Here is a 57671-nt window from a genome sequence, read left to right as displayed (position 1 = left end):
CGTTGAACACCCGACCCCGAAGGCTGCCGGTTGCCACCGGCACCGGCTCGGCGGCGGATGCGGTCACACTGGCCACGGCGCTGGCGGTGCCGCCCGGCCCGGTGCAGCTCAGGGTGTAGGTCGTGGCACCGAGCACCGCTGGCGTCACGGCTTCGCTGCCGTCAGTGGCCCGGCTGCCGGCCCAGCCACCGCTGGCCGTGCAGGCACTGGCGCCGGTCGAGGTCCAGGTCAGCGTCGACGCCGCCCCCAGGGCGACGGCGTCCGGCGCTGCGGCGATCGATACCGTCGGCGCCGCCGGCGAATTGACGGTGACCGTGGCGGTCGCCGTGCCGGCACCGCCAACGCCGTTGCAGCGCAGGGTGTAGGTCACGGGGCCGGCGGCGGACGGCGTCTGCGACTCGTCGCCGAACAGCGCGCGAGGGCCGCTCCAGCCATCACTGGCCGTGCAGTCCGTGGCATCGCTGGACGACCAGACCAGCGTCACGGATTCACCTTGCGTCAGGGTCGTCGGATTGGCGACGAGGGTCACGGTGGCGGCAGGCGTCGTCGGGTCGGTCGATGAATCCTTCTTCGAGATGCAGCCAGCGAGGCCGGCGATCAGCAGCAACGGGATACCGAACTGACCGGCGGCGTGTTTCCACGATGGATGTCGATTCATGGTTGGTTCCGAAAGAATGGGCGGGCAACGCCCAATCCGGGGCGTCGGTGCCATCTCAGGCGGTTGCAGCGCCGAAGTCCCCACGGAATCCCATCGGAATTCCACCGAATTGCCGGCCTTCGCCACGAAGCGTGATGCCGTTCACACGGTTCGCGCGCGGCTGCGCCCGCCTCGCGCCGCAGGCGCCGGATGCGACCGGCGGCCGAGCCCCGGCACACCATCGGCTATAGTTCGCCGGTCATTTTTCCTGCCTGCTCATGGAACTCCCACCCGCCCTGCTTGAGGCGTTCAAGCCCGCGCCTCGCATTGGCCAGCGTTTTCGCGGTTTCCTGCCGGTGGTCGTCGATGTCGAGACGGGCGGCTTCAACAACCAGACCGACGCGCTGCTGGAAATCGCGGCCGTGCTGCTCAAGTTCGATCGCGACGGCAATCTGGTGCGCGATGAAACCCATCACGCCCATGTCGAGCCGTTCAAGGGCGCGAACATCGAGAAGGCGTCGCTGGAGGTCAACGGCATCGATCCCGGCAACCCGCTGCGCGGTGCGCTGAACGAACGCGATGCGCTCGGCAAGGTGTTCAAGCCGATCCGCCAGGCGGTGTCCGACCACAGCTGCACCCGCGCGATCCTGGTCGGCCACAACGCCCATTTCGACCTCGGCTTCCTGAATGCCGCCGTCAACCGCTGCGACATCAAGCGCAACCCGTTCCATCCGTTCTCGGCGTTCGACACCGCCACCCTGGGCGGCGCCATCCTCGGCCAGACCGTGCTGGCGCGGGCGCTGGAAGCCGCCGGCCTGCCGTACAGCAACAAGGATGCGCACTCCGCCGTCTACGACGCCGAACGCACGGCCGACCTGTTCTGCCTGCTGATCAACCGGCTGCGCGGCGTGCATGAGTCGTTCGTCGCCGGCAGCGCAGCGGCCGGTGCCTGAAGTCCGGCCGGTGGCCCGCCGCGAGCGGCTGGAAGGCTTCGCGTAAAATGCCGCCAATCCCGTTCGCCCAAGCTCCCCCGATGACCTCGATTGACCGACGGCACTTCCGGCGGCCCGGCTGGCCGCGTTTGTGGGCTCTGGCCAGCCTGTGCTGCGCGATCCTGCTGCCGGGCGCCGCGCTGGCCTTCGATCTCGACGATGTCGCGGTCAAGGCGCGCCAGCTCGCCGCCCAGCCGTTCCAGAAGCCGGAAGGCCGGCAGCCGAAGGCCTTGCAGCAGATCGGCTACGACCGCTACCGCGACATCCGCTACAAGGCCGATCGGGCGCTCTGGCGCGCCGAGAAGCTGCCGTTCGAGCTGCAGTTCTTCCACCAGGGCCTTTATTACGACCGGCCGGTGCGGATCAGCGAAGTCAACGGCCGCACGGTGCGCGAGCTGAAGTTCTCGCCGGATGATTTCGACTACGGCGACAACAAGGTCGACATTGAAAGCTTCCGCGATCTCGGCTTCGCCGGCTTCCGCGTCCACTACGCGGTGAACACGCCGAAATACAAGGACGAAGTGCTGGTGTTCCTCGGCGCCAGCTACCTGCGGGCGCTCGGCAAGGGCCAACGCTACGGCCTGTCGGCACGCGGTCTGGCGATCGATACCGGGCTGATCTCCGGCGAGGAATTCCCGCGCTTCACCGATTTCTGGATCGTCAAGCCGACCGCCACCGCGAAGGAGCTGGTGATCTACGCGCTGCTCAATTCGCGGCGCGCCACCGGGGCCTACAAGTTCGTGCTGAAGCCGGGCACCGACACGGTGATCGACACCAAGGCGCGGATCTTCCTGCGCGAGAACGTCGCCAAGCTCGGTGTCGCGCCGCTGACCAGCATGTACTACTTCGGCGAGAACCAGCCGGCGGATCACGAGGACTATCGACCGGAAGTTCATGATTCCGATGGTCTTTCGCTGGCCTCCGGAACGGGCGAGTGGATCTGGCGGCCGCTGGTCAACCCGAAGCGCCTGCTGGTGACCTCGTTCTCGATGACCAATCCGCAGGGCTTCGGCCTGATGCAGCGCGACCGCAAGTTCGAGCGCTACGAGGACCTGGAAGTGCGCCACGAGCTGCGGCCGAGCCTGTGGATCGAGCCGAAGGGCGCCTGGGGCGCGGGCCGCCTGGAGCTGGTACAGATTCCGACTCCGGACGAGACCAACGACAACGTCGTCGCCTACTGGGTGCCGGACAAGGCGCCCGCCGCCGGCGAGCCGCTGGCGCTCGACTACCTGCAGCACTGGCAGATGGAAAGCGAAACCCGCCCGCCGCTGGCCTGGGTCGAGCAGACCCGGCGCGGTCGCGGCGGCTATGGCCGCAACGATGACGGCAGCATCGGCCTGGTGATCGATTTCGTCGGCCCGGCGCTCGACAAGCTGGGCGCCGACGCCAAGGTCGAAGGCGTGGTGTCGGTCGATGGCAACGGCGAGCTGCTGGAGCGGACCACCTATCGCAACGAGGTGACCGGCGGCTGGCGCGTCAGCCTGCGGCTGAAGCGGGTCGACGATGGCAAGCCGGTCGAACTGCGCGCCTACCTGAAGGGCGACAACAACACGCTGTCGGAAACCTGGAGCTATGTGCTGCCGCCGGGTTGATCCGGGCCGCCGCTGCCGATGACCACGCCTGACGCCCTGTCCGCTGCCGAAGCCTACTGCGCGCGCCTGCGCCTGAGCGACGCCGCGCGCGCGGCGTTGCTGGCGGCGGCCACGGAAAGCGACGAGCCGATCGCCGAAATCCATCGCCTGCTCGATGCCGAACGGCACGATCCGGCGAATCCGGCGTTCGGCTCGATCGAACCCCGGCTGCGGATGGCGCTCGATGGCGCGACCCGGCGCGGCAATACGCTGGAGCAGCAGGCCTTCGCCCGCGATGTGCAGGGACGGGTCCGACTGGCATCGATGCCGCCGCTGAAGCGGGCTTCGTTCACCTCGCGGCCATGGTCGAGCAATCCGCTGCGGGCGCTGCTGCGCTCGATCGGCCGTCTGCTGCTCGGCAACCGCAGCGGCGCCGGCCATGCCGGGGACCCCGGCCTGCCGACACCGGATTCGCCGGCGCCGGTCGGCGCCTGGCATGTCGCGGCCTCGATCCGCCGCTTCATCCTGGTGTTCCTGGTGATTGCCCAGACCACCGTGGCCACCTACTACATGACGGCGGTGCTGCCGTACCACGGTCGCCATGCGCTGGAAGTGGCGATGCTGATCCTCTACGCGATCCTGTTCGCCTGGGTGTCGGCCGGCTTCTGGACCGCGATGATGGGCTTCCTGCAGTTGCTGATCGGCCAGGACCGCTATTCGGTCAACTCGAAGCGGGTGCCGGATACCCGGCTGCCGGACAGCGCGCGGACGGCGATCCTGATGCCGATCTGCAACGAGAACACCGCCCGCGTGTTCGCCGGGCTGCGCGCCACCTACGATTCGGTGATGCGCAGCGGCCAGGGCCATGCGTTCGATTTCTACATTCTCAGCGACACCTCGGACCCGGACATCCGGGTCGCCGAGCTGGAAGCCTGGCTGACGCTGTGCCGCGACGTCGGCGGTTTCGGCCGCATCCATTACCGGCGGCGACGGCACCGGATCAAGCGCAAGAGCGGCAACATCGCCGACTTCTGCCGGCGCTGGGGTTCGGACTTCAAGTACATGGTGATCCTCGACGCCGACTCGGTGATGAGCGGCGCCTGCCTGGTGCGGCTCGCCCAGCTGATGGAAGCGCACCCGAGCGCCGGCATCATCCAGACCGCGCCGCGCGCGGCCGGCCGCGACACGCTGTATTCACGCATCCAGCAATTCGCGACCCGCGTCTACGGCCCGCTGTTCACGGCCGGCCTGCACTTCTGGCAACTCGGCGAAAGCCACTACTGGGGCCATAACGCGATCATCCGCGTGGCGCCGTTCCTCGCCCACTGCTCGCTGCCGCGCCTGCCCGGCCGCGGCGCGCTGAGCGGCGAAATCCTCAGCCACGACTTCGTCGAAGCGGCGCTGATGCGGCGCGCCGGCTGGGCGGTGTGGATCGCCTACGACCTCGACGGCTCCTACGAGGAAATGCCGCCGAACCTGCTCGACGAACTGAAGCGCGACCGCCGCTGGTGCCAGGGCAACCTGATGAACTTCCGGCTGTTCCTGACCTCCGGCCTGCACCCGGCACATCGCGCGGTGTTCATGACCGGCGTGATGGCCTACCTGTCAGCGCCGCTGTGGTTCGTGTCGCTGCTGCTGTCGACCGCGCTGCTGGCTACCCAGACCTTCGCCGTGCCGCAGTACTTCACCGAGCCGAACCAGCTGTATCCGTCGTGGCCGGAATGGCATCCGGAATGGGCAATCGCGCTGTTCTCGGCCACCGCCACCCTGCTGTTCCTGCCGAAGATCCTGGCGGTGGTGGTGATCCTCGCCAAGGGCACGCGGAACTTCGGCGGCGGCGTGATCCTGACCCTGAGCATGCTGATGGAGCTGCTGTTCTCGGCGATGCTGGCGCCGGTGCGGATGCTGTTCCACGCCCATTTCGTGACCGCCGCGCTGCTCGGCATCGGCATCGTCTGGAAATCGCCGCCGCGTGAGGACTCGCAGACGCCGTGGTCGGAAGCGATTGCACGGCACGGCTTCGGCACCGTGCTTGGCCTGGCCTGGGCGGCGCTGGTCTATTACCTGGAGCCGGCCTTCCTGTGGTGGCTGCTGCCGGTGGTCGGCGCGCTGATGCTGGCGATCCCGCTGTCGGTGTGGTCAAGCAAGGTCACGCTCGGCCGGCTGTTCAAGAGCGGCCGCTTCTTCCTGATCCCCGAAGAAGCCGTGCCGCCGCGCGAACTGCGCTGGACGGCGCTGGGCTTCAAGCGCGCGCCGGACTACGCCGACTTCAAGGCCGCCGTGGTCGATCCGGTGGCCAATGCGCTGGTCTGCGCCGCCGGCACGGCACGCCCGTACCTGTCGGCCGCCACCCGTCGCGAGCGGCTGGCCCTGCTGCAGACCGCGCTGGTGCGCGGTCCGTCGGGGCTCGATGCCGCGCAGAAGAACATGCTGCTGACCGATTCGCTGGCGTTGTCGCGCCTGCATCTGCTGGTCTGGACCGCCAACGACGTACACGCTGACTGGGGCACTAAACGCACCTGACGTTGTCATGAAAGCATCAAGACACCGTCATCACACTTGCACGCGCCGTTCATAGAGTGACAACACCCGTCTTCCGGAGCGTTCGATGTCTGAAGCTGATGTGACCCTCTCGCACACCGCCGGCCCGCGCTTCGTGGCCGGCGTCGCCACGTCGCCGCAGGCGATCGCCGAAACGCAGGCGCTGCGCTACCGCATCTTTGCGGGCGAGATGGGCGCCGAGATCGACGGCGGCGAAGCCGGCCTCGACATCGATCACTACGATCCGTACTGCCAGCACCTGACCGTGCGCGAAACCGCGACCGGCCGCCTGGTGGCCTGCACGCGCATCCTGACCGACGACCAGGCGATCCGCGCCGGCGGCTTCTACTCGGCTGGCGAGTTCGACCTGAAGATGATCGACTCGCTGCCCGGCCGGGTCATGGAAGTCGGCCGCACCTGCGTCGACGCCGAATTCCGCAACGGCGCGGTGATCGCCGTGCTGTGGCAGGCGCTGGCCGAGTTCATCATCAAGAACGGCTTCGACTACCTGTTCGGCTGCGCCTCGATCGGCCTGGAAGACGGCGGCGCCAACGCCCATGCGATCCTGCGGCAGATCCAGCAGAAGTACATGGCCGAAAGCTGGCAGCAGGTGCGGCCGCTGAATCCGCTGCCGGTGGCGGATGCCCGCCCGGCCGACAAGGCGCCGCGCCTGCCGCCGCTGCTGAAGGCCTACTTCAGCCTTGGCGCCAAGGCCTGCGGCGAACCGTACTGGGATCGCGAATTCAACTGTGCCGACGTGTTCGTGCTGCTCAACGTCACCGACCTGCACCCGCGCTACGCCCGCCACTTCCTGGATCGCTCGAAGATCGAGGAGAAGACGCTTGTTGCGGGTCGCGCTTAAGGGGCTGCGCGTCATTGCCCACCTGCTGGTGGGCCTGCTGCTGGCGGTCTTCGTCGCGGCCTACGGCAAGGGCCGCTATTCGCGCGAGAACCTCGGCACCTGGTGGTACCGGGTGCTGCTGCGCATCCTCGACGTCCGCCTGGTGATCAGCGGCCAGCGGCTTGAAGGCACGCGGGTGATGGTCTGCAACCACATCTCCTGGCTCGACATCCCGGTGGTCGGCGCCTGCGAGCCGACCCGCTTCGTGTCGAAGGCCGAAGTCGGCGAATGGCCGGTGATCGGCTGGCTGGCTGACGCTGCCGGCACGTTCTACCTGCGGCGCGGCTCCGGCGGCACGCGGCAGCTGATCGAATCGATCGATCAGCATCTTGGCCACGACTCGATCGTGTTCTTCCCCGAAGGCACCACCACCGACGGCTCGCTGGTGCTGAAATTCCAGGCGCGCCTGTTCGCCACCGCGATCGAAACCCGCCGGCCGGTGCAGCCGATCGCGCTGCGCTTCTCGACCGCCGCCGACGGCACCGCCACCGCGCCGTACATCGGCGATGACGTGCTGCTCGACAACATCATCCGGCTGCTGAAGCACGGGCCGATCACCGCCGAGCTGCGCTACTGCGAGCCGATCGACCCGGCCGGACATGACCGCGCCAGCCTGGCGCTGGCCGCCCATACCGCGATCTGCCAGGTGGTGGCGCCCGACTCAATCCGCACCGCATCGCCGCGCGAGCCGCGCAACGCGATCGCAGCATGAGTGCACGCTGCGCCCCGTCGGCCGGCGCGCAGCGGCGTACACTTCCGCGCCTGACCCGCGTGTGAGTGATCCCGTGTCCGAGCAGCCCCCCGTCGCCCCTTCCCCTGCCCCGCTGGTTGCCGGCGTCAAGCTGCGCGCGGCCGACAAGATGGCGCGCATCCCGGTCAAGGTCGAGCCCACCGTCAACCCGCTGCGCAAGCCGACCTGGATACGCGCCAAGCTCGGCGAATCCGCCGAGGTGGCCAAGGTCAAGGCGGCGCTGCGCAGCAACGGCCTGCACACGGTCTGCGAGGAAGCCAGCTGTCCGAACCTGTCGGAATGCTTTGGCAAGGGCACGGCCACGTTCATGATCATGGGCGACATCTGCACCCGGCGCTGCCCGTTCTGCGATGTCGCGCACGGCCGGCCGAAGCCGCTGGATGCCGACGAGCCGGCCAAGCTGGCGCGCACCATCGCCGACATGGGCCTGCGTTACGTGGTCATCACCAGCGTCGATCGCGATGATCTGCGCGATGGTGGCGCTGCCCATTTCGCGGCCTGCATCCGCGAATCCCGGACGGCCTCGCCGAAGCTGACCATCGAAGTGCTGGTGCCGGACTTCCGCGGCCGCATGGACCCGGCGCTGGCGATCTTCAAGGACAACCCGCCGGACGTCTTCAACCACAACCTGGAAACCGTGCCGCGCCTGTACAAGCAGGCCCGTCCGGGGTCCGACTACGAGTGGTCACTGGACCTGCTGGAACGCTTCAAGGGTCTGCATCCGAACGTTCCGACCAAGTCCGGGCTGATGCTGGGCTTGGGCGAGGAGATCGAGGAGATCGAGCAGGTGATGCGCGACCTGCGCGCCCACGGCGTCAACATGCTGACCCTCGGGCAGTACCTGCAGCCGTCGAAGCATCACCTGCCGGTGACCCGCTATGTCCACCCGGACGAGTTCGAGCGCCTGCGCGTGCTGGGCCTGCAGATGGGCTTCGACCACGTCGCCAGCGGGCCGATGGTGCGCTCCTCGTATCACGCCGACCAGCAGGCCCACGGCGTGCTGGCCGACGCCGGCCACTGAGTCGAATCCGCCGCCGTCGATGACGGCGGCGGGTTCGAGTGCGATCAGCCGGCCACGTCGGTGCTGATCTCGAAGCGGCCGCTCAGCGCCTTGTGGATCGGGCACTTGTTGGCGATGCCGGTCAGATAGGTCTTCTGCTCGTCGGTCAGCGCGCCGACAAACTGCAGGGTTCGCGTCAGCCGGTAGACGCCGCCTTCCTCGACATGTCGGATGGTGACCTGCAGGTCGTCCAGCGGCATCTGCTTGCGGCGCGCGACCATGGTCACCGTCAGCGCCGTGCAGGCGCCGAGTGCGGCATCGAGCAGATCATGCGGATCGGGGCCGGCATCCTCGCCGCCCTGCACGGCCGGCACGTCGACGAGAAACTGGTTGATGCCGGCGGTCACCACCTGCATCAGATTGCCGTTGGCCGCTTTCTGGACGCGGATCTCGGGGCTGCTCATCGGGCTTGCTCCTGGTTGGGGGACAACAGGGATTCGAGGGCGGCGAGACGCTCCGGCGTGCCGACGTCCAGCCATTGCCCGGCATGAAGTTCGGCGCTGACCCGGCCACGGATCGCGGCATCGCGCAGCAGCGGCGCCAGCGGAAATGCGCCGGCCGTGCAATCGGCGAACAGTTCGGGGCGCAGCACCGACAGACCACTGAAGGTGAAGCTTTCGGCGCAGGCCGGAATCATCCGCCCGCCTGCCAGCCCGAAGTCGCCGCGCGGGTGGTGCGGCGGATTCGGCACCAGCACCAGATGCGCCAGATCCTGCGCCGGCAGCGTGCGCGCCCGATCGGCCAGTGCTGCCAGCGGCACATCGGTCCAGACATCGCCGTTGACCAGCAGGAATGGCTCGGCGCCGAGCAGCGGCAGCGCATGGTGGATGCCGCCGCCGGTTTCCAGCGCCGGCCAGCCTTCGTCGGACCAGGCGATCGACAGGCCAAAGGCACGTCCATCGCCCAGCTGCTGGTGCAGCCGGTCGCCGAGCCAGCCGGTGTTGATCACGATCTCGTCGATCCCGGCCGCCTTCAGCGCGGCGAGGTGCCAGCCGATCAGCGGCCGGCCGGCCACCGGGATCAGCGGCTTCGGCAGGTGGTCGGTCAGCGGCCGCATGCGCTCGCCGCGCCCGGCCGCCAGGATCATCGCCTTCATGCCCGGATTCCGGGACACGCAGGCCTCGGGGCAGATTGCGGGGGCCTCACGCCAGCGCGACCTGCGGCAGCACGCGCCGCTCGAACAGCCCGGCCAGCGGCGCCAGTTCCGGATCGCGGCGCGCCACGTCGATCACGTAGCGCACGAAACGCGGCGTGTCGGCCAGGTACTTCGGCTTGCCGTCGCGGTAGTTGATGCGGGCGAAGATGCCGAGCACCTTCAGGTGCCGCTGCACGCCGATCCCGTCGGCATCGCGGCGGAAGGCGGCGTAGTCGGCCGCCAGCGGCAGGCCAGCGGCCCGCCCGGCGGCGTGATACTGCCGCAGCCAGCCGTCGACGCGGGCTTCGGGCCAGCTCAGGAAGGCGTCCTTGAACAGGCAGATCGGGTCGTAGGCGATCGGGCCGTAGACCGCATCCTGATGATCGAGCACGCCGACCTGCACCGCCGGCGGCGGCGCGCCGAGCATCAGGTTGCGCGGCATGTAGTCGCGATGGACGTAGACCTTGGGCTGCGCCAGCGCGCGCGCGATCAGCCGCTCGCAGACCGTGTTCCAGTCGTCGAGATCGGCGCCGGCCAGGGTGATGCCGAGATGGCGGGCCAGGTACCAGTCCGGGAACAGCGCCAGTTCGCGAGCCAGCAGCGGCGCGTCGTAGTCCGGCAGCACACCCGGCTGCGAGGCGCGCTGCCAGCGGATCAGCGCCTCGATCGCCGGCGCGAACAGCGCATCGGCGTTGGCCTCGTCGATGACGTCGAGATAGGTCTGGCGGCCGAGATCGCTGAGCAGCAGGAAGCCCTGCTCGAGATCCTGCGCCAGCACCTGCGGCACGGTGACGCCGGCCGCATCGAGCAGCGCGCCGACCTTCAGGAACGGCCGGCAATCCTCGCGTGCCGGCGGCGCATCCATGACGATCCAGCTGCGGCCGTCGGCGGCGGTGACCCGGAAATAGCGGCGGAAGCTGGCGTCCGCCGATGCCGGCGCGAAGGTCGCCTCGGTCAGCGACAAGGCGGCCAGCGCCCAGTCGCGGGCAACGAGGGCGCGGTCATCCAGTGCGGTGGCAGGGGCGGTCACGGGCAGGCGGGGATCGGTGGGGCGCGAGGCCGCATAGCGTAAGAGCGCGCCCGGACATTTGCACCGCGCGGGAGCCAAACCCATACTTCGGCGGCCCTGAAGGACGCCCCCGCTTGCCACTCTCGAAATCCAGACTGCTGCGCGCCTGCGCGGCCTTGACCGTGCTGTACGGTGCGATCGCGCAAGCCGAGCCGGCCTCCTGCCCGCAGATCGATTTCACGCGCGAACTGCCGCCGATTCCGTCCGATCCCAAGCTGGTCCTCAGCGCCGACCAGGCCGACCTGTCCGAAGGCGGGCTGTCGAGCCTGCGCGGCTCGGTGCGGGTCAGCCAGAACGGCCGCGAATTCGCCGCCGAGCAGGTCAACTACAGTGAAGCCGAGCAGCGCATCCGCACCGATTCGCAGACGCTGTTCCGCGATGCCAACTACGCCATCCGCAGCAGCAAGACCGACTACGACCTGAACCTCGGCAGCGGCGTGTTTCTCGACAACAGCTTTACCCTGCGGTCGATCGGCGGCCGCGGCGAAGCCGACCGCATCGCCATCCGCGACTCCGGCGAAGCGCGGCTCGACGGCGTGCGCTTCACCACCTGCGCGCCGGGCAACGAGGCCTGGACGCTGTCCGCGTCGACCATCAAGTTCGACGAAGACAGCGGTCGCGGCGAAGCCACCAACGCGCTGCTGCGCTTCCAGCATGTGCCGATCTTCTACCTGCCGTGGTTCCAGTTCCCGATCGACGGCCTGCGCCATTCCGGTTTCCTGTTCCCGATCGTCGGCAACAACCAGAACACCGGCTTCGACATCCGCTGGCCGGTCTACCTGAACCTCGGCCCGAACTACGACGTGACGCTGATTCCGCGTTACCTGTCGGAGCGCGGTACCCAGATCGGCGGCCAGTTCCGCTACCTGATGACGCACCAGAACGGCGACCTGTTCGGCGAATTCCTGCCCAGTGACGACCGGCTAGACAACCGCAGCCGCAGCTACATCGATTTCCAGCACGTCGGCACGCTGGGCAGCCGGGTCGGCGTCGAAGCGAAGTACGGGCGGGTTAGTGACCGCAACTACTTCACGACCTTCGGCGGCGGCGTCGATCTGACCTCCACGCCGTTCCTCGAACGCGGCGCGCGGCTGACCTACCAGGCGCCGACCAGCTTCCGCGTCGAAGCGCTGGTGCAGGACTACCAGACGCTGTCGCAGGTGCAGGCGGCGTCGGCGCTCGGCGTGGTCGACCCCTACCAGCGGCTGCCGCAGATCCGCGTTGACGCCGCCTCGAAGAACAGCCTGCTCGGCGCCCGCGCCGGCTTCTTCGGCGAATTCACCAACTTCGCCCGCAGCGATTCCGTCGAAGGCCAGCGGATGATCGCCCAGCCCTACATCCGCTGGGAGCAGGACCAGCTGTTCTGGTACGCCAATGCCCAGGCTGACCTGTCGTACACCGCCTACAACCTCACCAACGTCGCGCCCGGGGTCTCCGATGCGCCGCGCCGGACGCTGCCGCAGTTCAGTGCCGAAAGCGGCCTGCGCTTCGAACGGCTGACCGGCGGCGGCGATCTGCAGACGCTGGAACCGCGGCTGTTCTATCTGTACACGCCGTTCCGCGAACAGGACGAGCTGCCGCTGTTCGACTCCGGCCTGCCCGACTTCGATTTCCCGCAGCTGTTCGCCCGCAACCGCTACTCGGGCTACGACCGGATCTCCGACGCCAACCAGCTGACCTCGGCCATCACCTCGCGCTTCATCGAAGCGGATTCCGGCATTACCCGGCTCAGCGCCACGCTCGGCCAGATCTACTATTTCCGGGGGCCGCGCGTTGACCTGCCGGGCTTCGCGACGCCGAGCGAAGGCAGCTCGAACTTTCTCGGCAACCTCGACTACGCGCTGTCGACGCGCTGGTCGGCGCTGGCCACCACCGAAGTGTCGTCATCGTTCGACAAGGTGGTGCGCAGCTCGATCGCGCTGCGCTACCGCGACGGCGCGGGTGACGACGGCCGCCGCTTCGACCTCGCCTATCGCTACCGGCGCGCGCTGCTGGAACAGGCCGATGCCAGCTTCTCGTCGCCGGTCACCGAGGCCTGGCGTCTGGCCGCACGGCTGCGCTACAGCCTGCGTGATTCGACGACCTTGGAATCGTTCGCCGGGCTCGAGTACTCGACCTGCTGCTGGGCCGTCAGCGGCACCTACCGGCGCTACCTGGTCGGCGGCATCGACCGTTTCAACAACGGCTTCTACGTGCAGCTGGAGCTGAAAGGACTCAGCAAGATCGGCAACGGCTTCGAACGACTGCTGCCGAGCGATGATTTCGCCGTCGACAAGCGCAGCACCAACGGCCGCTGAAGCCGCTCCGGGCTGCGTGCTACGCTTGCCGCTTCCGCCGTCCAGACCGTACCCGTGATGCTGCCCAAGTCCCTGAAACTGCTTGCTGTCGTGGTCGCTGCCGGGTGCGGCGTCGGTGTTGTCCAGGCGGCCGAGACGATCGATCGGATCATTGCCGTGGTCAACGACGGCGTGGTGCTGAGCAGCGAGATGGAGCGTTCGATGAAGCTCGCCGAAGCGCAGCTGCGGGAACGCAACATCGGCACGCCGCCGCCCGGCGTGCTGGAAACCCAGGTGCTGGAGCGGCTGATCATCACCCGCCTGCAGACCCAGCGCGCCCAGGACGCCGGCATCCGCATCGACGATCGCGAGCTGAACGAGGTTCTGACCGCCGTCGCCGCGCAGAACAAGCTGAGCCTGCCGCAGTTCATCGAGGTGGTGAAGAAGGACGGCATCGACTACGCCTCGATCCGCGAGCAGATCCGCGACGAGGTGCTGACCCAGCGCGTGCGCCAGAAGGAAGTCGGCTCGCGGGTCATGGTCACCGACCAGGACGTCGACCTGGCGCTGGCCAATGCCAGCACCGACGACAACATCGAATACCGGCTGTCGCACATCCTGGTGTCGGTGCCCGACGGCGCCACCGCCGAGGCCCGCGAAGCCGCCCGCGCCAAGGCTGCGACTCTGCTGAAGCGGGCTCGGGACGGAGAGGATTTCGCGCAGCTGGCGATCGCCAACTCCGACGGCCAGCAGGCGCTGTCCGGCGGCGACCTGGACTGGCGCAAGGCCTCGAACCTGCCGACCGCGTTCGCGATCGCGGCGCCGAAGCTCAAGGTCGGCGAAGTCGCCGACGTGATCGAATCGGGCAGCGGCTTCAACATCGTCAAGCTGACCGACCTTCGCGACTCCGGCGAAAAGGCCATGGTCAGCGAAACCAAGTCGCAGCACATCCTGCTGATGAACAACCAGCTGCGCGACGAAGCCGCGACGCAGGCGCAGATTCGCGAGATCCGCGACCGCCTCGACAAGGGCGAGGACTTCGCGGCGCTGGCGAAGAAGTATTCCGACGACCCGGGTTCGAAGAATTCCGGTGGTGATCTCAGCTGGCAGCCGCCGGGCGTGTTCGCGCCGGAGTTCCAGGCCGCGCTCGACGCCCTGGAGCCCGGGCAGACCAGCCAGCCGTTCCGCACCCAGTTCGGCTGGCATATCGCCCGCGTGCTGGATCGCCGCACCCGCGACGCCACCATCGAAGCCCGTCGCGGCCGCGCCCGCCAGGCCATCCAGGCGCGCAAGGAAGCCGAGGAGTACGAAGCCTGGATTCGCCGTCTGCGCGAGGAAGCCTACGTCGAGTACCGCATGGCGCCGACCGATCGCGCGGCCAAGCCGGCCGGCTGACACGTCCGCATGCGTCCGCCGTTGCTCCGGCTGATCCTGACGCCGGGCGAACCGGCGGGAATCGGCCCTGACCTCGCGGTCACGCTGGCACAGGCACCGCTCGCGGCCTGTTTGTCGGTGGTCGCCGATCCCGAGCTGCTGAGCGAACGCGCCGCCGCGCTGGGCCTGCCTCTGCGCCTGCTGCCGGCCAGCGATGCCGTCCACGTTCCGGGCAGTCTGCAGGTGCATCCGGTGATGACCGCCGCGCCCGTGGTGGCCGGCCAGCCCGACCCGGCCAACGCCGGCTATGTGCTGCACACGCTGCGGGTGGCGGCGCGCGCCTGCCTGAACGGCGATGCCGACGCGATGGTCACCGCGCCGGTCCACAAGGCCGTGATCAACGATGCCGGCGTGCCGTTCTCCGGCCATACCGAATTCCTCGCCGAACTGTGCGGCTCGGCGCTGCCGGTGATGCTGCTGGCAACGCCGCGTCTGCGCGTGGCGCTGGCCACCACCCACCTGCCACTGTCGGCCGTGCCGGCGGCGATCACCGCCGAGAGCCTGAGCGCCGTGCTGCGGATTCTCTGCGCCGATCTCCAGAGCCGGTTCGGAATCGAGCGGCCGCGGGTGCTGGTCTGCGGGCTGAACCCGCATGCCGGCGAAGGCGGTCACCTGGGCCGCGAGGAGATCGAGGTGATCGGCCCGACGCTCGACCAGCTACGTCGCGACGGCCTTGATCTGGTCGGCCCGCTGCCGGCCGATACGCTGTTCACGCCGCGCGGTCTCGCCGGCGCCGACGCCGTGCTGGCGATGTACCACGATCAAGGCCTGCCGGTGCTCAAGGCCAGCGGCTTCGGCGAGGCCGTCAACATCACGCTGGGGCTGCCGATCATCCGCACCTCGGTCGATCACGGCACGGCGCTGGAACTGGCCGGTAGCGGCCGTGCCGAGGTCGGCAGCCTGCGGGCGGCGATCGACGCGGCCATCGACCTCGTGTCCCGCCGGAGACGCGCATGAGTGGTGCCCCCAAGAAACGCTTCGGCCAGCACTTCCTGCACGATCAGGCCGTGCTCGAACGGATCGTCCGGACCGTCAATCCGAAATCCGACGACCTGCTGATCGAGATCGGTCCCGGCCGCGGCGCCCTGAGCCGCCTGCTGCTGCCGAAGCTCGAACGACTGCGGGTGGTGGAGATCGACCGCGACGTGATCGGCCCGCTGCGCGCGGCCTGCGGCCAGTCGGACAAGCTCGAAATCCACATGGGCGATGCGCTGGCCTTCGACTTCGCCCAGTTCGCCGAACCCGGCCGGCCGCTGCGTCTGGTCGGCAACCTGCCGTACAACATCTCCACGCCGCTGCTGTTCCATCTGCTCGACATCGCCGGGCAGGTCCGCGACATGCACTTCATGCTGCAGAAGGAAGTGGTCGACCGCATCTGCGCCGAACCCGGCAGCGACGACTACGGTCGGCTGACGGTGTCGATGGCAGCCCGCGCGGAATCCGTGAGCCTGTTCGATGTCGGCCCGGAGGCCTTCCACCCGCCGCCGAAGGTCGACTCCGCCGTGGTGCGGATCCGTCCCCGCCCGGCGCCGTTTCCGCTGGCCGACCTCGAAGCCTATGAGCAGCTGGTGGCGGCGGCGTTCAACCAGCGGCGCAAGACGCTGGCCAATGGCCTGAAGGGCCTGCTGTCGGCGGCGCAGATCGAGGCCGCTGGCGTGGCACCGGGCATCCGCGCCGAGCAGCTGGCGCCGGATGCGTTCGCGCGTCTTGCCGATGTCTGGAGCCGTGTGCGCGCCTCGGCTGCCGGCATGGTCCAGGGCTGAAGCCAGGCACAGGGCTTCGTCGGCTCAGCTGGGCTCGAAAGTCGCGAAAGCTGAAACGCCGATGCCCCGGCGTTCGTGTCGACGAACGCCGGGGCATCGGGTCTGGCAGGCGGGGCTTACTTGCTGCCCGACCCGTCCGAGGCGAACGACTCGCGCTTGAACGAATCCGGAATCGGGTGCTTGAAGCTGTTCGCGTAGCGTTCGTAGGCATTGCTGGCGGCATCGCCCGGCAGCGGCCGCGGCGTCACCGACGCGGCGCTGCCGCCGGTCTGCAGATCAACCCAGCTGCGGGCGCTGGCGCCGAAGCCGGTCGCCGTAGCGGTCGCGGCCGGCGCGGCGCCCGGTGCGATGGTCACCGCCGATTCCGGTTCCGGGGCGGTACCGAGATCGATCGTCGCGGTTTCGGCGCAGGGACAGGCCGAGGCGGCAGCAGGGGCATTTGCGGCCGAGCTCTGGGCATGGCTGGCACCGGCCGCCAGCAGGGCCGTCAGCAGTATCGTTGCGCGCATCTTCGTTCTCCTGTGTCGCGGCTGGCGTGCGGCCAGCCGTCGGTACGTCGTGTTGGGGGGCGGTTCAGCCGGGTGTGCGTCCGCTGCGGGCGAGTTGCTGGTTGCGGATCACCTGTGCCTGGCTGCGCAACTGTTTCACGGTTTCCGGCGAGGTTCCCGATTGTTTCGCCATCTGGTCGGCTCCGGCCTGATTACCGGTCAGCAGCATCAGGACGATCAGGTTGTTGCGGCTCTTCAGCTGCCCCGGCGCCAGCTCGGCGGCCGTCGACAGTTCAGGCAGCGCTTCGCCGTAGCGGCCGGCTTCCATCAGCGCATAGCCGAGATCGTTGCGGATCTCGACGTCGGTCGGCAGCCGGTTCGCGGCATTGCGCAGCGCCCGGATCGCTGCGCTGAGATCTTTCGGCGCGGTCAGCAGACCGATGCCATGCCAGGCCTTGCCTTCCAGCGGACCGCCCATCAGACGCCGGTACAGCGCCTCCGCCTGGTCGCGCTGCTTCAGATGACGGCGTGTCTCGGCTTCCAGGTACAGCACTTCGGGGTCGTCGCGCGTCTGCTGCTTCTGCGCCTCGATATGGGCAAGCGCGGCGTAGTACTGCCCCTGCTCCAGCAGCGCCTCGATCGCCTCGGTCTTGATCTGCTGCATCTTGACCGGGTCGGCGGCGGCCACTTCGTAGTTTTCGGCCGGCAGCGGCCGCGTCGGCTGGCTCTTGCAGGCGGTCAGGCCCAACACGCTGCACACCAACAGCAGGGCCGATGCGCGTCTCACTGCGAGCCGCCACCGGACACCGAACCGAGCGTGCTCATGATCGACAGCGCAGCCGGGCCAGCGACGAAGATCAGCAGCGCCGGGAAGAAGAACAGCACCATCACCACGGTCATTCGGCCGGAAATGACGTTGACCTTCTCGCGCAGGTCCATGCCGCGCCGTTCCTCGATCAGCTTCATCATGTCGAGCAGCGGCTCGCGCACTTCACCGCCATAGCGGTCGACCTGGCGCAGCACGCCGAGCACGCTGCTGAGATCGTCGACTTCCATCACGTCGCCCAGCTGCCGCAGCACGGTGCTGGTGTCGGCGCCGGCATCGAACTGGCGCACGCAGGAATCGAATTCGCGGCCCAGCTCGGGCAGCACACCGCGCCCTTCGCGGACGATCGAACCGAGCGCCTGCCGCGTCGACAGGCCGGCTTCGAACAGCAGCACCAGCAGGTGCACGAACAGCGGCACTTCGCTGCGCATCCGGGCGCGGCGGCGGGAGGCGGCGCCGCGCAGCACCCAGCGCGGCAACAATATCGACAGGATCAGCGCCGCAACAATCGTCAACACCAGCGGCAGGCCCTGGAACAGCTTGCCGCCCAGCGTGATTCCGGCCAGCACGCCCAGGCCGAGCAGGATCGGCACCAGGCCCTGCAGCGCGTAGAACAGCAGCCGCGCCTCCGGCCCGCGCCAGCCTGCCTGGGCCAGCAGGCGCGGCGTCTCGCCTTCCTTGTCGACCAGCTTTTCCAGCGACTGGCCCTGGCGCGCGAAGCCTTCCAGCAGTTGCTTGTGATCGGCGCCTTCGAAGTCCTCGGCACCTTCGCCGATCAGCCCGAGACGACGGCGCAGGCGCCGCGCGGCGCGTGCTTCCAGCGCCATGTAGATCAGCACGCCGAGGGTGGCGACGCCGAACAGGATCGCGAACGCCACCACGAACTGGAAGATGGTCGGACTCATGAATCACTCTCGTCGATGCCCTTGAGCATCCACCACAACGCGATGAAGCCCAGGAACAGCATCGAACCCGACCCGATCAGCAGCATGCCGCCCTTCGGATCGGCCAGCATCTTGTCGTAGTACTTCGGGTTGCTGAGGTACATGTAGACGAACAGGATGACGTTGATCACCGCAAGCATCTTCGCGGAGAACCGCGTTTCCGCTGTCAGCGCCCGCAGTTCCTGCGCTGCGCCGGCGCGCTGGCGGATCAGCACGATCAGGCTCTTGAGCACGCCCCGCATGCTGCCGCCGTACTTGCGGTTGATGCTGGCCGCCATCGCCATGACTTTCAGGTCGCGCAGCCGGTGGATGTCGCCGGCTTCCGACAGCACCTGTTCCAGCAGGGCACCAAGGCGCACCTGGCGGCTGATCGAGATGAACAGCGGCTGGATCGGATTCGGCGCCTCGCGCGCCGCCTGGTTCAACGCCTCGTCCAGCGTGTTGCCGGCGGCCAGGACGCGGATCACGTTCTCCAGATAGGCCGGCAGCTGCTCGACGATCTTGCGCCGCCGCCATACCGCCTGCTGCACCAGCACGATGTAGAACAGCAGCAGGAACACGCCGAGCAGCGGCAGCGTGTACAGCGGCCCGATCGTGATCAGCAGGAACACGGCAACCGCGCCGACGATCAGCAGCAGCCGCACCACGGCAGCCGGGCGGATGTCCGAACCGGTACGCCAGAACAGGTGGCAGATCGCCCGCAGGAAGCGGTTGTTGATCACCGTGCTGCCCTGCCCGATCGCCGTCTCGTCGCTGCCGGACACCCGCAGGCGCAGTTTCAGGTCGGCATCGGTCTCCCGTTCGCGGGCCTGCAGGAACAGCCACACGGAGCCGCCGAGCAGCAGCACCGCAGCCAGCACGAACAGCACCACGACGACGTTCATGCAGCCTCCCGCGGCACCAGCGTGCCGGTGTCCGGTTCGTAGCGGAAGACGTCATGCATCGACAGCTCGCGCCCGTGCATGCCGCGCAGTTCGGTGATCGACATCACGCGCCGCTGGCCGCTCGGCAGCCGCGCCACCTGCACCAGCAACTGGATCGCGGCGGCGATCTGGCCGCGCAAGGTCAGCTCGCCGCCGGTATAGCCGGCAAAGCCGGCCAGCAGCTCGATGCGGTGCATCGCATCGCGGACATTGTTGGCGTGCAGCGTGGTCATCGAGCCATCGTGGCCGGTATTCATCGCCTGCAGCATGTCGAGCACTTCATCGCCGCGTACCTCGCCAACGATGATGCGGTCCGGGCGCATGCGCAGCGCGTTGCGCACCAGGTCGCGGGCAGTGATCGCCCGCTGCCCTTCCAGGTTCGGCGGCCGGGTTTCCAGCCGCACGACATGGCTGTGGCGCAGGCGCAGCTCGGCGGCATCCTCGACGGTGACGATGCGCTCGCCCGGCGGGATCCAGCTGCTCAGCATGTTGAGGAAGGTGGTCTTGCCCGAGCCGGTGCCGCCCACCACGATCAGGTTCGCGCGGTTCTCGACGCGATGCTTGAGGTAGGCGATTTCCTGCTCGGTGATGCTGCCGCTGCGCACCAGATCTTCGGCGGTCAGCGGAATCTTGCGGAACTTGCGGATCGACAGGCAGGGCCCATCGAGCGCGATCGGCGGGATGATCGCGTTGATGCGCGAGCCATCCGGCAGGCGGGCGTCGACCATCGGCGTCGATTCGTCGACGCGCCGTCCCAGCGGCGCGAGGATGCGCTGGATCACGCGGATGACGTGGTTGTCGTCGTTGAAGCGCACCGGTGCCGAATACAGCCGGCCGGCGCGCTCGATGAAGACGTTGTTCGGGCCATTGACGACGATGTCGTTGACGGTGTCGTCGTCGACCAGGCTCTGGATCGGCCCGAAGCCCAGCAGTTCGTTGCGGGCGTCCTCGATCAGCGCTTCCGATTCGCGCTGGTTGACCGGCAGGCGCTGTTCCAGCACGTAGCGGCGCACCTGCTCGGCGACGAAGCGTTCGACCTTCTCCGCCGACCAGGTGTAGATGTCGAGCTTGCGGTCCTCGATCTGCGCGATCAGGTGCCGGTGGACGCTGCTCTTCAGCGTCTGGTACTGGTCCGACAGGCGAAACCGTTCGACCGGGTCAGCGGCGGCCATCGTCGGTTACCGGAGCAGGCGGTCGAGGAAGCCCTGCTGCTGGGCCACCGGCTTCATGTCGCCCGACAGCAGCGTGGTCGCGAGATCGCGCACGTCACCGCAGTACGGGTCCTTCTTGACCAGCGTGAACAGCGGCTCGCCGGAGTTCATCGACAGCAGCCGGTTGAAGCTTTCGGTATGCAGCGCCGTCAGCAGCGGCAGCTCGAACAGCTCGGCGAGGTTGCGCGGCTCCAGGCCCAGCCGGCGGCGGTAGTTGTCAACCACCAGCGAGGCCCGCTCCAGCGAGCAGTCCTGGGCCCGCAGCGCGCGCAGCAGATACTTGTTGTGTCGCGATTTCAGGATCGACTGGTCGGACAGCAGCAGCGTGCGGTCCGCCATGTCGACCAGGCCGGCCACCGCCGCGATCGGCGCGTGACCATCGATGGCGACCACCGTGTACGCGAACAGGCCGCGTAACACCTGCATCAGCTTCAGCAACTGCTCGGGTTCGAAGCTGCCGCGACCGAGCAGGTCTTCCGGCAGGCTCAGCACGTAAAGGCCGCTGCCGTACTTCGGGAACGCGGTGTCGATCAGCGTCTGGTCGCAGCGATGCGCGTCGTTGACGGCATCGAGCACGTTGTAGGTCGGGTTCAGGTTCAGGAAGATCGCCGCCGCGCCGGACGGCGTCGCGAGATCGACCAGCAGCACCTTGTCCGCCGGCCCCTGCTTCTCGGCGATCGCCAGCGCCAGATGCTCGGCGAAGAAGGCGATCGACTCGTGCGGATGGCCGGACACGGTCAGGAAGATCTGGCCGCTGCGCGCCGGCGCCACGGCGGCGGTCGACGCGGCGCTGCGCTTCAGCAGGCGGTTGATCTGGCTGCCCAGCGTCGCGTCATCGCGACCGCGGACCAGGAAATCGCGCGCGCCGGCGCGCATCGCCGCCAGCAGGCATTCCGCGTTCTCGCCGTTGCCGAGCCCGACCACCGGAATCTGCCAGTGCCGCTCGTGGAACTGCTCGACGAACGAGGCCCGCAGCATCGCGTTGGCCGAGGTGAACTCGCAGAACACCATGTCGTAGCGGGACTGCGCCGCAACGGCCTGCAGCAGCTGCGAGGGTTCGGTGCCGCGAATCAGGACGGCGTCCAGATTCGCGTCATCGGCGGATTCCAACCAGTGCTCGAAGCCAGGATCATCGGCAACGACCAGCACTTTCGTTTTCATGAAGACACCATCGGCGTGCGGGGCTCGTCGGATGTCCGGGCTTACTTGCTGTAACCGGTGGCCGCGTCCTGACCGAAATCACCGGTCTCCAGGAACATCGTCTCGGCAAAGTTCGGACGGTAGTTGTCGAGGCTGGCGCCCGGCAGCGCCGGCGTCTGCGTGCCCCGGGCCATCGGGCGCACCAGATGCGGCGTGATGATCATGATCAGTTCCTTCTCGGTCCGGTTGATGCTCGTGGTCCGGAAGAACGCGCCCAGCACCGGGATGTCACCCAGCCACGGCACCTTGTCGACGTTGTTGGTCAGGTTGCTGCTGACCAGCCCCGACAGCACGAAGGTTTCGCCATCGCCCAGTTCGACCGTGGTGTCGGTGCGCCGGATGATGATGCCCGGCACCGTGGTGCCCTGGATGGTCACCGCGTTGGTGAAGTCGAGATCGCTGACTTCCGGCGCCACCTTCACCGCGATGCGGCTGTTGGAAAGCACGGTCGGCGTCAGGTTCAGGCGCACACCGAACTCGCGGAACTGCACGGTGATCGCGCCGCCACCGGTCGCGCTGCCCTGCGGCACCGGATACGGGAATTCGCCGCCGGCGAGGAAGCTGGCGGTCTGGCCGCTGAGCGCGGTCAGGCTCGGTTCGGCCAAGGTCCGCGCCAGGCCCTTGCGCTCCAGCACGCTGAGGATGCCGGTGTAGCCGTTGTTGCCGAACACGATGTTGAAGGCGTCGCCGATCGGCAGGAAGCCGGTCGCGCTCAGGAAGCCGTCGCCGATGGCGTTGCCCAGCGACGTCGCCGACCGCGAGATGGTGCCCGGGTTGCCGATGCCGCCGACCGTGTTGTTGCCGAGCTTGAACAGGTTGATGCCGTACTGCTGAAGGGTCGTGCGGTTGACCTCGACGATCTTGACCTGGCTCATCACCTGCGTTTCGCCACCGGCGAAGCTGCGATCGGCTGGCGCCGGCGCGTCCTTGTCGCGCGGGCTGGTCGACAGTGTGGCCTTGCGGTGCGCCAGCAGGCTCGGCGTGGTGCCGTCGAGCGCACCGCTCGGCTGGATGTTCATCCCGGACAGTTCAGGGTCCGGCGCCACTGCCGTGGCCACCGCGATCCGGTATTCGGTTGCGCCGCCGCCCCGGGTCCAGACCAGCAGGCTGGTGACGCCGCCGGACTTGCCGTTGATCAGCACCTCGCGGCCGTTGACGACGTTGACGTCGGCGATCTTCGGCTGGCCGACCGCCACCCGCGAGACCGGCCCCTTGGCGCGGATCAGCTTGTGGGTGCCGGGTTCGACGGTGATCGTCTCCACCGCCCCGTCGGCGCTCGCCTGCGGCGCATGGCCGAGGACCGAGGTGGCGATCAGCGCGATGCCGAGTACGCGGGAAAGCTGTCGACCGATCGAGAAGCGCATGCCGGATTCCTTGCTGCCTGAAGGCGACGACCGGGCAATGTCCCGACCGCGATGAAAGAGGGAATGAATGAGGATTCGCCGGCCGTTCATGGCGACACCGACTTGAGGTCAGAACCGCGGATGATCTCGATGGTCGGCGGGCTTGCCGGCGCCAGACGCACCGGCGGCTTCTTCTTTTCCTTGGCCACCATCTTGGTCAGCTCGGTGGCGGTGATGATCTGCTCGGCTGCCAGCGCGGCCGCAGCGGCTTCGGCTTCAGCCTTGGCCTTGTCGGCCGCCGTCAGCGGCTTGGCCGGCGCCGCCGGTTCGGCCGACACCGCCGCGATCGCCGGTGCATCGCCAGCCGGGGTGGCCGCAGCCGGATCGGTGGCGGCGACCTCGGCCGGCGCACCATGCAGCGCCAGACGCAGTTCGCCGTAGGAGGCGCCGAGCAGCACGCGGGTGACCTGCAGTTCCGGAATCGCCAGCACCGCCGTGCGCTCGCGGCGCTGCTGCTGAGGATTCTTGTTGCGGTCCTTGGAATCCTCGAGGCCCTTCGGCGGGTCGACCAGATGATCCTCGTACGCCAGTACCTTGATGTCGCGGATCAGCACGCGGGCCTGGGTGGGAATGTCCTTCTTCTCTTCTTCCTTCGCCGATTCCTCGCCGGTCGGCGTATCGGTGACAGACCTGATGTAGACCAGCACGTCGACGGTGTCGCCTGGGCGAACGAAGCCGCCGACGCCGACCACGTCGTCCACCTTCAGCGACAGCGCCCGGTGGCCTTCCGGCACGCCGCGCGCGATCAGGTTGGTGTCCTTGAAGAAGCGCGGCACCACGGGCGCACCGGCATCGATGTCGATCATCGGCGTGCGGCCGATGGCGTCGTTGACGTTGGCGAAGTATTCGGTCGGCGCGATGGTCATCGGCGCGACGACGACATCGCTGTCCTTGATCGGCACGTTGGCCGCCAGCGGACGCGTGGCCACCACCACCATGATCTGCGGCGCAGCCGGCGCGGCGGCTTCGGTCTGGGCCTGCTGCTGGGCGCGCGCTGCACTTTCGGCGAACCCGCGACTCATTCGCCAGCCGACGATCACGAGCACGATCGCGATCACACGAATCGCGTTGCTGTTGTTCATGCTGCGCAGCTCCCTTCTTGGTGTATGCCGCTGTTTTCGCGGCAGCTTAAACGATCTATGTCCGCTGTTTCAGTTTGATGCCGACGGCTTCCCGAGCCCTACGAAAGCCGCCCAGCGGCAGTGGCTGTGAGGACCGGCGGCAACGGCGGAACGGCACCTACCAGCGGGATCGGGATGGTCGGGAACAGGGTCGGCGTGGTCAGGCTGTAAGTGATCACGGCCACCAGCGTGTCGCCGGCCGAACCGTCCTCCTGCAGCGTGTAGGACACCGTCAGCGCAGGCGGCACCGTGGCCCCTGCCGCCGTGAAATTCCGGGCGATCGCGAGATTGCCCTGCGCCTGCGCGGCAGCCAGGTAAGCACCGGAATTGTTGCCAGGCGCTACCGCGATCGCGGCGCGTACCGCTTCCTGCGCCAGGAAGTTGATGCGCTGCTGCAGGAAGTAGATGTAGCCGTAGCAGATGCCGCCGTAGACGATGGCGAACACGATCGGGAAGATCAGGGCGAACTCGATGGCCGAGGCACCGGCAAGCCGGCGCGGCAGTCGACGGACAAGGCGATCAGAAGCCATGGGCGAAATTTCCGGACAGGATCAGAAGCAGCAGGAAACCAGATGACAGCGCGATCGCCGCCGGCATGCGGCCCGGCCGGCGCCGCTGCAGGCGGGCGACGACAGCCAGTGAAACGGCCATCAGACCAAGCAAAAGCGCGGCCACCAGCGTGATCGCAAGAATACCCCGGGGGCCGCAGAGCAGGCCGAGCACTGCCATGTACTTGACGTCCCCGGCGCCGAACTGGCGCAGCGCGTAACCCGGCAGGCCGAGCAGCAGCCCGATACCGAAGCCGATCCATGCATCGGCGTTGCCGACGCCCAGCAGGCCGGCGCCCTGGATCAGCTGCATCAGCGCTGCGGGCACCAGCACCAGCAGCAGCAACGAATTGGGCACCCGCAACTGCCGGAAATCGGTTCCGGCAATCACGAGTGCCCAGAGGGACAGCAGTCCGGAGGTCAGTGCGATCGGCACCTGCCGGACAGATCCGTCGGCTTAGCCGCCCGCCGCGCTCGACAGGGCGCCGGAGATGTTGGTAAACAGCGACAGCAGGCTCTGGCCCGAAATGATCAGCACACCGACGATGACGACGGCGATCAGGCCGACAATCAGGCCGTATTCAACGGCGCTCGCGCCTTCTTCACGAGTCAGGAAATTCTGGATTTTCTTCAGCATGGGAGCACTCCGGTTGACGCGTTTGTGGGGGCGGTACGGGCGGGTACTGCCCGTGACGAAACCTTATGACAGGGGTTAAGGGCCGTCAAAGCAGCTGATTCCGGCAACTTCTACCGCTCATCGGTTATGGTGCCGGCCGGTTCCGTGCACCTTCCCTTTCCCGTGGCGATCTACGCAATCGGCGATGTCCAGGGCTGTTGCGACGCCCTCCAGCGGCTGCTCGACCATCTGCGCTTCGACCCGGCTTCCGACCAGCTCTGGCTGGCGGGCGACCTGGTCAATCGCGGCCCGCAGTCGGCGGCCACGCTGCGGCTGGTCCGGGCGCTCGGCGATCGTGCCGTCACCGTCCTCGGCAACCACGACCTGCACCTGCTGGCGGTGGCAGCCGGCGGCAAGCGCGGCCGGCGCGACACGCTTGAGGACGTGCTCGATGCACCCGACCGCGACGAGCTGCTGCACTGGCTGCGCCAGCAGCCGCTGATGCACGCAAGCCGCGACGGCCGCTGGCAGATGCTGCACGCCGGGCTGCCGCCGCAATGGACGATTGCCGAAGCCGCCGCCCATGCACGGGAAGTCGAGGCGCTGCTGCGCGGCCCGGATGCAAGCCCGCTGCTGCGCCACATGTACGGCGATCAGCCGGACTGCTGGGACCCGGAACTGACTGGCTGGCCAAGGCTGCGTTTCATCGTCAACGCCTTCACGCGGCTGCGTTATTGCACGCCGGACGGCCGCTTCGCCGCCGAGCCGAAGGGCGCGCCGGGCAGCCAGCCGGACGGTCTGCTGCCGTGGTTTGCGGTGCCCGGGCGGCGCAGCGCCGGCAGCCGCATCGTGTTCGGCCACTGGTCGACGCTGGGCCAGGTGCACTGGCCGGACGCCCAGGTCTGGGGGCTCGACACCGGCTGCGTCTGGGGCGGACGGCTGAGCGCGCTGCGGCTCGACGACGAGAAGCTGTCCGGCATCGACTGCGCGCAGTACCGCCGGCCGGGGCACGAGGGCGACTGAACGCGCGCCCCGCGTTGCGCTTCAGTCGCGTCCGGCCCGGGCCGGCGCACCGGCCAGCAGCAGGCTGGCGAATGCCGGCAGCACCAGCAGGCCGGACACCGCGATCACCGACCAGCCGATCGCCAGCAGCTTGCCGGCGCCACGCTGCGCCGGGTAATCGGCCAGGATCCACAGCGCGAAGCCGGCCGCCATCGCCAGCGCCACCAGCAGGATGCGGCCGTGCGCAACCATCGCCGCACGCAGCGCCGCCATCAGCGGATGGCCGGCCTTCAGCCGATCGTGCAGATGGCGGACGATCAGCAGATGGCCGACCAGCCCGGCCGCCAGGCACATCAGCCACAGCGTCAGCGTCAGCTGGGTCAGCGCCAGCCCGCTGATGGCCATCAGGCCCAGGCCGATCCAGCCGGCCAAGGCGAGCGGCAGCAGCACGGCCACGGTCGCCAGCGCATCGCCGAGCAGCAGCCAGCAACCGGCGGCCAGCGCCGCCGCCAGCACCAGCGCCGCCGGTCCCCGGAACGCCAGCAGCGCCTGCTGCCGCGCAAGGCTGGCACCAAGCGGCCCGGCCGCCAGCTGACCTTCGACCGGACAGCTGCGGCGCATCGGCTCCGGCAGCGGACCCAGCGGCCGCAGACGGCGCTGTTCGGCGCAGTAGGCGGCATCGACATCGCGATGGCTGTCGAAGAATTCCGCTGCATTGGCGGTGTTGAAACGCTCGACTTCGTTGGCGACCGCCAGCAGCGATTCGGCGTCGCGCCGCGACAAGTACAGGGAAATCGGCAGGGTCGCGCAGCCATCGGCATGCAGACCGGTATCGGCGCTGATCGGCGCCATCGCCTGGCGCAGGGTTTCGCGATTGCGCGGCAGCACGCGGAACTTCGGGGAGCCGTCGGCGAAGGCCGTCAGCACCCGCCGCTGCGCCTGCGGCAGCGCAGTGCTGCCGGTGACCATCGGCAGGTTCTCCAGCTGCCAGACCAGCCGATCGACCTGTTCCATCACGTCCGGATCGGTGCAGGCATCCGGATCGGCTTCGACGATCACCCGGAACTCGCGCACGTTGCGCGGGAACGCGGCCGCCAGCTTGGCGCCATCGGCCTTGGCCGGATTGGCTGGCGACAGGCGAGCCAGATCGGTGGCCGCCGGCTCCACCGGCTGATCGCGCTGCAGCCAGCCGCTGACGCCAGCCAGCGCGCCGACGGCGACCATCACGAACAGGCCCAGCCACGGCCGCGCCAGATGGCCGAGGCTGGCCAGCCGGGCGTCGAACCAGTCCGCCAGCCGCCAGCCGATGCGCGCCGTGCCGGTCCAGCTCAGCAGGATCGGCAGCGCCAGCAGCGTGATCGGCAAGGCCGCCAGCAGACCCAGCGCAGTCACCACGGCGATCTGCCGGATCAGCGGCACATCGCTGATCAGCGCCAGCGCAGCAGCAGCGGCGGTTGCGGTCAGCAGCACCACGGCCAGCGGCCAGGCCAGCTGATGCCAGCTGCGCAGGCTGGCGCTGAAACCGGCGTGGCCGCCGTCGGCGGAGTTGTCGAGCCAGCGCAGACCGAACTGCGCCATCGACAGCAGACCGGCCGTCGCCGTCACTGCCAGCGCCCAGGCGGCATCCGGATCGAGCCGCAGACTGGTCAGCTGGATCAGGCCGAGCTGCCAGATCATCTGGATCACCAGGCAGCAGAGGCTGATGGTCGCCACCCGCGCCGCGCCGATCATGAACACCAGCAGCGCCGCGCTGAGCAGCAGCCCGCATGCCGCGACCAACCAGGCTTGCGGCACTTCCTCGGCCAGCGCACGGGCCAGCGCCGGCGCCCCGCTGACGTGGACGCTGAAGTCGCCGCCGCTGGTGGCCCGCGCGGCCCGCAGCACATCGCCGATGCCCTGCATGATCTGGTGCTGGTCGAACGGCTGCCCGGTCTCGGGATCGCGTGCCAGCCAGGCCGCTTCGATCAGCACGCCGCGCCGATCGGCGCTGACGTAGCGGCCGGTGATGCCGGCCTTGGCAACGTTGCGGCGCAGCCGCGCCAGCTCGGCCGGCGTGGCGTGCTCAGGATCGAACTCCGCCGGCACCACGCTGCCGCCGAAATAGCGCCCTTCAACCACCTCGACGTAGCGGACTTCCGGCGTGAACAGCGAGCGCAGATGGCGGCGATCAATGCCGGGCAGTGCGGCCAGGCCATCGGTCAGCGCCTTGACGCGCATCAGGAACACCGGGTCGTAGAGATCGCCCTCGCTGCGCAGCACGGCGATGCGGACCGGATTGGCGCCATCGAAGACATCGCGATGGCGAAGGTCGACCTGGCTGTAGGGATGGCGCACCGGCTGGGCGCGGTCGAAACCTGCTTCGAGCGTCAGTCGTGACGCCTGCTCGGCAAGCAGCAGGGTGATCGCGAGCAGCACCGCCAGCAGCAGCCGGCGGTGGGCGAAGATCATCGATTCCAGCGCCGACTTCAGCCGGGCGCCAGCGCGTCTGCGCGGTCGGGTACTCATGAGCCGGACGGCCGCTTGAGCAGATGCAGGCCGCGCTCGCCGGCCAGCACGGCGGCGTCGCTGCCGTCGCCGACCGCGATCGCCGACCAGGTGCCCGCCGCCGGGCTTTTCAGCCGCTGCGCCTGGCGCCTGGCGAGATCGGCCAGCAGCACCGTACCTTCGGCCCCGGCCAGCAACGCCTGACTGCGACCGAACACCGCGCAGGCGTGCAGCGCCTGGCCGGACCCGGTGGCGATCGCCTGCCAGCCGCCGTCACGCACCGCCTTGCTGAGCCAGGCCTGACCACGCAGCCCGCAGATCAGCGCACCGCTGCTGCCGTAGGCGGCGGCAGCGAACACCGTGGCTTCCATCGGCGAGACCTGCTTCGACCAGCTGCGGCCGGCATCGGTCGACAGCAGCAGCCGGCCCTGCTCGCCGACGATCAGCAGGTCGTCGTTGCCGAGCCTGACGATCGCATGCAGGTTCAGCTCGTCCTCGTCGACCACCGGGGCATTGACCGGCGACCAGCTGGCACCGCCATCGACCGTACGCAGAAACAGGCCGAAAGCGCCGACCGCGAAGCCGCGCCGACCATCGATGAACAGCACGTCGAGCAGCGGCTTCTCGATCTCCGGTTCGAACTGCTGCAGCGCCCAGCTGGCTCCGCCGTTGCGGGTCGACAGGATCACCGCGTCATGGCCGACCGCCCAGCCGTTGCGGGCATCGACGAAGCTGATGGCGGTCAACGCGGCACGGACCGGCACCGGAACCTGCTGCCATTTCTTGCCATCGGCCGAACGCAGGATCTGGCCACGTTCGCCGACCGCGACATAGCCGGACCCGACCTGCGCCACATCCAGCATCAGGCTGCTGGCCGCCCGCGGCGCCATCAGCGCCGGACGTGGCGCGATGGCGGCCGGCGCCGCCCGCAGCGACGGCAGCATGAACAGCGCGCCGACCAGCAGCGCGCACGACAGTCGAGCCAGATTCGGCATCGGCATCAGTGGGGATCGATCCAGATCAGGGCCGCCATCCGGCCACAGATGCCGTCGCGGCGAAACGAGTAGAAACGTGCCGGATCGGCGTGAGTGCTGATGCCACCACCGTAGACACGGCACAAGCCTGCTGCCGCCAGCCGTTGCCGGGCCAGCGCGAACAGGTCGCCGTAATGCTTGCGCGGCGCATTGCCCGGCCGGAAGCAGGCAGCGGCGGCGGGATCGGCTGCGACGAAGGCGGCCCGCACTTCGTCGCCGACCTCGAAGGCCTCCGGGCCGATCGCCGGCCCGAGCCAGGCCAGCAGCCGCGCCGGATCGCAGTCAAGCGCGGCGACCGTGCGCTCCAGCACGCCGCTGCACAGGCCGCGCCAGCCCGCATGGGCGGCGGCCACCCGCGAGCCGTCATCGGCGCACAACAGCACCGGCAGGCAGTCGGCAGCCTGTACGGCGCAGACCACGCCGGGCTGCCGGGTGAATGCCGCATCGGCCTCCGGCTCGACCCGCGCCTGCGGCCATTCGATCACCTGCGTGCCGTGCACCTGGCGCAGCCAGCCCGGGGTCTGCGGCAGCCGCAGCGCCGAAGCCAGCAGCCGGTGGTTCTCGGCCACCGCCTCGACATCGTCGCCGCAGTGGCGACCGAGGTTCAGGCCGGCGTGGGCGGCCGTGCTGACGCCGCCCGCGCGCGTAGTGAAGGCGGCGCGGACGGCCGGTGGAGCCGGCCAGTCCGGAATGATCGGCTGCAGGTTCATCGCGCCGCGGCCGCGCGCAGCTGGACATCGGCGCGCAGCCGGTCCAGCAGTCGCAGCATGTCGGCCGGCGGCTCGGCACTGAATTCCAGTTCCTCGCCGGTCACCGGATGTTCCAGCCGCAGCTCGCGGGCGTGCAGCGCCTGCCGGGGAAAGCCGTTCAGCGCGGCGCGCAGGGTGTCGTCGATGTTGCGGCCGCGCGTCACCTTGCCGCCGTAAACCGCGTCGCCGACGATCGGGTGAAGGATCTGCGCCATGTGCACGCGGATCTGGTGGGTACGGCCGGTTTCCAGCCGCACACGCAGCAAGGTGTGGTTCGGGAAGCGTTCCTGCACGCGGTAATGGGTGACGGCCGGGCGGCCATCGCTGACCACGGCCATCTTCAGCCGGTTGCGCGGATCGCGGCCGATCGGCGCATCGACGGTACCGCCGGCGGTCATCGCGCCGTTGACCAGCGCGTCGTATTCGCGGTTGATCTCGCGCGCCGCCATGTCGCTGACCAGCCGCGTGTAGGCGGTCAGCGTCAGGCCGACGATCAGCAGCCCGCTGGTGTCCTTGTCGAGCCGGTGGACCAGCCCGGCGCGCGGCAGCAGCTCGGTTTTCGGGAAGCGGTGCAGCAGCGCGTTCTGCATCGTCGAATCGCTCTGCCCGGCACCGGGGTGCACAGTCAGGCCCGGCGGCTTGTTGATCACCGCGATGTCGTCGTCCTCGAACACCACGTCCAGCGGGATCGCCTGCGGACGATCATTGCCCGCCAGCGGAGACTCCTCGGCGGTCAGGCTCAGGCAGTCACCGGTGGCCACCGGCTGCCGGGATTTCTCGGCGGCGACACCGTTGACGGTCAGCGCGCCATCGTCGATCCACGACTTCAGCCGCGACCGCGACCACGCCGGGAACAACTGGGCGGCCACTGCGTCCAAGCGCTGGCCATCGAGGTGTTCGGGGACTTCCGCCTGCTCGATCCGGCTCATCGGTACCCGTATCCCGGCCGTTGCGCGGGCGCTGCGGCCGCCGGGAATTGGGGCCCGCAGCCATGGGCTATACTCGTTTTCTGACTCAACGTGCTGATGCTCCGCGTAATGATCAATCGTTCCTTCCGCGGTCCTTCCGCGTCGCGCGCGCTGCGCGTTCTCTGCCTGCTGTCGCTCGTTGCCGCCACCGCCGGCTGTGCTTCCAAGGAGAAGCGCGACAACCCCGACAACCCGTTCCGGGCCCCCACCGATGTCGGCTCCGGCGGCGTGCCGCAGTCCGAGGCGGTGCTCCGTCAGCAGGCGATGAAGGCCTACGCCAAGGCGCATTCGTCGCTGCTGAACACCGACTACGAAGCAGCGGTCGACCAGTTCACGCAGCTGATCGCCCGCTACCCGTTCACCGAGTTCGCCACCCAGGCGGAGCTTGAAAAGGTCTTCGCGCAGTATCGCAGTTTCAAGCCGGACGAGGCGCTGCTGGGTGCCGACCGCTTCCTGCGCGAGCACCCGCGCCACAAGAGCGCCGACTACGTCCAGTACCTCAAGGGCCTGATCAACGCCGCGCGCACCGAATCGGTCAGCGACTTCCTGCCGATCGACAGCAGCAAGAAGGACGTCAATGCCGAGCGCCGCGCCTACGAGGACTTCGCGGTGCTGGTGCAGCGCTACCCGAACAGCGTCTATACCGGCGATGCACGCAAGCGGATGGTCTACCTGCGCAACCGCATTGCCAGCCATGAGCTGTCGATTGTCCGCTTCTACATCAAGCGTCAGGCCTGGGTCGCGGTGTCGAAGCGCGCCGAGAACCTGATCGCCGAATACCCTGGCGCACCGGCCACCGTCGAGGCGCTGTCGCTGCTCCGGCTGAGCTACGAGCAGCTCGGCCAGACCGCGCAGATCGCCGATCTCGACCGGATCATCGCCGCCAACCAGGACGCGATCCGGCAGGCCGGCGTGCCGAAGATCAAGCCGGGCCCGCGCAGCCGCATCGGCTTCCCCGAAGAGGCGGCCTCCACCGCCCAGGCCCCGGCCGCCGACACGGCGCCTGCCCAGGCTGCTGCTGCCGCCGCCAGCCCTGCCGAAGCGCAGAAGGAAGAACCGAAGGGCTTGTTCGGCAAGCTCGCCGGCTTCCTGAACGGGCTCAACAAGAGCTACACGCTGGATGCCGACAAGACCGCGAAGGCGGCTGACGGCACGAGCGGCGAGGCCCGCAAGGCGCCGGCTGCGGACGCGGCCAAGCATCCGGTCGGCGACGCCTCGCTGGTCACCGGGCCCTACACCGGCGAGCCGGTGGTGGTCGACGTGCCGCCGGTGTTTTCGGATGGCGGCGCGGCGCCAGCGGCGAAGCCGGACAGCGCACCGGTCGCCGCCACAACGGCCAGCGGCGACGCCGCCAAGGCCGAGCCGCCGAAGGATGAAGGGGGCGGCCTTTTCGACTTCCTGAACAAGAGCTACACCATCGGCGGCGACAAGAAAGCCGAACCCGCTGCCGATCGCACGACCGGCACGCCGGACACCGCAAAGCCGGACACCGCACCGGCCGAGCCGGCTGCCGCCAAGTAAAACGGCCGCGCCGCGCGAGCGGCGCTGGCGCTACAGGTCGCCGTAGCGCGCCGTGATCGGGTAGCGGCGCTCGCGCCCGAACGCCCGCTGCGTCACCTTCGGCCCCGGCGGCGCCTGCCGGCGCTTGTACTCCGAACGGCGCACCAGGCTCGCCACGCGGCGTACGGTCGCCTCCTCGAAACCCATCGCGACGATCTCGGGAATCGAGCGGCACTGTTCGACGTAAGCCTCGAGAATCGGGTCCAGCACCTCGTACGGCGGCAGCGAATCGGAATCCTTCTGGTCCGGCCGCAGCTCGGCGGTCGGCGGGCGTTCGATCACCCGCTCCGGGATCACCGGCTGGCCGGCCGGCGCCAGGGAGTTCCGGTAGCGCGACAAGGCATAGACGCGCGTCTTGTAGACGTCCTTGATCGGCGCGAAGCCGCCGCACATGTCGCCGTACAGCGTCGCGTAGCCGACCGCCATCTCGCTCTTGTTGCCGGTGGTCAGCACCACGCTGCCGAACTTGTTCGACAGCGCCATCAGCAGCACGCCTCTGGAGCGCGACTGCATGTTTTCCTCGGTCAGGTCGATCGGCCGGTCGCCGAACAGCGGCGCCAGCGTCTCGCCGAACGCGGTGAACGGCTTTTCGATCGGCAGCACCGAATAACGGATACCGAGCCGCTCGGCCTCGATGCGGGCGTCGTCGTTGGACATGTCGAGCGTGTAGCGCGACGGCAGTGACACCGCCCAGACCTGGTCCGGCCCGAGCGCATCGGCGGCGATCGCCGCGATCAGCGCCGAATCGATGCCGCCGGACAAGCCCAGCAGCACGCCGGGGAAGCCGTTGCGGGTCACGTAGTCGCGCGTGGCCTGTACCAGCCCGGTGTAGATCTCCGCTTCGACCGAGACCTCGGCGCGCAGCGCGCCGCGTGGCTGGCCGGCGTCGATCGCGATCGGATACACGCCTTCTTCGAACAGCGGCGCCCGGAAGCGCGGCGCACCGGTGGCGTCGACCGCCATCGAGTCGCCATCGAACACCAGTTCGTCCTGGCCGCCGGTGCAGTTGACGTAGACGATCGGCAGGCCGACCTCGGCCACCCGCTGACGCAGCACGGCCAGACGCTCGGCTGGCTTGCCGACGTGGTACGGCGAGGCGTTGATGTTCAGCAGCAGTTCGGCACCGGCGACCTTCGCAGCCGCGGCCGGCACCGGCCCCCAGATGTCCTCGCAGATGCACAGGCCGATCCGCAGGCCGTCGAGCGCGAACACGGTGGCGCCGGCCGCGCCGGGTTCGAAGTGGCGCTTCTCGTCGAACACGCCGTAGTTCGGCAGCAGCTGCTTGCGGGCGCGGGCGACGAGCCGGCCATCGCGATAGACGGACGCCGCGTTGTAGGTTCGGCCATCGGCCCATTCGGGATGGCCGACGACGATATGAATGCCCTGCGAAGCGGCGGCGATCTGCGCCAGCGCGGCATCGATCGCCTGCGGCAGCGCGGTGCGCAGCAGCAGGTCATCGGGCGGATAGCCGAGCAGCGAGAGTTCCGGCGTCGCGACCAGCTGGGCACCCAGTTCATCGCGCGCCTTGACGGCCGACGCGATGATCTTCGCGACATTGCCGTCGAGGTCACCGACCCAGAGATTCAGCTGGGCGGCGGCAAGGACCAGCGGCTTGTTCATCGGTTGTTCGGATCCACGTGAAAGACGGGCCACGATAAACGAGAAAGGGCGCGACGAATCGCGCCCTTCCCGATCGTCCCGACGGCTGCGGGCTTACTTCAGCAGCGACTTCATCGCCGCGCCGAGATCGGCCGGCGAACGGACGGTCTTCACGCCCGCCGCTTCCAGCGCCGCGAACTTTTCGTCGGCCGTACCCTTGCCGCCAGCGATGATCGCGCCGGCATGGCCCATGCGCTTGCCGGCCGGGGCGGTGACGCCGGCGATGTAGGCGACCACCGGCTTCTTGATGTGCGCCTTGATGTAGGCCGCCGCTTCTTCTTCCGAGGAACCGCCGATTTCGCCGACCATGATCATGCCGTCGGTTGCCGGATCAGCCTCGAAGCGCTTCAGCACGTCGATGAAGCCCAGGCCGCGCACCGGGTCGCCGCCGATGCCGACGCAGGTCGACTGGCCGAGGCCGTTCTGGGTCGTCTGGTGCACGGTCTCGTAGGTCAGCGTGCCCGAGCGCGAGACGATGCCGATGCGGCCCGGCTTGTGGATGTGTCCCGGCATGATGCCGATCTTGCACTGGCCCGGGGTGATCACGCCGGGGCAGTTCGGGCCGATCAGCACGGCGTCCGGGTAGGCCTTCAGCGCGGCCTTGACCTTGACCATGTCGATCACCGGAATGCCTTCGGTGATGCAGATGATGACCTTGATGCCGGCATCCGCCGCTTCGAGGATCGCGTCGGCCGCGCCCGGAGCCGGCACGTAGATCATCGTCGCGTCGGCGCCGGTCGCCTTGACCGCGTCATGCGCGGTGCTGAACACCGGCAGGCTCAGATGGGTGGTGCCGCCCTTGCCGGGTGACACGCCGCCGACCATCTTGGTGCCGTAGGCGATAGCCTGTTCGGAGTGGAAGGTGCCCTGCTTGCCGGTGAAGCCCTGGCAGATGACCTTGGTGTCTTTGTTGATCAGGATGCTCATTGCTGTCTCGTAATCCTTCGGCTTCAGGCCTTGCTGGCGGCAACGACGGCCTTGGCCGCCTCGGTGAGATCGGAAATCGGCGTGATGGCGAGGCCGGATTCACGCAGCAGCGCCTGGCCCTTTTCCATGTTGGTGCCCTGCAGGCGCGCGATCACCGGAATCTTCAGGCCGACCTGCTTGACCGCGGCGATGATGCCTTCGGCGATCAGGTCGCAGCGGACGATGCCGCCGAAGATGTTGATGAAGATGGCCTTCACTTCCGGGCTGGCGGTGATCAGCTTGAAGGCTTCCGTCACCTTCTCGGCCGTGGTGCCGCCGCCGACGTCGAGGAAGTTGGCCGGCTGGCCGCCGTGCAGCTTGACGATGTCCATCGTCGCCATCGCCAGACCCGCGCCATTGACCATGCAGCCGATGTCGCCTTCCAGGGTCACGTAGTTCAGGTCGTACTTCGAGGCGGCCCGCTCGCGCTCGTCTTCCTGGCTCGGATCGCGCATCTCGGCGATCGCCTTCTGGCGGAACAGCGCGTTGTCATCGAAGTTCAGCTTGGCGTCGAGCGCGAAGACATTGCCTTCGGCGGTGACGATCAGCGGGTTGATCTCGACCATGCTGGCGTCGAGTTCGACGACGATGCGGTAGACGCCCTGCAGGATGCGGGTGAACTGGTCGACCTGCTCCTTGGTCAGGTCCATGAAGAAGCCCAGCTCGCGGGCCTGGTACGGCTGCAGGCCGGCAGCCGGATCGACTACCACCGACTTCAGCTTTTCCGGCGTGTGCTCGGCCACTTCCTCGATGTCCATGCCGCCGGCGGCCGAGGCCATCACGACGACCTTCTCGGTCGAACGGTCGACCAGCGCCGAAACGTACAGCTCACGGGCGATGTTGGACGGCTTTTCAACCCACACGGTATTGATCGGCAGGCCCTTGGCGTCGGTCTGCTTGGTGACCAGATGCTTGCCGAGCAGCGCCTTCGCAGCTTCCTCGGCGGCATCGGCGCCGCTGACCAGTTTCACGCCGCCGGCCTTGCCGCGACCACCGGCATGCACCTGCGCCTTGACCACCACCTTCTCGGTGCCGAGCTGCTTGGCGACCGCGCGTGCCTGCTCCGGACTGGTCGCCAAGCCGCCCTGCGGCACCGGGATTCCGTAACGCGCAAAAACTTCCTTCGCCTGATACTCGTGCAGGTTCATGCAGCCCCCAAGGGTGATAAAGACAGATTGCATTGGTACAACTGTGCGCCAATGCCTGTGCGGAATTGATACAACGGTTTTTGCAGCGCGCGCATTTTCCATGAATCCACCGGTGCAGGCAAAGCATTCGCACCGCTACACTTTTACGACATTCACGAAAAAACACTTCGTGAAATCAATCATCAGCGAAACCAACATGTCACTACTCATTCGGGTGTTCTTTCTCGCTGCCGTGGTCTGGCTGCTGTACCGGACCTACATCCGCTGGCAGACGGGCAACGGCAGCCGCACCCCACCTCAGGACGCGCTGCAGACGGTCGCCCGCTGCGAGGGCTGCGGGGTCTATCTGCCGGTGCAGACGCTGTCGCCGCTGGGCCGCTGCGGAGCCTGCGAGCAGAAGCGGCCGTGAGTCCGCGCCGCAGCTGAACACGGCGCATGGACAGCCGCGAGCGCAGCCATTTCCTCGATCCGGAAGACTGGCGGATCCTGATCACACTGGCGGCCTACCGGCTGGTGCTGGTAGCGCTGCTGGCGGTGGTCCACGGTTTCAAACTGGTGCCGTATTTCTTCGATCACGCCGATCCGGGCCAGTTTTTCGCAATCGTCCTGGTCTACACGCTGCCGGCCGTGGCGCTGCTGGCGGCGGCGCTGACCCGGCAACCGGCGCTGAGCACGCAGGCGCATTTCTCGTTCGTCATCGACACGCTGGCGATCGTCTCGATGATGTACGCCGCCAACGGCGTGTCGTCCGGCCTCGGCATGCTGCTGATCACGCCGGCGGTCGGCTGCAGCCTGGTGCTGCCGCCCCGGCTCGGCCTGCTGCATGCCGCGCTCGGCACCTTCGCGGTGTTCGGCGCGGAACTGTGGCGGCAATCGCAGCAGCAGTTCGAGACCGCCGACATCACCAACGCCGGCCTGATCGGCCTGATGCTGTTCGCCACCTCGCTGGGCGCCGGCGCCGTCGCCCAGCGGGCACGCAGGAGCGAAGCGCTGGCCGCCCGCTTCGGCAGCGATCTGGCCAGCCTGTCACGGCTCAACGAGCGGATCGTCGAAAGCATGGACACGCCGGTGCTGGTGATCGACGAGGAACGCCGGCTGCGCGTGCAGAACGCCGCCGGGCGGCGGCTGCTGGCCAGCCCTGCGCTCGATGGCCGGCCGCTGGCCAGCGCGCTGCCGACGCTCAACGGCGCGCTCGAGCAGTGGCAGGAAGCGCCGAACCGCAGCCCGCAGCCGATCAGCCTGAGCATCGGCGGGCCGGAACTGCTGCCGCGCTTCACCCGCCTCGGCTTCAATGCCTGGGCGCCGGTACTGGTGCTGCTCGATGACGCCGCCCGGGTTCGCGAACAGGCGCAGCAGCTGAAGCTGGCGGCGCTCGGGCGGCTGTCCGCCGGCATCGCCCACGAGATCCGCAATCCGCTGTCGGCGATCCGCCATGCCGGCCAGCTGCTGGCCGAATCGCCGGACCTGCCGGCCGAGGACCAGCGCCTGCTGGAGATGATCCAGCGCCACAGCACGCGCATCGACAAGATCGTCGAGGACGTGCTGCGGCTGTCGCGCCGCGAGGCCGCCGTGCCGCGCACCCTGCCGCTGCGCGCGTTCCTGCAGCGCTGCATCGCAGTGTGGTCGGAAGGCTGCCCGGACGGCGCGCGGACGGTGACCGTGGAGGGCGTCAGCGAAGCGCTGACCGTGCGCTTCGACCCCGACCAGCTGCAGCAGGTGCTGCACAACCTCTGGCAGAACAGTTTCGATCACGGTGCCGCCGACGGCCGCGCGGTGACCGTGCGGCTGAGCGCCGGCCGGATGAACCCCGGCCACCGGCCGTATCTCGACATCAGCGATGACGGCAGCGGCATCCCCGCCCAGGTCAGCGAACAGCTGTTCGAACCGTTCTTCACCACCGCCAGTCGCGGGACCGGCCTCGGACTGTATCTGTCGAGGGAAATATGTGAATACAATCAAGCACGTCTCATGCACCTGCCGAGCGAGACGGGCACCCGCTTCCGGCTGATCTTCGCCGGCTGACCTTCTTCGATCCGATCGCTTCATGAGCAAAGCACTGGCGCTGATCGTTGACGATGAAGCCGATATCCGCGCCCTGCTGGAGATCACGCTGTCGCGCATGGGCCTGCGCACGGCGGCGGCCGGTTCGCTGGGCGAGGCCCGCGCGCTGCTGGCCGAGCACAGCTTCGATCTCTGCTTCACCGACATGCGGCTGCCGGACGGCAACGGCATCGAGCTGGTGACGCTGATCCAGAAGAAGCACGCCGGCTTGCCGGTCGCCGTGATCACCGCCTACGGCAGCGCCCAGGCGGCGGTCGAAAGCCTGAAGGCCGGCGCCTTCGATTTCGTCTCCAAGCCGATCGATCTCGGCCAACTGCGCAAGCTGGTCGACACCGCGCTGAAGCTGCGCGCCAGCCCCGATGCCGACGACGGTGGCCTGCTGGGCCGCACGCCGGCGATCGAGGCGCTGCGGGCGTTGGTCGAGCGGCTGGCACGCAGCCAGGCGCCGGTGCACATCACCGGCGAATCGGGCACCGGCAAGGAGCTGGTCGCGCGCCTGATCCACAGCCGCAGCCCGCGCGCCGATGCGCCGTTCGTGCCGGTCAACTGCGGCGCGATCCCGGCCGAGCTGATGGAGTCCGAGTTCTTCGGCCACCTGAAAGGCAGCTTCACCGGCGCCAGCCGCGACAAGGCCGGGCTGTTCCAGGCCGCCGAGGGCGGCACGCTGTTTCTCGACGAGGTCGGCGACCTGCCGCTGCACATGCAGGTCAAGCTGCTGCGGGCGCTGCAGGAACGCGCGGTGCGGCCGGTCGGCGGCGAAACCGAGGTGTCGGTCAATGTCCGGGTGATCTCGGCCACCCACAAGGACCTCGCCGCGCTGACCGCCGATGGCTGCTTCCGCCAGGATCTCTACTACCGGCTCAACGTCATCGAGGTGCGCACGCCGAGCCTGCGCGACCGCCAGGACGACATCCCGCTGCTGGCCGAGGCGATCCTGGCCCGGCTGGCCCGCGACAACGGCCTCGACCCGCCGCCGCAGCTCGATGACGCCGCGCTGGCCCGGCTGCGCGACTACCCGTTTCCCGGCAATGTCCGCGAGCTGGAAAACGTGCTGGAACGCGCGGTGACGCTCAGCGATGGCCAGCGCATCTCGGTGGCCGATCTGCGCCTGCGCTGCGACCTGCCGGCAGCGCCGGCGGCGGCAGCCGTGCCTTCGAGCGCCGCGCCGGCCGGTAGCAGCGCCGGCAGCGACCTCGAAGGCCAGATGGAAGAGCTGGAGCGCCGCGCAATCATCGAAGCGCTGGAGAAGGCGCGCTACAACAAGACAAGGGCCGCCGCGCTGCTGGGCATGACGTTTCGCTCGCTGCGCTACCGGATCAAGAAACTGAACATCGAATGAGGCGGCGGCCGCGCGCCCGAAACGCGCCCGGCCCGCCGCTCGCCTGACTGGGGAATGACGTGAAGACGATCCGCTACACCACGGCCCTCGCCGTGGCTCTGCTGGCCGGCGGCTGCGCCGGCAAGGCTGCCAAGCCGCCGGTGGCCGCCGTGCCGCCGGCCGTGCTGGCCCTGAAGGCGCCGCCGGCCAATGTCGATCCGGCGAAGCAGCTGTCCGAGCTGCTCGCTGCGGAATGGCAACGCTGGCTGCGCAACAACCCCGAGGAAGCCTCGCTGCTCGGCGACCACCGCTACGACGACCGCTGGAGCGACTACAGCCTGGCGACGATCGAGACCCGTCACCGCGCCGATGCCGCCGCGCTGCTGAAGCTGCTGGAGATCGACCGCGAACGCCTGGGCCCGGCCGACCAGCTGAACTTCGATCTCTACCGGCAGCAGCTCGAACGGCAGATCGAGGATCACCGTTACCGCAACTTCCTGATGTCGCTCCACCACCTGAGCGGCCCGCAGCTGGCCGACCAGATGACCGAGCTGCTGCAGCTGGCGACGGTGGCCGACTATGAACACTGGATCGCCCGCATTCGTGGCGTCGCGCCGATGGTCGAGCAGACCATCGAACTGCTGCGCACCGGTCTTGCCGAGGGCCGCAGCGCGCCGGCGATCACCGTCAAACGCGTGCCGGCGCAGATCGACCGTCAATTGGTCCGCAAGCCGGACGCCAGTCCGTTCTACGCCCCGTTCGTGCACCTGCCGGACAGCATTCCGGCGGCCGAGCAGGCGCGTCTGCGGGCGTCGGCCCAGGCGGCGATCAGCGAATCCTTGCTGCCCGCCTACCAGCAGCTGCGGCGCTACGTGGTCGATGACTATCTGCCGCACTGCCGCGACAGCATCGGCCTGGCGGCGATCACCGACGGTCGCGATGCCTACACCTTTGCCGCCCGCGCCAGCACCACCACCAACTTGAGCCCGGACGAGATCCACGAGCTGGGCCTGCGCGAAGTGGCGCGTATCCGGGGCGAGATGGAAGCGATCCGCAAGTCGGTCGGTTATGCCGGCAACCTGAAGTCGTTCTTCGGCTATCTGCGCAGCGACCCGAAGTTCTTCCACAAGGACGGTACGGCGCTGCTGCTGGCCTATCGCGACATCGCCAAGCGGATCGACCCGGAACTGCCGAAGCTGTTCGGCAAGCTGCCGCGCCAGCCCTACGGCGTGCGCGCGGTGCCGGCTGCGCAGGCGCCCGACACCCATACCGCGTACTACCAGCCGGGCGCTGCCGATGGCAGCCGGGCCGGCAATTTCTACGCAAACCTCTACAAGCCGGGTTCGCGGCCGAAATGGGAACAGGAAGCGCTGACCGCCCATGAAGCAGTGCCCGGCCACCATCTGCAGATTGCCCTGCAGCAGGAACTGGTGGCCGATGCCGGCGGCGCGCTGCCCGACTTCCGCAGCCAGATTTCCTTCACCGCGTTCGTCGAGGGCTGGGCGCTGTACGCCGAAAGCCTCGGCCCGGAGATCGGCCTGTACCAGGACCCGTACTCCAAGTTCGGCCAGCTGACCTACGAGATGTGGCGCGCGGTACGGCTGGTGGTCGACACCGGCATGCACTGGAAGGGCTGGAGCCGCCAGCAGGCGATCGACTTCTTCAAGGCCAACACGCCGCGCGCCGAACTGGACATCGTCAACGAGATCGATCGCTACATCGCCTGGCCCGGCCAGGCGCTGGCCTACAAGATCGGCGAGCTGAAGATCAAGGAACTGCGCGCCCGTGCCGAAGCGGCGCTGGGCCCGAACTTCGACCTGCGCAGCTTCCACGACACCGTGCTCGGCAGCGGCGCGATTCCGCTCGACATGCTGGAGCGCAACATCGACGCCTGGATCGCTGCGCGGCAAGGCGGCGTGGTGGTGAAACTGCGCGGCGCGCCGGCGCCCTGAAACCGCAGCGGGCCGGCGCGCGGCCCATCGATCAGGCGATGGTGCGCACCAGCCCGCCCTCGGCGCGGATCGCCGCGCCGTTGATCGCCGCCGCCCGCGGGCTGCTGATGAAGGTCACCACGTCGGCGATCTCCTTCGGCGCGATCATCCGGCCGATCAGCGAGGTCGGCCGGTTCTCGGCGATGAAGCGGCGCTCGGCCTCGGCGAGATCGACGCCGGGGAACAGGTTGGCGATGAACTTCTCGACATTGGCGGTCCGCGTCGGGCCCGGCAGCACCGAATTGACGGTGACCGCGGTGCCCTTGGTCAGCTCGGCCAGCGCCCGGGCGATGCCCAGCTGCATGGTCTTGGTGGCGCTGTAGTGCGCCATCTCCGGCGCCGGATTCAGGCCCGATTCGCTGGAGATGAACACCACCCGCCCCTCGCGCCGCGCGATCATGCCGCGCAGGTAGTGGCGCGCCAGGCGCACGCCGCTCATCACATTGACCTCGAACAGCCGCTGCCAGTCGGCATCGGTCTCGTCGAAGAAGCCGACGGCTTCGTAGATGCCGAGGTTGTTGATCAGGATGTCGACCTCGGGCAGCGCGGCGATGGTCGCCTCGCAACCTTCGGCGCTGCCGTTGTCGGCCACCAGCGGCCGCAGCCGGGCCTCCGGCTGGCGCGACTTCAGATCGGCGATCGCCGCGTCGACCACCGCCTGGCTGCGACCGTTGATGACCACCGTCGCACCTTCGCCGGCCAGCGCCCGGGCGATTTCGAGGCCGATGCCGCCGCTGGAGGCGGTGACCAGGGCGGTCTTCTGTTCGAGATCGAGTTTCATGCGGAATCCGTTGAAAAAGAAAAGGCGCGGCATCCGGAACGGATGCCGCGCCGAAGGGTAGCGCAGGGTGGCTGCGCGAGGAGACGAAGACGGCCGGATCAGGCGGCGCGGGCATACTGCGGCGCGACCTGCGGGCGGGTCCCGGCAACAGTCGCCGCAGCGGCGTTGCCAGCGAGCGGCCCGAACACGGCGCGAACGTTGTCGACCGTCACCGCCGCTTCCAGGATCGCCAGCCGCGACAGGCCCTCACCTTGCGCGCGATCCCGCTCGACGCTGGCATCGCGACCGGCCACCAGCGCCTCGACGTAGGCCGCCAGCGCCTTCAGGCGCGGCGTCTGCAGCGCCGGAACCGGCAGCGGCGCCAGGCCGTCAATCGCCGGCAGGCGGCCCTGCACCACGGCCTGCTCGGCGGTATCAAGCTGGGAATCGCGGCCGAACAGGCCACGGCGACGGAACAGATCGGCCAGCACGCGGCGCGGCAGGCCGGTGGCGCCAAGGATGGTGCCGCGAGTTTCCGAATTCAGGTTCTGGGTGTTCATCTGAGTGACTCCTTGCTGCGACGCCGCGAAGGGCTGGCGTTTCATGGCGTGCACTCTGCGCTTTGCTCTGTTGCAAAAGAAGCCGCAATTAACGCACTCTGTTTTTGCATTTTTGCAATCAACAGCCGCCCTGCCATGGACTGGGACGATCTCCGCTATGTGCTGGCCATCTCTCGCGCCGGCGGCCTGAACGGCGCGGCCCGAGCGCTGGGCGTCAACCCGTCCAGCGTCTATCGGCGTCTCGAAGCGCTGGAAAAGGCGCTGGAAGTGCGTCTGTTCGAACGGCTGCGCGCCGGCTACCGGCTGACGCCCGGCGGCGAGGCGCTTGCTGAAGCCGCCGGGCGCATGGAACGCGAGGCGCTGGGTGTGGAGAACCGCATCAAGGGCACCGACGTGCGGCTGGAAGGCCACTTGCGAGTGTCGACCAGCGAAGCCGTGACCCTGCACCTGCTGCCGCGCTGGCTCGCCGAGTTCCGCGACACCTATCCGGGACTGACGCTCGACATCGCCTCGACCAACCAGATCGTCGACCTGTCGAAGCGCGAGGCCGACGTGGTGATCCGCGGCACCGATCGCCCGCCGCCGCATCTGGTCGGCCGCCGCTGCGCGCCGATCGTGTTCGCCGCCTACGCCTCGACCCGCTATCTGGACAAGGCCGGGCGCGGCCGGCCGCTGGCCGACTACGAATGGCTCGGCTTCGACGGCCCGATGCTGCGGGTGCAGCAGGCCAAGTGGCTGGCCGAGCAGGTGCCGGAATCACGCATCCGGCTGCGCTACGACAGCTTTGCGCCGATCCGGCTGGCCACCGCCGCCGGCCTCGGCTGCGCGGCGCTGCCCTGCTTCGCCTGCGAGGAAGACCCGGCGCTGGAACGGCTGCCGGGCACGATGAACGCGACCACCTACCACTTCTGGGTGCTCACCCACCCGGACCTGCGCCGCAGCGCCCGGGTGCGCGCCTTCCTGCAGTTCTTCGGCACCCGGCTGGCGGCACTGGATGAATCGGTGATGGGTGCCGCCGCAACACCCGCCTGAGCGCTCAGGGCGACACGTAGCGGATCGTGAGCTTGTCGACGAAGAACGTGTAGCCCGCGTAGTAGTTGGTGTTCGCCGAATAGCGCAGGCCGATGCTCAAGGTGTTGCTGCCGGCGTTGAGGCGCACCAGCTGGTTCATCGTCACGCTCGGCCCATGAACGCCGACCGGACCGGGACTCATCGCGCTGTCCGGCACGCTCAGCACCTCGACGCCCGCTGCCTTGATGACGAGGGCCTGGTTGGCGACCTCGGTGACGGTGGTGTTGCTCTGCAGCTTGTTGGCTACCGCCCGCACGTCGTACAGGCCGGCGACCGGCACCGTGATCGTCTGCCACCAGGTGGGATTCACCGGCGCCGCCTGCAGCGTGCTCGGCGTGCTGCCCGGCTTGCTCGACACGATGCCGAGACGGGTATCCCGATAGCTGCAGCGGCGGTTGAAGCGCGGGAAATTGGTGCAGGCCCAGTTGTCCGGCACCCGGTAACCGCTGCCGGGAGTGACCGTGTACGCCGACATCGTCGGATTGGCGACCAGCTGATCGCCGACCACCACGGCATGAGCGGCAGTGGCGAGAAAGGCCGACGCAACGGCGACGGCAGTACGAATGGTGAAGGTGTTCATGGAAGGTTCGGAGCAGGGGCGGAAGGGGCGCGCCGCAATCTCGAGCAGCGGTCTCCGCCGGCCGCGAACTGCGCTGCGCGCCGCATCCTATCGCCAGCCTGATGCGAATCTGTTTGATTGCATTGATTTAATTGCCCGGCAAGATGGCGGCAAGGTGGCCGACGCCGGGGCTCGCCGTCGACCGGCAACGCAGCAAGCCGTTCAGCCGCCCGGCTGCTCGCGGATCAGCAGGAACGGCAGCCGCAGCCACGACGGGCCACGCGTCCAGCGCCAGTCGGTGCGCGCCATGCCAAGCCAGACCTCGCCGCTCTCCGTCGGCCAGCGCCGCAGTTCATCGACCACGGCCGGCCACGGGAAGCGGGCGCTGCCGTCATACCCGACACGCACCACGGCGCGGCCATCGTGCGGCGAACGATCGAGCCGCAGCTGCATCACCAGACGTTCGACTTGCGGCCCGCCTTCGGTCGCCGGACGCAGCAGGTTCACGCCGCTGCCATCGGCCCGGAACCGCTTGCCGTGCCAGCGCGGCAGCCCACCGATCGCCAGCCCAAGTGCTGCGAAACGCCGGAACCAGACCGGGCCGAGCAGCACGGCGCGGTAGTCGCCGGCCGGCAGCGCAGCGGGTTCCGGCAGCTGCGGGTATCGGGCGCGGGCGTCGCGGAGGCTGAGAATGTCGGCGGGGGTCATCGGCGGGACGGGCCTACAGCCAGCCGCAGCGGCTTATGCGCTTTCCGTCGTTCGCTGCGCGCTCGCGAGCGGTGCCGATCAAGCCCGCGGCAGATCCGCCAGCTTCACCACCCCGCCCTTCGCGTACGCCGGCACCGGCACGCTCTTGTCGATCAGCAGCGCGCGCAGTTCCTGGATCGCCGGGAAGATCTCCTGGTTCCAGTCCTCGCCCTGGGCGTCGAACGCGGCCTGTTCGGCTTCGACGATCTCGGTGTCCTGGCCGAAGATGCCGTTGGTGAAGGCGACGATGAACGGCCAGATCACGTGGATCATTCCCGGGATCGGCGGCTTGCGGATCATCATCAGGCCGTAGGTCTGGTTCCTGCGCTGCTCGGCGTCGGTCGGCCAGTAGCAGTTCCACAGATCCAGGGCCGGCTCGTCCTTCGGCGAACCCGCTGTCCAGAACTTCAGGGTCTGGTACGGGTATTCGGTGCGGATCGTCATCATGTCGATCGAGCCGTCGGCGACCTTGGCCGCGCCCTTGCGGTTGATCATGAAACGCTCGCCGATCGGCTGCTTGCCGGCGGCGCGGGCGAAGGTGTAATCGCACTCCACCCAGCCGTTGCCCTTGCGCACATCGAGGCAGGTGGCGCGGATCGAGCCCATCAGGCTGCGGTGCAGGAACTGATGGTTCATGTCCATCAGGTTCTCGTGCATGAACGACCAATGGCAGCCGATGGTGCGGTCGAGCGTGCGGGTCTTGTACTCGCCCTTGGCGAAGGTCGAGACATCCGGGAAGGCGGCAAAGCCGGGCGCCGATTGATCGCCGGTGTAGACAAACAGGAAACCGTAGGCCTCGCGCACCGGATAGCTCTTCACGCCATTCGGCAGCTGCTTGCCTTCATCCAGGTACGGCACGTTGACGCAGGCGCCGGTGCGGTCGTAGGTCCAGCAGTGGTAGTGGCACTGCAGGCGTTCGCCACGGACCACACCCATGGTCAGCGGCACCTGCCGGTGAGCGCAGCGGTCTTCCAGCGCGAACACCTCGCCCTTCTCGGGGCGCACCAGCGCGATCGGCTCGCCGGCAAAGCTGACCGCCAGCGACTTGCCGGCCTTCAGCTGCTTCGAGCGCGCCAGCGGATACCAGAAATTCGGATCGAGCCCGGATTTGCGCAGGTCCGCAGCCTCGAACTTCGGGGCGGGTGCGTGGCGGCGGAGGGCAGTGATCGAGGACATGGAGAGGCATTCCGGAGGTGAAAATTTCGGGCAGAAGCCTAGCACGGGGTCTGCGAAGGCTTGCCGTTCAGCGCTTTCGAGGCAGCGGCACCGGACGATGACGTGGCTCGGCGCCGCAACGGCCACGCCCGCCCGATTCCGTCATTCCGGCTTCCGCCGGAATGACAGCACCCAATTCTCGGGTGGCCCCCCGCGCCCATCCGGTGCCGAACGCGGGGGCCAACCGACCTCAGCCCTTCAGCAGCGGCTTCAGGAAGCGCCCGGTGTGCGAACGCTTGATCTTGGCGATGTCTTCCGGCGTACCGGCGCCGACGATCTCGCCGCCGCCGCTGCCGCCTTCCGGACCAAGGTCGACGATCCAGTCGGCGCGCTTGATCACGTCGAGGTTGTGCTCGATCACCACCACGGTATTGCCGGCGTCACGCAGGCGGTCGAGCACCTTCAGCAGCTGGGCGACGTCGTGGAAATGCAGGCCGGTGGTCGGCTCGTCGAGGATGTAGAGCGTGCGGCCGGTATCGCGTTTTGACAGCTCCTTGGCCAGCTTCACGCGCTGCGCTTCGCCGCCGGAAAGTGTGGTCGCGTTCTGGCCGAGCTTGACGTAGGAAAGTCCGACATCCATCAGGGTTTCGAGCTTGCGGGCCAGCGCCGGCACCGGCTTGAACAGCGCGAGCGCGTCCTCGATGGTCAGCTCGAGCACGTCGTTGATGCTCTTGCCTTTGTAGCGGATCTCCAGCGTTTCGCGGTTGTAGCGCTTGCCCTTGCAGGTATCGCAGGTGACGTAGACGTCCGGCAGGAAGTGCATTTCCACCTTGATCACGCCATCGCCTTCGCAGGTTTCGCAGCGGCCGCCCTTGACGTTGAAGCTGAAGCGGCCGGCCTCGTAGCCGCGCTCGCGGGCCTGCGGCACCTGGGCGAACAGCTCGCGGATCGGCGTGAACAGGCCGGTGTAGGTCGCCGGATTGGAACGCGGCGTGCGGCCGATCGGCGACTGGTCGATATCGATGACCTTGTCGAGATGCTCCAGCCCTTCAATGCCCTCGCAGGCCGCGTGGCGGGTGCCGGCGTTGTTGAGCTGACGCGCCGCGTAGCCGAGCAGCGTGTCGTTGATCAGGGTCGACTTGCCGGAGCCGGACACGCCGGTGACGCAGGTCATCAGGCCGATCGGGATTTCGGCGGTCACCGATTTCAGGTTGTTGCCGCTGGCGCCCTTCAAGACGATCTGCTTTTTCGGATCGCGCTTGTGGCGGGTCTTCGGGACCTCGATCGACACCTTGCCGGACAGGTACTGGCCGGTCAGCGACTTCGGGTTGGCCATCACCTCGGCCGGCGTGCCCTCGGCGACGATCTGGCCGCCGTGGACGCCAGCGCCGGGGCCGATGTCGACGACGTAGTCGGACTGGCGGATCGCATCCTCGTCATGCTCGACGACGATCACTGTATTGCCGATGTCGCGCAGGTGCACCAGCGTCTTGAGCAATCGTTCGTTGTCGCGCTGGTGCAGGCCGATCGACGGTTCATCGAGCACGTACAGCACGCCGACGAGGCCGGCGCCGATCTGCGAGGCCAGACGGATGCGCTGGGCTTCGCCGCCGGACAGCGTTTCGGCCGAGCGCGACAGGGTCAGGTAATCGAGGCCGACGTTGTTCAGGAAGCCGAGCCGCGAGCTGATCTCCTTCAGGATCTTGTCGGCGATCTCGCCCTTGTGACCGGGCAGCTTCAGCTGCTGGAAATGCACTTCGGCATCGCGCACCGATTTCGCGACCACCGACGGCAGGCTGCTGCCGCCGACGAAGACGTGGCGCGCCGAGCGGTTCAGGCGATCGCCGTGGCAGTCCGGACAGGGCTTGTCGGACAGGTACTTGGCCAGTTCCTCGCGCACCGCGACCGATTCGGTTTCCTTGTAGCGCCGCTCCAGGTTCGGCAGCACGCCTTCGAACTTGTGGATGCGGGTGACGATCTTGCCGCGCTCGTCCGGATACTCGAAGGCGATCTTGTCGTCGCCCGAGCCGTACAGCACCGCATTGCGCGCCTTCTCCGGCAGCTTCTGGAACGGCTTGTCGGTATCGAACTTGTAGTGCTTGGCCAGCGACGAAACCAGCGCCCAGTAGTACGGATTGCGCCGATCCCAGCCGCGGATCGCGCCTTCGGCGAGGCTGGCATCCGGGTGGGTCACCACCCGCTCGGCGTCGAACACCTGCAGCTGGCCGAGGCCGTCGCAGGTCGCGCAGGCACCGCTCGGCGAATTGAACGAGAACAGCCGCGGCTCGAGGTCTTCCAGCGAATAGCCGCAATGCGGGCAAGCCATGCGGGCGGAGAACGTGATGTCCGGCGTCGCGTCGCTGCCATGCGGGGCGACCAGCGCCAGGCCATCCGACAGACGCAGCGCAGTCTCGAAGGATTCGGTGATCCGCTGCTTGATGTCCGGTCTGACCTTGAAGCGGTCGACGACGACCTCGATGTCGTGCTTCAGCTTGCGGTTCAAGGTCGGCACCTCGTCCAGCTCGTAGACCTTGCCATCGACACGGGCGCGGACGAAGCCCTGGGCGCGCATCTGCTCGAACCATTCGGCGTGCTCGCCCTTGCGGCCGCGCACCACCGGCGCCAGCAGCATCCACGCGGATTCGGCCGGCATCGCCAGCACGTGGTCGACCATCTGCGCGACGCTCTGCGCTTCCAGCGCCACCTGCGGGTGATCCGGGCAGTAGGCGGTGCCGACGCGGGCAAACAGCAGACGCAGGTAGTCGTAGATCTCGGTGACCGTGCCGACCGTCGAGCGCGGGTTGTGGCTGGTCGATTTCTGCTCGATCGAGATCGCCGGGCTCAAACCCTCGATCGAATCGACATCGGGCTTCTGCATCATCGACAGGAACTGCCGCGCGTAAGCGGACAGGCTTTCGACGTAGCGGCGCTGGCCTTCGGCGTACAGCGTGTCGAACGCCAGGCTGGACTTGCCGGAACCGGACAGGCCGGTGATGACGATCAGCTGGTCGCGAGGCAGCTCCAGCGAGATGTTCTTCAGGTTGTGGGTGCGCGCACCGCGGATGCGGATCGAATCCATGGACGGGAGGGGTCAAAAAGGGACCGGCAACTATATCGGGATTGGCGCCCCCGCCTGTGCCCGCCGCCTGGCTGCGCCGCGCGGACCGCCGCCGGCGCTGTCATCGCACGGTCACGGCGTTGTCACCGCGCCTGCGCAAGATCGCCGCACCCTCCCCCGCCGGCCGCACTTGATGACCGCCCGCCCGCTGAACCTCGCGATCTTCGACATGGGCCTGCTGAAGGCGCCGTTCTTTCTGGGCCTGCGCGAGCACCTGGCACCGACGATCCACTGCCAGTACTGGTCGCGGCGGCTGCTGATGCGGCGCTATGCGCAGTCCGCCGGCATTCCGGTATTCCCGGCCTCGCTGGCTGAACCCGCGCAGCGCGCGCAGTTGTCCGACGATGAACTGCGGGCGGCGATCGGCGTCAAGGCGCAGCTGCGCGGCGCGGCCGGCAAGCTCGATCAGGCGCGCCGCCGCTACGCCGAGATCGAAGCGTTTCTGGATGCGCAGGCGATTGACGCGCTGCTGGTCTGGAACGGCTCGAACCGGCTGCTGTCGCTGGCCATTCACGCGGCCCGGCAACGCGGCATCGCCGTGATCCATGCCGAACACGGCTACTTCCCCGGCTCGATGCAGCTCGACCGCGACGGCGTGAACCAGGATTCGTCACTGACCCGGCTGATCCGCCAGGGTCTTGCCTGGCGCCCGCCGTCGGCAGCGCTCGATGCCCGGCTCGACGCGATCATCGCGGCGGTACGCGGCGCCGCACCGTCGCGCGTCGTGCGCACCGCGATCCCGCCGCAGTACCTGCAGACCCGGCAGGCGCGCAGCCTGAATGCCCTGTTCTACCGGCTGCGGCCTTATGGTCTCGGCAAACCGCTGTTGCCCGGCTACCAGGACCCGCCGCTGCCGGCCGAGCCCTTCGTGTTCTATCCGCTGCAGGTCCGCAAGGATTCCCAACTGCTGCTGCATTCGCCGGTCTGGGGCAACGACCACGCGGCGGTGATCGCGGCGCTGTCGACCCAGTTGGCGCAGATGCAGCCGCCGCGCCGGCTGGTGGTGAAGTTCCATCCGCAGGAAGACCGGCTGGCGCAGATCCGCAACGACGCGCTGATCCGCCAGTTCCCGGAAGTCACCTTTATCTGCAACGTCCCGGCGACGGAACTGATCCAGCGCGCCCGCTTCGTGGTGACGATCAATTCCAGCGTCGGCTTCGAGGCGATCCTGCTCGACAAGCCGCTGGTCACGCTCGGCAACAGCTTCTACGCCGTGCCGGCGCTGGCCGAAGTGGTGCGCGACCGGTCGGAACTGCGCGCCGCGCTCGACGCCGCCGACCGGCTGCCAGTAAAAACCGAGGCACGGCGTGCGGCGCTGCGCTACTGCCTCGCCGATTTCTTCACGTTCGGCACCTACTTCGATCATCGCCCGGACAGCTATGCCGCCGTGGCCGAGCGGGTCCGGGCCTTGCTGAACCCGCTGGCCATGTCGCAATCGGTCCGGCCGTCACCTGCCCGGCACGCCGACCGGCAGCCGGCCGCGCCGCTGCTGTCGCGCGCCTGATTCAGCGCGGCTGTTCGAGGAACGCCGCGATTGCCGCCGCGCCGGCCGCCGCCGAGCGGCCGATGGCATCCGGCTCGGCATCGAAGGTGGCGCGGAAGTAGTCGCGCTGGCGCTCGATCCACTGCGGGTGGCTGGCCACCGCTTCGCGCAGCGCCTGGCCCAGCGCCTCGGCGTTGTCGATCACCGGCCCCAGCTCCCAGAACAGATAGTCCGGGTTGCCCTGCCAGTGCGCGCCGTGGCTGTTGATGAACAGGCAGGGCCGCGGTCGCACCATGAACTCGGCGATCTGGCTCGATACGTCGCCGAGATAGACGTCGGCGCCCTGCGTGTAGGTCATGTCGATCGAGGCATCGCTGCCGGTGTCGATGCGCAGGTGCGGCAGGCTGCGGTATTTCTCAAGCTTCGCCAGCCACTCCGGCTGGTGGCGGTCGAACATGCGGATGTGCGGCGCGAAGATCAGGTTCCAGTCGCGCGATTCGGCGAAGTAATCCAGCACCCGGAAGCCATCGCGCGGCCAGGACGACAGTTCCGGCTCGAAGTGCGGGTTGTAGAGCACGGTCGGCCGGTTGTTGGCGAACAGCTTCTGGCGGCGGGCATCGAGCCGGGCCACGAGATCGAATTTCGCGTAGGTGCCGGTGTGGTAGCGGCCCTCGCGCAAGGTGCCCTGCTCACGCATCCGCGCCGCCTGCCGCTCGCCGGCCAGCAGCACGAAATCGAACTCGATCAGGTCGTCGGCATAAGTCACCGCACGGCCCGGCGCGCCGTGGTTGGTCCAGATCATCCGCAGCCGCGGCAGCCACAGCTTGCGCAGGATCAGCGAGGTGCGCTCCGGCACCACCACGGCATCGGCTTCGGCAAACAGCCGGCGATTGCGGATCAAGGTCAGCGACTTCTCCGGAATGCCGGAGCCCAGCCGCTTCTGCAGCCAGAGGATGAAAGCGTTGGGCCGGAAGCGCTCGACCGGCAGCCGCGCCTGCGGGTACAGCGCCACCAGCCGCCGGACCACGCGTTCCTGGGCGTCGGACGAGCAGACCAGGCGGATGTCCCAGTCCGGCCGCTGCATCGACAGCTCGGCGGCGATCGGCAGGCTGTGCGGAATCTGGTGAGTCTGGGCGATGTACGGAAAGACGACTTTCATCGGGGCGGGCAGGCGCAGCGCAGGGTTCGCGATGGCGAACCCCAGCTGTACGCGGTGAGGGCCGGATATAGTAACGGCACGCCCGTTGCTGACTGATCGGCGACGGCGCCGGACGCCCCGCCATCGCCGCCGGGAACCATCTGGCGTTGACGCCATCAACACTCGCAGCGTCGTCACCTGTTCCGTGCTGCCCCACTCCTTCCGCCACCGAGGCCCGCGCCCCATCCGCCGGGCCTGTCCGCCATGAACCGCGACACCCTCCGCCTCCCCGCCAGCCGCTGCGTGCCTGGAAGCCCGTCATGAACCGCGACGAAATCCGCGCCACTGCCGGCCTCAGCCTGATCTACGCGCTGCGGATGTTGGGCATGTTCATGATCCTGCCGGTGTTCGCGCTGTACGCCCGCGAGCTGCCGGTGCCGGCCACGGCCGCGCAGGCCGGGCTGGCGGTGGGCCTGTACGGGCTGGTGCAGGCGGCGCTGCAGATTCCGTTCGGCTGGCTGTCGGACCGCATCGGCCGCAAGCCGGTGATGGTTGGCGGGCTGGCACTGTTCGCGCTCGGCAGCGCGCTGGCCGGCGCCACCGACAACATCCACTGGATCATGGCCGGCCGCGCGCTGCAGGGCGCCGGGGCGATCTCCGGCGCGGCGTCGGCCTGGCTGGCCGATGTCACCCGGCCGCAGGTGCGCAGCACGGCGATGGCGATCCTCGGCGCCGGCATGGGCGTGTCGTTCATCGTCGCGCTGGTGCTCGGCCCGGTGGTCGCCGGCTGGGTCGGCGTGCCGGGCATCTTCGATCTGACCGCGCTGCTGGCCGCGCTCGGCATTCCGCTGGTGATCTGGGGGCTGCCGGCGGCGCCGAGACTGCCGGCGGACGGCCAATCGGCCTCGCTGCGCGCCGCCCTGGTCGATCCGCAGCTGCTGCGGCTGGACGCCGGCATCTTCCTGCTGCACGCGGCGATGACCGCCGTGTTCGTCGCCTCGCCACTGGCGCTGAAGTCAACGCTGGCGCTGCCGGGCGAGCAGCACTGGAAAGTCTGGCTGCCGCTGCTGGTGCTGTCGCTGCTGCCGGTGTTCGCGCTGTTCCGGGTGGTGGAACGGCGCCGGCTGGGCCGCGCGGCGTACATCGCGGCGGTGGCGCTGATCGGCCTGTCGATGCTGCTGGCGATCGAGCTGTGGATGTCGGCGGCTGGCCTGCTGATCGCGCTGCTGCTGTTCTTCGCCGCCTTCAACTACCTGGAAGGTGCGCTGCCGTCGATGATCTCGCGGCGGGTGCCGCCGGAGCGCAAGGGCGCGGCGCTCGGCGTCTATTCCAGCGCGCAGTTCCTCGGCGGCTTCGCCGGCGGCTCACTCGGCGGCCTAGCGCTGGGCCGCTGGGGCCTGGCCGGCACCTACGGTCTGGTCGCCGCGCTGGCCGCGATCTGGCTGATAATGGCGTTCGGCCTGCAGGCCAGCGAAGAACCGCTCGCCGCACCCCGGCAGCACCCCACGACTTGAGCAGTGAGTAATTCGAAAACAAGTTGGGAGCCGATGGCCGTAGGCTCCTTATATTTTTTGTAAATAAGTTGGGACTTCTGACACTGTGGTGAATTAAAGTTGGAAAGCCCTAGAAATCACCTGTGTAAGCAAATGAATTTGCTGATATTTCTGTAATTAACTGTTGCCGTCATTGTGGGACTTAGTTTTTTAGGCGTGACTGAGCTTTCTGGGCGTGCTGGTTCGGTTGCGCATTCGGTAGCTGATCCGCCTTAGGGAAGGTCTGATTAAACCCCAAATTTCTCGGAACCGCCGATATAAGTCATTGATTATGTTGGTCGCGGCATTTCGCCGATGGAGTTAATCAGAGCATCCTTAGGTCGAACGGTTTACTACCTAGACTGCCGCATGTTGCATGGCCTGTGCCCCTAAAAGTTTTGAATAAGACCCCAGCCGCTGAGGAAAACGTCGTCCAGCACTTGCATTTTCCTATCTACAGCTAAACGCTACTAGGTGAACTGCATTCAGCGGCAGCGAGTTGCTCAGAACGGAAATCATTTGGTCCATCACCGCCGAAGCCAGTGTTCGCAGCGGAAGCCCAGCTACCCTTTTGGCAAGCCGCCCAGCCGGCCGACTCCCCAAACGGATTAATTGAGCGTCTACCCACGCGTCGCGGCTCGTTTTCGGTTGGCACGTTCCCTCAGCGAGAACACCAAGCACTCACCACTTCGGCAGCGATTGCTCGACCCCCCGACGTTGGCGGCGCTACCGGGCAGGCGCGCAAAAGCGGCGACTGATGTACATTTATACATCTGCCACTGTGGAGCAGTGGTCTGCGTCCAAAAAGCCTACGCGTCCGCCTTGTTGGCGGACAGTGTTCGAACGAGTTCGTCAACGTCCGCCAGGATGCGTCTGACTGCAGCCTCTCCCGGTCCCGAGTACGTCGCAAGGCGCTCGAGACTGACCGTCGACGTTTCCATTGTTTTATTTTTTGCAACGCAATAAATCTTTTTGAATGCAGGTGTCCAGGACGCCCGCTCCCGCCCTGGAAGCGCCCGGCCCACGGTCGACGGCTGTTGCGGCGCATTGAAAGTTGACCCCCGTGTTCCCTGACTCGCCGTCGGCGCAACAACGCTCAGAACTTCGTCGCATCCAGGCGCTGCACGCCGACATCGCCGACCAACAGCACGGTGCCGTCACGCGCCGGCATCACCCAGGACAGCGTGTCGGTTTGCTTGTTGCCAGACTTGTCGGTGATTGGCACCAGCTTGGACTTGCCGGCGGCGTCAAAGACCAGCAGCGTGGCGTTGAGGCCAGCCATGACGATTTTGTTGTCGGGTAACGCGGCCATGCCGAACAGAGACTGGTCTGTACCGGTTTTGATCTTCGACCACTCTCCGGCCGCTACATCGGTCGTGTAAAACGAATTGCCGCGCAGGCCACCGATCAGCGCCCCCTTGTCGCCGGCCGCGATGACGCAGAACAACGAGCTTTTGTAGGGACTGACGACCCTGGTCCAGGTCTGGCCGCGGTCGTCGCTGAGGCCGATCAAGCCTGCTTCGCCCACCACCACGAGGCTGCCGTCGCCGAGCAGGGTCAGCGCATTGAAATGGCGCTCGTCTTCGGTGACGGCGTTGACCGGCACCTGCGCCCAGGTGGCTCCGGCATCGGTGGTAGCAAGCATCAAGCCGTAGGCACCGACCGCCAGGCCATTCTGCGGATCGAAAAACAGCACGTCGAACAGCGGCTTGCCAAGATCGGGCTGGAAGTTCTGGAGCTTCCAGGTCTCGCCGCCATCCGTGGTGGCGAGGATGGTGGCGTCATGGCCGACCGCCCAGCCGTGCCGGGCATCGGCGAAGGTGACGCTGGTCAACAGTGCATCGACCGGCGACGCCACCTGCTTCCAGTCCCTGCCATCCGCCGAGGTCAGGATGTGGCCGCGAGCGCCGACGGCAACGTAATGCTTGCCGGTGCCGACCACCTTGAGCAGCGGGTTGCTGGCCGCCTTGGCAGCCATTTCGGACGGACGGGCGGCCATGGGCTTGGCCGCCGGCGTCTCTGGTGCCACTTCCTCGACCGCGGCCCCGTCAGTCCCGCTGTCAGTACTCGCGGCGCCCACCCCAGCAGCCGAAGCCTCGGCTGCCATGTCGTCCTGAGCAGTCACCATCATCGACAAGGGCGTGGCGAACAGAGCGACAAGCAGAGCGGACAACTTGACGGTGGTGGCGCGCATGAGAACTCCGCTTAGAACTGGTACTTGAAGAAGATGCCGATGTTGTCGCGGTCGCGGTACACATTGTTACCGCCGCCGCGGGTGTAAGCGTTGTACGAAATGCTCATCGACAACGCTTTTTCGTAGCGGATCTCGACCACCGAGTTCAGCTGCATACGGCCCTCGACGTAGTTGGCACCGGGTCCCGGCGAATTGTTGTAAATGTCGTGCTGGAAAATCAGGATCGGCTGAATTGAGATACCCGGCAGCACCGACTCGTAGCTGATGCGGCTCACCACGCGATAACCGCCTGCCAAGCTGTGCGCGAACTGGTTACGCGAGGCCTGGAACGGGTTGAAGCGCAAGCCGTCCGGGCCGACCGTGCAACTGATGTTGGTCGAACAGGCGAGCCGCGAGCCATCCGCGCCCGAACCATCTGCACCGGCCGAAGCATGGGTGTACGCAGCTCCGGGACCTTCGATCTGCAGTTGGTCAAACTTCGGCAGATTCAATACATGCGTAGCCGCCACCTCGTAGAGCAGGATGACCTGATCAGCGCCGATCCAGTTTTCCGAAGCTGACAGCACGCGCGTGGCGCCGAACACGTAATTCAGCACCTTGCCCGGAATCCAGCCCTGAATGAATGAGTTCGGGGCGTTCTCACCAATGGTGCCGCCGCGATACGGAGTGATGAAGTTCGGGAACGAACGGGCCGAACCCGGTGCCGCGCCGACCACCAGATTGATGTTGTCGCCGTACGGCTGGTTGCCGTTGGCGTCGACGAAATTCGAGCTGTCGTAGACGGTATACGTGTTGCCACCATTCTCGGTGAAGCCGAGCGTAGCAGTCGCACCAGCGCAGCCAATCGCGGCGTCGTGGCAGCGGGTCAAGGTCGGGCCGAACGACGCGAACACCACGTCGACGAGAGCCACCTGGAGCGGCACATTCGGACGGTAGGAAATCTCACCCTGATAGCTGTACTCGCCGTACGTGGTGTTGAAGCTGAACCCGATCAGCTTGCGGTT

General features: G+C 67.9%; 50 protein-coding genes (1 of these 50 running past the window's edge). 19 read left to right on the top strand and 31 right to left on the bottom strand.

Going from position 1 to position 57671, the window contains the following annotated elements:
• A protein-coding gene (locus ACTIGJ_RS14325) for a carboxypeptidase regulatory-like domain-containing protein (RefSeq protein ID WP_439641005.1) crosses the window boundary here: on the bottom strand, positions 1–658 show its 5' end (the start). It extends 1412 nt beyond the left edge of the window; the window shows 658 of its 2070 coding nt (coding positions 1–658); its start codon is at positions 656–658; the stop codon falls past the left edge of the window.
• 257 nt (positions 659–915) lie between these two features.
• Here ACTIGJ_RS14325 and rnt point away from each other — a divergent pair, with 257 nt between their 5' ends.
• From rnt to lipA, 6 genes are all read left to right on the top strand, one after another.
• Positions 916–1590, top strand: coding sequence for a ribonuclease T (gene rnt, locus ACTIGJ_RS14320; RefSeq protein ID WP_439641004.1), 675 nt, complete (start codon positions 916–918; stop codon positions 1588–1590).
• 80 nt (positions 1591–1670) lie between these two features.
• Positions 1671–3221: a glucan biosynthesis protein G gene (locus tag ACTIGJ_RS14315; protein ID WP_439641003.1), complete on the top strand. Its 1551-nt coding sequence runs from the start codon at positions 1671–1673 to the stop codon at positions 3219–3221.
• Between the two features lie 18 nt (positions 3222–3239).
• On the top strand, positions 3240–5723 hold the full coding sequence (gene mdoH / locus ACTIGJ_RS14310; protein ID WP_439641002.1) for a glucans biosynthesis glucosyltransferase MdoH: 2484 nt from the start codon (positions 3240–3242) through the stop codon (positions 5721–5723).
• A gap of 85 nt (positions 5724–5808) precedes the next feature.
• Positions 5809–6603, top strand: a complete 795-nt coding sequence (locus ACTIGJ_RS14305; RefSeq protein WP_439641001.1) for a GNAT family N-acetyltransferase — start codon at positions 5809–5811, stop codon at positions 6601–6603.
• Positions 6587–7354 (top strand): lysophospholipid acyltransferase family protein, encoded by a 768-nt coding sequence (locus ACTIGJ_RS14300; protein ID WP_439641000.1) that lies wholly within the window; start codon positions 6587–6589, stop codon positions 7352–7354. Before ACTIGJ_RS14305 ends, ACTIGJ_RS14300 begins: the two co-directional genes overlap by 17 nt.
• Positions 7355–7427: 73 nt before the next feature.
• The gene (gene lipA, locus ACTIGJ_RS14295; protein ID WP_439640999.1) at positions 7428–8414 is read left to right on the top strand and encodes a lipoyl synthase; all 987 of its coding nucleotides are present in this window, start codon (positions 7428–7430) and stop codon (positions 8412–8414) included.
• Positions 8415–8458: 44 nt separating this feature from the next.
• Here the strand turns inward: lipA and ACTIGJ_RS14290 are convergent, their stop codons facing one another.
• The 3 genes from ACTIGJ_RS14290 to ACTIGJ_RS14280 are packed head-to-tail and all read right to left on the bottom strand — an operon-like array spanning position 8459 to position 10597.
• Positions 8459–8857, bottom strand: coding sequence for an OsmC family protein (locus ACTIGJ_RS14290; protein WP_439640998.1), 399 nt, complete (start codon positions 8855–8857; stop codon positions 8459–8461).
• On the bottom strand, positions 8854–9549 hold the full coding sequence (gene murU, locus ACTIGJ_RS14285; RefSeq protein ID WP_439640997.1) for an N-acetylmuramate alpha-1-phosphate uridylyltransferase MurU: 696 nt from the start codon (positions 9547–9549) through the stop codon (positions 8854–8856). The genes ACTIGJ_RS14290 and murU overlap by 4 nt, the downstream gene beginning before the upstream one ends.
• Positions 9550–9595: 46 nt before the next feature.
• Positions 9596–10597, bottom strand: coding sequence for an aminoglycoside phosphotransferase family protein (locus ACTIGJ_RS14280; protein ID WP_439641059.1), 1002 nt, complete (start codon positions 10595–10597; stop codon positions 9596–9598).
• Between the two features lie 134 nt (positions 10598–10731).
• Between ACTIGJ_RS14280 and ACTIGJ_RS14275 the strand changes: the two genes are divergently transcribed.
• From ACTIGJ_RS14275 to rsmA, 4 genes are read left to right on the top strand one after another with little or no spacing between them, the layout of a single operon-like run.
• A complete protein-coding gene (locus ACTIGJ_RS14275) occupies positions 10732–12954 on the top strand; it encodes an LPS-assembly protein LptD (protein ID WP_439640996.1) in 2223 nt (740 codons plus the stop codon).
• 57 nt (positions 12955–13011) lie between these two features.
• Entirely contained in the window at positions 13012–14328 is a 1317-nt protein-coding gene (locus tag ACTIGJ_RS14270; RefSeq protein ID WP_439640995.1) for a peptidylprolyl isomerase, read from the top strand.
• 9 nt (positions 14329–14337) lie between these two features.
• Positions 14338–15324 (top strand): 4-hydroxythreonine-4-phosphate dehydrogenase PdxA, encoded by a 987-nt coding sequence (pdxA, locus tag ACTIGJ_RS14265; protein ID WP_439640994.1) that lies wholly within the window; start codon positions 14338–14340, stop codon positions 15322–15324.
• Positions 15321–16130: a 16S rRNA (adenine(1518)-N(6)/adenine(1519)-N(6))-dimethyltransferase RsmA gene (gene rsmA / locus ACTIGJ_RS14260; protein WP_439640993.1), complete on the top strand. Its 810-nt coding sequence runs from the start codon at positions 15321–15323 to the stop codon at positions 16128–16130. The genes pdxA and rsmA overlap by 4 nt, the downstream gene beginning before the upstream one ends.
• A 116-nt stretch (positions 16131–16246) precedes the next feature.
• On the opposite strand, the gene ACTIGJ_RS14255 is transcribed toward rsmA, so the two are convergent.
• From ACTIGJ_RS14255 to ACTIGJ_RS14205, 11 genes are all read right to left on the bottom strand, one after another.
• Entirely contained in the window at positions 16247–16639 is a 393-nt protein-coding gene (locus tag ACTIGJ_RS14255) for a DUF3613 domain-containing protein (RefSeq protein WP_439640992.1), read from the bottom strand.
• A 64-nt stretch (positions 16640–16703) separates the two neighbouring features.
• Positions 16704–17369, bottom strand: a complete 666-nt coding sequence (locus ACTIGJ_RS14250; RefSeq protein WP_439640991.1) for a tetratricopeptide repeat protein — start codon at positions 17367–17369, stop codon at positions 16704–16706.
• Positions 17370–17401: 32 nt separating this feature from the next.
• The gene (locus ACTIGJ_RS14245) at positions 17402–18349 is read right to left on the bottom strand and encodes a type II secretion system F family protein (RefSeq protein WP_439640990.1); all 948 of its coding nucleotides are present in this window, start codon (positions 18347–18349) and stop codon (positions 17402–17404) included.
• A complete protein-coding gene (locus tag ACTIGJ_RS14240) occupies positions 18346–19272 on the bottom strand; it encodes a type II secretion system F family protein (protein WP_439640989.1) in 927 nt (308 codons plus the stop codon). Before ACTIGJ_RS14240 ends, ACTIGJ_RS14245 begins: the two co-directional genes overlap by 4 nt.
• On the bottom strand, positions 19269–20483 hold the full coding sequence (locus tag ACTIGJ_RS14235; protein WP_439640988.1) for a CpaF family protein: 1215 nt from the start codon (positions 20481–20483) through the stop codon (positions 19269–19271). The genes ACTIGJ_RS14240 and ACTIGJ_RS14235 overlap by 4 nt, the downstream gene beginning before the upstream one ends.
• A 6-nt stretch (positions 20484–20489) precedes the next feature.
• Positions 20490–21683 (bottom strand): AAA family ATPase, encoded by a 1194-nt coding sequence (locus tag ACTIGJ_RS14230; RefSeq protein WP_439640987.1) that lies wholly within the window; start codon positions 21681–21683, stop codon positions 20490–20492.
• A 41-nt stretch (positions 21684–21724) separates the two neighbouring features.
• A complete protein-coding gene (locus tag ACTIGJ_RS14225; protein ID WP_439640986.1) occupies positions 21725–23086 on the bottom strand; it encodes a type II and III secretion system protein family protein in 1362 nt (453 codons plus the stop codon).
• Positions 23087–23172: 86 nt separating this feature from the next.
• A complete protein-coding gene (cpaB, locus tag ACTIGJ_RS14220; RefSeq protein WP_439640985.1) occupies positions 23173–24207 on the bottom strand; it encodes a Flp pilus assembly protein CpaB in 1035 nt (344 codons plus the stop codon).
• Between the two features lie 98 nt (positions 24208–24305).
• Complete coding sequence (locus ACTIGJ_RS14215; protein WP_439640984.1) at positions 24306–24776, bottom strand: TadE/TadG family type IV pilus assembly protein; 471 nt, start codon at positions 24774–24776, stop codon at positions 24306–24308.
• Entirely contained in the window at positions 24766–25230 is a 465-nt protein-coding gene (locus ACTIGJ_RS14210) for a prepilin peptidase (RefSeq protein WP_439640983.1), read from the bottom strand. Before ACTIGJ_RS14210 ends, ACTIGJ_RS14215 begins: the two co-directional genes overlap by 11 nt.
• Before the next feature lie 21 nt (positions 25231–25251).
• On the bottom strand, positions 25252–25431 hold the full coding sequence (locus tag ACTIGJ_RS14205) for a Flp family type IVb pilin (RefSeq protein WP_439640982.1): 180 nt from the start codon (positions 25429–25431) through the stop codon (positions 25252–25254).
• Between the two features lie 162 nt (positions 25432–25593).
• Here ACTIGJ_RS14205 and ACTIGJ_RS14200 point away from each other — a divergent pair, with 162 nt between their 5' ends.
• On the top strand, positions 25594–26433 hold the full coding sequence (locus ACTIGJ_RS14200) for a symmetrical bis(5'-nucleosyl)-tetraphosphatase (RefSeq protein WP_439640981.1): 840 nt from the start codon (positions 25594–25596) through the stop codon (positions 26431–26433).
• 21 nt (positions 26434–26454) lie between these two features.
• Here the strand turns inward: ACTIGJ_RS14200 and ACTIGJ_RS14195 are convergent, their stop codons facing one another.
• The 4 genes from ACTIGJ_RS14195 to rluD are packed head-to-tail and all read right to left on the bottom strand — an operon-like array spanning position 26455 to position 31608.
• On the bottom strand, positions 26455–28917 hold the full coding sequence (locus ACTIGJ_RS14195) for a hypothetical protein (protein WP_439640980.1): 2463 nt from the start codon (positions 28915–28917) through the stop codon (positions 26455–26457).
• On the bottom strand, positions 28914–29891 hold the full coding sequence (locus ACTIGJ_RS14190; RefSeq protein ID WP_439640979.1) for a WD40/YVTN/BNR-like repeat-containing protein: 978 nt from the start codon (positions 29889–29891) through the stop codon (positions 28914–28916). The genes ACTIGJ_RS14195 and ACTIGJ_RS14190 overlap by 4 nt, the downstream gene beginning before the upstream one ends.
• 5 nt (positions 29892–29896) lie before the next feature.
• Positions 29897–30640 carry a peptidoglycan editing factor PgeF gene (gene pgeF, locus ACTIGJ_RS14185; RefSeq protein WP_439640978.1) on the bottom strand — a complete coding sequence of 248 codons (744 nt, stop codon included), beginning with the start codon at positions 30638–30640 and terminating at the stop codon, positions 29897–29899.
• Positions 30637–31608: a 23S rRNA pseudouridine(1911/1915/1917) synthase RluD gene (gene rluD, locus ACTIGJ_RS14180; protein ID WP_439640977.1), complete on the bottom strand. Its 972-nt coding sequence runs from the start codon at positions 31606–31608 to the stop codon at positions 30637–30639. Before rluD ends, pgeF begins: the two co-directional genes overlap by 4 nt.
• A 108-nt stretch (positions 31609–31716) precedes the next feature.
• Here rluD and ACTIGJ_RS14175 point away from each other — a divergent pair, with 108 nt between their 5' ends.
• Positions 31717–33168 (top strand): outer membrane protein assembly factor BamD, encoded by a 1452-nt coding sequence (locus tag ACTIGJ_RS14175; protein ID WP_439640976.1) that lies wholly within the window; start codon positions 31717–31719, stop codon positions 33166–33168.
• Positions 33169–33198: 30 nt separating this feature from the next.
• Here the strand turns inward: ACTIGJ_RS14175 and ACTIGJ_RS14170 are convergent, their stop codons facing one another.
• The 3 genes from ACTIGJ_RS14170 to sucC form a co-directional block, all read right to left on the bottom strand.
• A complete protein-coding gene (locus ACTIGJ_RS14170) occupies positions 33199–34827 on the bottom strand; it encodes an NAD+ synthase (RefSeq protein WP_439640975.1) in 1629 nt (542 codons plus the stop codon).
• 93 nt (positions 34828–34920) lie between these two features.
• The gene (sucD, locus tag ACTIGJ_RS14165; protein WP_439640974.1) at positions 34921–35793 is read right to left on the bottom strand and encodes a succinate--CoA ligase subunit alpha; all 873 of its coding nucleotides are present in this window, start codon (positions 35791–35793) and stop codon (positions 34921–34923) included.
• A 23-nt stretch (positions 35794–35816) separates the two neighbouring features.
• Positions 35817–36980 carry an ADP-forming succinate--CoA ligase subunit beta gene (gene sucC / locus ACTIGJ_RS14160; protein WP_439640973.1) on the bottom strand — a complete coding sequence of 388 codons (1164 nt, stop codon included), beginning with the start codon at positions 36978–36980 and terminating at the stop codon, positions 35817–35819.
• A 196-nt stretch (positions 36981–37176) separates the two neighbouring features.
• Here sucC and ACTIGJ_RS14155 point away from each other — a divergent pair, with 196 nt between their 5' ends.
• Genes ACTIGJ_RS14155 through ACTIGJ_RS14140 form a run of 4 tightly spaced genes read left to right on the top strand, consistent with a single transcriptional unit; the run spans position 37177 to position 42311 of the window.
• Positions 37177–37389, top strand: coding sequence for a hypothetical protein (locus ACTIGJ_RS14155; RefSeq protein WP_439640972.1), 213 nt, complete (start codon positions 37177–37179; stop codon positions 37387–37389).
• 26 nt (positions 37390–37415) lie between these two features.
• Positions 37416–39002, top strand: a complete 1587-nt coding sequence (locus tag ACTIGJ_RS14150) for a sensor histidine kinase (protein WP_439640971.1) — start codon at positions 37416–37418, stop codon at positions 39000–39002.
• A 22-nt stretch (positions 39003–39024) separates the two neighbouring features.
• The gene (locus ACTIGJ_RS14145) at positions 39025–40380 is read left to right on the top strand and encodes a sigma-54-dependent transcriptional regulator (protein WP_439640970.1); all 1356 of its coding nucleotides are present in this window, start codon (positions 39025–39027) and stop codon (positions 40378–40380) included.
• Between the two features lie 59 nt (positions 40381–40439).
• Positions 40440–42311 (top strand): DUF885 domain-containing protein, encoded by a 1872-nt coding sequence (locus tag ACTIGJ_RS14140; RefSeq protein ID WP_439640969.1) that lies wholly within the window; start codon positions 40440–40442, stop codon positions 42309–42311.
• A gap of 31 nt (positions 42312–42342) precedes the next feature.
• Here the strand turns inward: ACTIGJ_RS14140 and ACTIGJ_RS14135 are convergent, their stop codons facing one another.
• Entirely contained in the window at positions 42343–43131 is a 789-nt protein-coding gene (locus ACTIGJ_RS14135) for an SDR family NAD(P)-dependent oxidoreductase (RefSeq protein WP_439640968.1), read from the bottom strand.
• A gap of 98 nt (positions 43132–43229) precedes the next feature.
• Positions 43230–43670, bottom strand: a complete 441-nt coding sequence (locus ACTIGJ_RS14130; protein WP_439640967.1) for a hypothetical protein — start codon at positions 43668–43670, stop codon at positions 43230–43232.
• A gap of 135 nt (positions 43671–43805) precedes the next feature.
• Between ACTIGJ_RS14130 and ACTIGJ_RS14125 the strand changes: the two genes are divergently transcribed.
• Positions 43806–44702 (top strand): LysR family transcriptional regulator, encoded by an 897-nt coding sequence (locus ACTIGJ_RS14125; RefSeq protein ID WP_439640966.1) that lies wholly within the window; start codon positions 43806–43808, stop codon positions 44700–44702.
• A gap of 4 nt (positions 44703–44706) precedes the next feature.
• On the opposite strand, the gene ACTIGJ_RS14120 is transcribed toward ACTIGJ_RS14125, so the two are convergent.
• The 4 genes from ACTIGJ_RS14120 to uvrA form a co-directional block, all read right to left on the bottom strand.
• Positions 44707–45321: a hypothetical protein gene (locus ACTIGJ_RS14120; RefSeq protein ID WP_439640965.1), complete on the bottom strand. Its 615-nt coding sequence runs from the start codon at positions 45319–45321 to the stop codon at positions 44707–44709.
• A gap of 201 nt (positions 45322–45522) precedes the next feature.
• Positions 45523–46008, bottom strand: coding sequence for a hypothetical protein (locus ACTIGJ_RS14115; protein WP_439640964.1), 486 nt, complete (start codon positions 46006–46008; stop codon positions 45523–45525).
• A gap of 78 nt (positions 46009–46086) precedes the next feature.
• Entirely contained in the window at positions 46087–47223 is a 1137-nt protein-coding gene (locus ACTIGJ_RS14110) for a Rieske 2Fe-2S domain-containing protein (protein WP_439640963.1), read from the bottom strand.
• A 229-nt stretch (positions 47224–47452) separates the two neighbouring features.
• Positions 47453–50281: an excinuclease ABC subunit UvrA gene (gene uvrA, locus ACTIGJ_RS14105; RefSeq protein WP_439640962.1), complete on the bottom strand. Its 2829-nt coding sequence runs from the start codon at positions 50279–50281 to the stop codon at positions 47453–47455.
• Between the two features lie 172 nt (positions 50282–50453).
• Here uvrA and ACTIGJ_RS14100 point away from each other — a divergent pair, with 172 nt between their 5' ends.
• A complete protein-coding gene (locus tag ACTIGJ_RS14100; protein ID WP_439640961.1) occupies positions 50454–51824 on the top strand; it encodes a capsular polysaccharide export protein, LipB/KpsS family in 1371 nt (456 codons plus the stop codon).
• A 1-nt stretch (position 51825) separates the two neighbouring features.
• Here the strand turns inward: ACTIGJ_RS14100 and ACTIGJ_RS14095 are convergent, their stop codons facing one another.
• On the bottom strand, positions 51826–52962 hold the full coding sequence (locus tag ACTIGJ_RS14095) for a sensor domain-containing protein (RefSeq protein ID WP_439640960.1): 1137 nt from the start codon (positions 52960–52962) through the stop codon (positions 51826–51828).
• Positions 52963–53261: 299 nt separating this feature from the next.
• On the opposite strand from ACTIGJ_RS14095, the gene ACTIGJ_RS14090 reads away from it, so the two are divergent.
• Positions 53262–54455, top strand: coding sequence for an MFS transporter (locus tag ACTIGJ_RS14090; RefSeq protein ID WP_439640959.1), 1194 nt, complete (start codon positions 53262–53264; stop codon positions 54453–54455).
• Positions 54456–55569: 1114 nt separating this feature from the next.
• Here the strand turns inward: ACTIGJ_RS14090 and ACTIGJ_RS14085 are convergent.
• Entirely contained in the window at positions 55570–56667 is a 1098-nt protein-coding gene (locus tag ACTIGJ_RS14085) for a WD40/YVTN/BNR-like repeat-containing protein (protein WP_439640958.1), read from the bottom strand.
• Positions 56668–56678: 11 nt separating this feature from the next.
• On the bottom strand, positions 56679–57671 hold a 993-nt coding region (locus tag ACTIGJ_RS14080), incomplete at its 5' end, for a DUF1302 family protein (RefSeq protein WP_439640957.1).

Origin of the sequence: Nevskia sp. (assembly GCF_051860985.1) — a bacterium.
Lineage (GTDB): Bacteria > Pseudomonadota > Gammaproteobacteria > Nevskiales > Nevskiaceae > Nevskia.
The sequence above is the reverse complement of the archived record's forward strand: the minus strand, read 5'-3'. Positions and strand labels throughout refer to the sequence as shown.

Coding starts and splice junctions, on each gene's coding strand:
- rnt (WP_439641004.1), top strand. CDS start 916: ATGGAACTCCCACCCGCCCTGCTTGAGGCGTTCAAGCCCGCGCCTCGC.
- ACTIGJ_RS14315 (WP_439641003.1), top strand. CDS start 1,671: ATGACCTCGATTGACCGACGGCACTTCCGGCGGCCCGGCTGGCCGCGT.
- mdoH (WP_439641002.1), top strand. CDS start 3,240: ATGACCACGCCTGACGCCCTGTCCGCTGCCGAAGCCTACTGCGCGCGC.
- ACTIGJ_RS14305 (WP_439641001.1), top strand. CDS start 5,809: ATGTCTGAAGCTGATGTGACCCTCTCGCACACCGCCGGCCCGCGCTTC.
- ACTIGJ_RS14290 (WP_439640998.1), bottom strand. CDS start 8,857: ATGAGCAGCCCCGAGATCCGCGTCCAGAAAGCGGCCAACGGCAATCTG.
- murU (WP_439640997.1), bottom strand. CDS start 9,549: ATGAAGGCGATGATCCTGGCGGCCGGGCGCGGCGAGCGCATGCGGCCG.
- ACTIGJ_RS14270 (WP_439640995.1), top strand. CDS start 13,012: ATGCTGCCCAAGTCCCTGAAACTGCTTGCTGTCGTGGTCGCTGCCGGG.
- pdxA (WP_439640994.1), top strand. CDS start 14,338: ATGCGTCCGCCGTTGCTCCGGCTGATCCTGACGCCGGGCGAACCGGCG.
- rsmA (WP_439640993.1), top strand. CDS start 15,321: ATGAGTGGTGCCCCCAAGAAACGCTTCGGCCAGCACTTCCTGCACGAT.
- ACTIGJ_RS14255 (WP_439640992.1), bottom strand. CDS start 16,639: ATGCGCGCAACGATACTGCTGACGGCCCTGCTGGCGGCCGGTGCCAGC.
- ACTIGJ_RS14245 (WP_439640990.1), bottom strand. CDS start 18,349: ATGAGTCCGACCATCTTCCAGTTCGTGGTGGCGTTCGCGATCCTGTTC.
- ACTIGJ_RS14240 (WP_439640989.1), bottom strand. CDS start 19,272: ATGAACGTCGTCGTGGTGCTGTTCGTGCTGGCTGCGGTGCTGCTGCTC.
- ACTIGJ_RS14235 (WP_439640988.1), bottom strand. CDS start 20,483: ATGGCCGCCGCTGACCCGGTCGAACGGTTTCGCCTGTCGGACCAGTAC.
- ACTIGJ_RS14230 (WP_439640987.1), bottom strand. CDS start 21,683: ATGAAAACGAAAGTGCTGGTCGTTGCCGATGATCCTGGCTTCGAGCAC.
- ACTIGJ_RS14225 (WP_439640986.1), bottom strand. CDS start 23,086: ATGCGCTTCTCGATCGGTCGACAGCTTTCCCGCGTACTCGGCATCGCG.
- cpaB (WP_439640985.1), bottom strand. CDS start 24,207: ATGAACAACAGCAACGCGATTCGTGTGATCGCGATCGTGCTCGTGATC.
- ACTIGJ_RS14215 (WP_439640984.1), bottom strand. CDS start 24,776: ATGGCTTCTGATCGCCTTGTCCGTCGACTGCCGCGCCGGCTTGCCGGT.
- ACTIGJ_RS14205 (WP_439640982.1), bottom strand. CDS start 25,431: ATGCTGAAGAAAATCCAGAATTTCCTGACTCGTGAAGAAGGCGCGAGC.
- ACTIGJ_RS14195 (WP_439640980.1), bottom strand. CDS start 28,917: ATGAGTACCCGACCGCGCAGACGCGCTGGCGCCCGGCTGAAGTCGGCG.
- ACTIGJ_RS14190 (WP_439640979.1), bottom strand. CDS start 29,891: ATGCCGAATCTGGCTCGACTGTCGTGCGCGCTGCTGGTCGGCGCGCTG.
- pgeF (WP_439640978.1), bottom strand. CDS start 30,640: ATGAACCTGCAGCCGATCATTCCGGACTGGCCGGCTCCACCGGCCGTC.
- rluD (WP_439640977.1), bottom strand. CDS start 31,608: ATGAGCCGGATCGAGCAGGCGGAAGTCCCCGAACACCTCGATGGCCAG.
- ACTIGJ_RS14175 (WP_439640976.1), top strand. CDS start 31,717: ATGATCAATCGTTCCTTCCGCGGTCCTTCCGCGTCGCGCGCGCTGCGC.
- ACTIGJ_RS14170 (WP_439640975.1), bottom strand. CDS start 34,827: ATGAACAAGCCGCTGGTCCTTGCCGCCGCCCAGCTGAATCTCTGGGTC.
- sucD (WP_439640974.1), bottom strand. CDS start 35,793: ATGAGCATCCTGATCAACAAAGACACCAAGGTCATCTGCCAGGGCTTC.
- sucC (WP_439640973.1), bottom strand. CDS start 36,980: ATGAACCTGCACGAGTATCAGGCGAAGGAAGTTTTTGCGCGTTACGGA.
- ACTIGJ_RS14155 (WP_439640972.1), top strand. CDS start 37,177: ATGTCACTACTCATTCGGGTGTTCTTTCTCGCTGCCGTGGTCTGGCTG.
- ACTIGJ_RS14150 (WP_439640971.1), top strand. CDS start 37,416: ATGGACAGCCGCGAGCGCAGCCATTTCCTCGATCCGGAAGACTGGCGG.
- ACTIGJ_RS14145 (WP_439640970.1), top strand. CDS start 39,025: ATGAGCAAAGCACTGGCGCTGATCGTTGACGATGAAGCCGATATCCGC.
- ACTIGJ_RS14135 (WP_439640968.1), bottom strand. CDS start 43,131: ATGAAACTCGATCTCGAACAGAAGACCGCCCTGGTCACCGCCTCCAGC.
- ACTIGJ_RS14130 (WP_439640967.1), bottom strand. CDS start 43,670: ATGAACACCCAGAACCTGAATTCGGAAACTCGCGGCACCATCCTTGGC.
- ACTIGJ_RS14125 (WP_439640966.1), top strand. CDS start 43,806: ATGGACTGGGACGATCTCCGCTATGTGCTGGCCATCTCTCGCGCCGGC.
- ACTIGJ_RS14120 (WP_439640965.1), bottom strand. CDS start 45,321: ATGAACACCTTCACCATTCGTACTGCCGTCGCCGTTGCGTCGGCCTTT.
- ACTIGJ_RS14115 (WP_439640964.1), bottom strand. CDS start 46,008: ATGACCCCCGCCGACATTCTCAGCCTCCGCGACGCCCGCGCCCGATAC.
- ACTIGJ_RS14110 (WP_439640963.1), bottom strand. CDS start 47,223: ATGTCCTCGATCACTGCCCTCCGCCGCCACGCACCCGCCCCGAAGTTC.
- uvrA (WP_439640962.1), bottom strand. CDS start 50,281: ATGGATTCGATCCGCATCCGCGGTGCGCGCACCCACAACCTGAAGAAC.
- ACTIGJ_RS14100 (WP_439640961.1), top strand. CDS start 50,454: ATGACCGCCCGCCCGCTGAACCTCGCGATCTTCGACATGGGCCTGCTG.
- ACTIGJ_RS14095 (WP_439640960.1), bottom strand. CDS start 52,962: ATGAAAGTCGTCTTTCCGTACATCGCCCAGACTCACCAGATTCCGCAC.
- ACTIGJ_RS14090 (WP_439640959.1), top strand. CDS start 53,262: ATGAACCGCGACGAAATCCGCGCCACTGCCGGCCTCAGCCTGATCTAC.
- ACTIGJ_RS14085 (WP_439640958.1), bottom strand. CDS start 56,667: ATGCGCGCCACCACCGTCAAGTTGTCCGCTCTGCTTGTCGCTCTGTTC.